This is a genomic window from Streptomyces barkulensis, assembly GCF_002843305.1.
Lineage (GTDB): Bacteria > Actinomycetota > Actinomycetes > Streptomycetales > Streptomycetaceae > Streptomyces > Streptomyces barkulensis.
The window spans coordinates 167162-209964 of sequence record NZ_PGSG01000104.1 but is presented as its reverse complement, the minus strand read 5'-3'; the positions used below and the strand labels follow the sequence as shown (position 1 = coordinate 209964).

The following is a 42803-nucleotide window of genomic DNA, read 5'->3' as shown; positions in this document are numbered from 1 at the left end:
TCTTGGACACCTGGAAACTGGGACGTGAGAGCCCAGAGGAAGCAGTGCCAGGTGGGAAGCAAGTACACGAAGCGGTACTCGGACGAGTACAAGCGGGACGCGATCGAGCTCGTGCGGTCGTCGGGCCGGACGGTGACCGAGGTCGCCCGGGAGCTCGGGGTCAGCTCGGAGTCCCTGCGGGGCTGGGTGAAGAAGGCCCGCGCCGCTCAGGACACCGGATCCGGTCCCGTGGCCGGGCGGGCCGGGCAGAGTGCCGACGACCGGGACGAGGAGCTGAAGCGGCTGCGGAAGCTGACCGCTGAGCAGGCGAAGACGATCGAGATCCTGAAAAAAGCGACGGCCTTCTTCGCGAAGGAGAGCGACCGGTGAGCGCGATATGCCGGTTCATCCACGCGGAGAAGGCGAACTACCCGGTCACGCTGCTGTGCAAGGTGATGAAGACCGCGCGGTCCACGTACTACGCGTGGGTGGCCGGGTAGGGCTTGGCTGTGAGGCCGCCGAGCCAGGGGCCCCGGAGGTGTTCGGCGCGCAGTTCGGTGCGGGTGATGGCCTGGGCGGCGAGGAGAGCGAGGGCGCCCTCGCTGGGGGCGGCCGGTACCGGGTGCTGCGGGGTCGCGTAGTCGTCGGGGAAACCCGCCTCGCGCAGGGATTGCCGGGTGCGGTCACCGAAGTGGCCCCAGCGGCGGTTGGTGCGCGGCTCCAGGCCGCCGACCGAACTGCCGTACTCCCGGAAGACGACCTGCACCTTGTTCGGGTCGGAGAAGGCGGTGCAGGCGGGCGCCTCCGGCGCGGCGAGCGCCTCGAGGACGTCCGGGTGAGTGCCGACCCAGCCGGTCTGCGCCTCGCTCTCCACCACCACCGACCACCGCTCGTCCAGCGCGGCCGCCGCGACCAGCACGGGCGGCCCGTCGAACGGCGTGCGCCGGGCGAACGCCGCGAGCCCGTCCGGAAGCGGCGCGGCCTCGTCGACTCCCATGGCGTCGAGGCAGAACGCGGGCGTCCGGGGCGCGAAGGTGACGGCCCAGCCCTCGCCCCACAGGCGGGTCAGATCCAGCGGTTGTGCGTGCATCGCGTCGGCTCCCTGGTGGCTTTCGGAAACGGGGGCCGCCGCCCGGCGGCGGCCCCCGCCGTTATACGGTCCGGCGGTCTGGCATCTAGTCGATGATCTCGACCCAGAACCGGTCGTTGGTGCCGTCCGGGTACGGCAGGGACGCGTCCCAGGCCAGAATACGGGCGGCGTTGTAGTAGGCGATCAGCTTGCCGCCCGCGGAGGCGTTGTCCGTCTTCGGCACCGCCTGCACCGAGAAGTCCCAGTCCGGGCTCGCCGCGCCCTCCAGCGTCGAGGCGAACGGGTACTCGTCGCACTGCTGCGTGGAGGTGTCCGGCGCCGGGTTGAGACCGAGGCCCGCATACGTCGAGGCCTGCGGGCCGGTGCCGTAGCAGGCGCCGTCCTTATGGTCACGGTTGGCCTGGTAGTCCGTCGCGTTGAGCGTGGAGTGGATGCGGTGCAGGCCGTAGTGCACCGGCTGCCCGTTGACCGCCTGGCCGGGGATGCTCTTGTCGCGCTGCGCCTCCTCCTCGGCCGGCAGGCGCGGGTAGGTGTACTCGGGGTGCGTCTGCGCGCCGAGGATGTGCTGCGCGACGGCGGCCTCGGTGCCCGAGAGGCTGTACTTCAGGACGGGGGTCGCGCCGGGGAAGACGCAGCCGTGCGAGCGGTCGGCCCCGAACGGGCCCACGATGTAGGCCGCCGAGTCGCAGCGGACCACCTGCACCGGGGAGGTGCCGGGCGCATCGGTGCTGAACTCGTCGCTCTCGGTGAAGAACTCCACCCGCCAAAAGCTCGGCATGAGCTTGTCGCGGCCGTAGCCAGCCGCCGCCGAATTACTGATGTCCCAGTAGGCCCAGCTGGGGTTGTTGTTCCAGTTGTCCCAGGTCAGAGTCGCCGGGCTGCGGGAGGCCCCGCAGTCGAGCTGATCCGGGGCGCAGGTGCCGAACAGCGACAGCGGCACGCCGGGCGCGGTCCAGATGTTGTCCCACCAGCCCCAGTCGTACGACACGGAGCCCTGCTTGATCTGCGAGAACAGCCGCATGGTGCGCTGGTCCTCGAAGCCCTGGGCGACGACCTCCAGGGTGGCCTTGGTCGTGCCCAGGTGGTCCACCGGGTTGCCCGCGGCGTCCTTCTCCCAGTAGTCGGCGGTGATCGGTACCTGCTGGCAGAAGGTGAACCGGTCGTACACGCGCCCGGCCTCGGAGGCGGCGCCGGCGGTCATGCAGGAGTCGTAGAGCGCCTGCGACGGCGTCTCGCCGATCGTCGCGGCGGTCGCCTGGGCGGTGAAGCCGCTCTCCGCCGAGGTCGCGGTGCGGGCGGTGCGCTGCTGACCGAGGTAGGAGTCGACGCGACTGTTCATCGGCGTCTTGCGCCGTTCGGCGTCCTGCTCGATGAACTCGATCGCCTCGGCGAAGGTCAGGTCGGCGCGTCCGGCGGCCGGCTGGCGCTCGGGGCGGCGCTCGGTCTGGAACGGGACGTCCGCCTTCGGCAGCGGCCGGCCGGCCCGCTCGGCGGCCTTGCCCCGCTCGCGCAGCTTTTCTAACTGCTCGGTGGATATGCCGACTTCGAGCTTGATGGGCTTCAGTGAGCCGGCGAGGAGCGGGGCGGATCCGCTGGTCCGTTCCGGCTCGGGCCCGTCCGCGACGGCGTACTGCGGGCCGAGCAGCGCGAGACCGAGCGCGAGGGCCGCCGCGCGGCGTGATACTCGGAAGATTCTGTGACGATGCACTGTGCCTCTCCGGGGCGACTAGGAGCCTCCGCACCGCACGTGCGCGCGGAGTTGATCACAGAACCTAGAGATCGTTTGAGGCGGAGACGGGTACAGGGTGGTCACATGCCGTGCAGTACTTGTGCATCTCCTGTGGCAGCGGTCCGGTCCGCGGCGAGCGGGACCGACCTCGGGCTACGCCCTTGGTGCCGGTCCGAATGGGGCCGCGGTCCCAATGAAGATCGACAAACTTCGAATCCGCAGGTCACCGGGGCTGGTGTGAGTCGGCGTTCTTGCACTCGTACTGGTCGTGGGCGGTTGCCTGCTCCCGAGATCGTCTGTCAGGGGGCGACTTCGGTGCGGGTCAGTACGAGCAGCGCCCGCAGCAGCGTGGTCGCATAGCGGGGCGACAGCCGCAGCTTGGCGAGGATGCGCCGGTTCTTCAGGTGCGCGAAGGCGTGTTCGCAGACTGCGCGGACGGACGCGATCAGCTTGTTGACCTGCTTCTTCGCCGACGTGAGGGGCTTGGTGCGGGCGGCCTTGTAACCGGTGATGACCACCGGGTTGTCCGGGTCGTCGTCCAGGCCGGTGAAGCCGAGGTCGCCGACGGCGCCCAACTCGTGGGCGCGCAGGCGCTCGACGAGCTTGTTGTAGCGGGCGGTGGTGATCTCCGAGGAGCGTCCCGGGCGGGCCGCGGACAGCCACAGGAGCTGGCCCCGGTCGTCGGTGAGCGCGAGGAACAGCAGGCCGTGGGCCTTGTGTTTCCCGCTGTAGTTGCGGCGGTTGTCCGCTCCGGTGCGGCACCGGGTGCGGATCAGGGTGCCGTCGACCAGGACGACGTGTCCAAGATCAAGGGGAAGCTTCACGCCGTCCTGCTCCCCGTCGTTGTACACGGCGTTCATGTGCTCGTTGACACGGGTGATCAGGTATGTCGAGAGAACGCTGTAGAAGTCGGAGACGAATTCACCGGAGCGACGGGGCCGCATGCCGTCCGGGTCGTTGGGGTCGACCTGTACGCCGTTGTTCATGCGCAGCATGGCCGAAAGCTCTTCAGGCAGAGGTGTTCCCAGCCGCGCACTCGTGTGCGCCAGAGCATCCGGTGTCGCACCTTCCTGGAGCTGTGCGTAGGAGCGTGGTGCGTTCCGGCGGAGCCACTCGGTGATCCGACTCCATGCCGAAATTTCATGTTTCACGAATTAACCTCGCCGTGTGTGACGGTCCGTCGGTTTCTCGGGTGGGCCGTTCTGCTGTTGCGAGCGGGTGGTGGGAATGGTGGTGGCCCGGCTGTCGCGTCGGGTGGGTGCCCGGTTCCACTTCTCCGGTGGGGTGATGCTGTCCGCAGGGGGCCGAGAGTGCTGGTCAGCCGGAGTTCGGCAGGGTTTGGGGCCGGTCGGCCGCTGCGGTGACCACGTCGGTCCGGGGCCAGTGCGCCGCGAGGCGGAGGGAGCGGCGACGGCCGGTGGTGACGAGTTGTGCGGCGGCTGAGAAGAGGAGGCGGAAGCGAAGCTTCTCGGGCTCTCAGCGGCGGGTCTTACCGGTCAGGGTGAGCACCGGCGTCCTCCCCCGGACTTCGTCCGGGGGTACCCCCAGCCGGCAGGCCGAGGGCGAGCTGGACGATCTCCAGCCGGATCCGGTTCTGAGCGAGGCGTGGGGGGAGAAGGTTCTCGTCGCGGCATGGCGGGCGTCGATCAGCGCCGGCCTGCCTTGCGTTGCAGGGACTCCCGGCGCGAACGCAGCTTCTTCTGCCGCTTCTGGCTCTCCTTGCGACGCTTCGCGCGCTCGCGGGCCGCCGGGCTCCTGAGCTTCGTGTGGTCCGGCAACCGCAGCAGCCCCCACACCACTCCGACGAGCAGGGCGAGCACGAAGATCCCGAGGACGGCCGCCAACACGGGCGGCAGGTCCCCGACCTGTTCGATCCTGTACCGGATGTTCAACCTGGCTCCCCCGCCCTACTCCCCCGCCCTACTCCGCCGCACGCGGCACCGCACCCTAACAGCGGGCCTCTCACCGGTGGAAGCGGCGCCTGCCTGCGAGACGACTCCGCGGTCGCCGCTCTCCGCCCGGACAGGCGGATCACGCGAGCACCTGCCGCCCCCTTCCGTCCTCCCGCCCGGACGGGGAAGTGCCCGTCGGTGGTTCCGGGTGGCGGCCGGAGTCCGGGGGCGCGGCGATAAAGGCGTGCGGGCGTTCGGGCCGGTGGGGTACGTTCCTGCTTGTTCGAAGGGGGGCCCGAGGTGGCGAAGCTGAACCAGATCATCGCGGTCGAGAAGGGTGTCAAGAGCAAGGCGCTCCAGGACATCACCGCGGCGCACCACAAGGTGCAGAAGCCGGCGCTGCTGGCGGGCATCTCGCGCACGTACCAGCCCAAGGACGAGGAGGGCGAGCAGTTGCCGCCCGAGTCCACGCGGGTGCAGGTGCAGGCCGAGGACGTGCTGCGGGAGATGTCCGCGTCGCTGACCCGGCTGTTCGACGTGACCGCCACCAAGGACTGGGCGAACTGCGCGGCCCGCGCCGACGTCACCGTCGACGGGCGGACGATCGTCGCCGACGCCCCCGTCAGCTATCTGCTGTTCCTGGAGAAGCAGCTCACCGACCTGCACACCTTCGTCAGGAAGCTCCCCACGCTCGACGCCGCCGAGTCCTGGTCGCAGGACCCGTCCACGGACTGGTGGAAGACGGACCCGGTCCGCACGATCCGCACCAAGAAGGTCCCCCGCAACCACGTCAAGGCGGAGGCGACGGACAAGCACCCGGCGCAGGTCGAGGTGTACTACGAGGACGTGCCCATCGGGTACTGGACGACCGTGAAGTTCTCCGGAGCGCTTCCGGCGCGGCGGGTCAACGAGCTGGTGGAGCGGGTCGAGAAGCTCCAGCAGGCCGTGAAGTTCGCCCGCGAGGAGGCCAACGGCGCGGAGGTCACCGACCAGCGGGTCGGCGACGCGGTGTTCGGCTACCTGTTCGGCTGACGCCGGCCGCGGGTAGCATCCATGATCGCCCCCGTGTGCGAGCGCGGGGGTGCGCGACCAGGCGCGGGCCGGAATGAGGACCGGTTCGCGTGAGGAGCGCAAGCTGACACTGAAGTTCAGCCTGAAGAGCGGTGACAGTGAAGGTTCGAGTCCTTCCCCCGGCACAGCAGTACTACCGACGGGCCGGGGTAGCCCAACATGGCAGAGGCAGCCGCGGTCAATCTCAGACTCTCGCTCCAGTCTCAGCATCGCCGCCGATCGCCGGATCGACCGGGGACGGACGAACGCCGTCGGGTGCGAGTTCGACTCTCGCCTGCACCTCTTCCAGGGTGCGGTAGTTCAAAGGCAGAACACGACGGCATGATGACTGATCCGTCCTCTTAAACGCCGCCGGCGTGCGCAATTGGGTGGCATCCCCAGGGGCCCGGGAGCTGGATACGACTCCCGGGCCCCGCCACGTCGCCCCGCCGGAGGTGCCGCTCCCGCCGGACGTGCCGCCGCAGGGGCTCCGATCTGGTTCAGGCCGCCGTCGACGTACAGGTTCGAGCCGGTGATGAAGCTGCTCTGCCCGGAGGCGAGGAAGGCCACGGCGTCGGCGATCTCCTCCGGGTGCCCGAGCCGGCCCGGCGGCCGCCGCGAATGCGCGCGTGTCCGGTGCGCGGACCGACGCCTTCCCGGTGCGGGCGAGACGTCGCCGCCCCGGCAGGGGCACCGGACACCGCGGTGCCTCAAGCATTGGGCGGGGAGGCGGGCAGCGGTGCCGGGGCCGCGCAGTCGGCGGTGCGATCGGGGAGCAGGGCGGTCAGGGCGGTCAGGGCGCGATCGCTCCCGGCGGCCGCGACGAGACTGAGCCCGACAGGACCGGCCGGGCCCCGCACCCCGGGCAGGGTCAGCACCGGCAGGCCCGCCACGCTCGCGGCGCAGACCAGCTGCACGGTCGCGGTACGCAGTGCCATGCCGGTGACGGCCGGGCCGGGCGGAGGAGCCGCCGTCGGGACCGCCGGCTGCACGAGCGCGGTCCCGGGCGGGATCAGCTCGGCGAGGGCTCTCCGCGCCCGGCCCACGGTGTTCCGGGCCCACGCGAGGTACTCGGCCGGCATGCCCTCGCCCGCGGCGACGGCGTCCGCGACGAGGGGCGAGACGGCCTCGCGGTGCGCCCGCAGCCAGTCGCCGTGCAGTCGCCACATCTCCACGGCCTGGAGGACGCCCAGCGCCTCCGCCCACTCCTCGAGCTGCGCGGCGCAGGTGTCATCCTCCGGTCGCAGCGGAACGGCCAGCGCCTTTGCCCATGGGTGGGCCGCGTCCTGCAGCGGCCCACGCAGTGCCGGGTCCACCAGGTCGAACAGGTCCGTGGCCAGGAGCAGCCTCTCGACCGGTCGGGCGGATCGCCGTGGAAGGAGCACGTCGGACACCCGGCCGAGCAGTCCCGGTGTCCGGGTCATCCAGCTCACGGTGTCGAACGAGGGTGCGAGAGGGACCTGGCCGGCGTTCGGGACCAGACCGTGTGTCGGCCGCAGGCTGTACAGCCCGCAGTAGGAGGTCGGCACCCGCACCGAGCCCGCCGTGTCCGTGCCCAGACCGATGTCGGCCAGTCCCAGGGCGACGGCGCCGGCCGGGCCGCTCGACGAACCTCCGGGGACCCGGCCGGGCGCCGCGGGATTCGGCGGCGTCCCGTAGTGCGCGTTGATCCCGGACAGGCCGTAGGCCAGCTCGTCGGTCCGTGCGATGCCGGCGACGTCCGCCCCAGCCCGCAGCAGGGCCCGGACGGCGGCGGCGTGGGCGGGCTCGACCGGCGCCTCGCGCAGCCACGCCGGATTCCCCGCCCCGATCGCATGGCCGGCGACGGCGAAGACGTCCTTCACCGCGACCCGGGAGCCGGACAGCACACCCCTCTCGGGCGCCGCGACCAGCGGATCACCGGCGACACGCCAGACCGGCGAGCCGGCCTCCTGCGGAGCCGGGGCGTCGCCGCGGGGGCCGCTCGCCGTTTCACCGCCGTGGCGGGGCGGGACCAGGGACGGTGCGTCGGCAGCGGCGGAACTCGGCTGCTGGGCGGGCATGAGCGACCTCGGGCGTGATCGGAAGGCGGGTGCGGGCGAACCCCGCTCGCACCGGGGGAACCGGCCGGAGCGGGCCGGACGACGGGCCGGCGAGGGGACGGCGAGGGGACGGAGGCTATTCGGGCCAGGGGGAGTCCTTGATGACCTCGACGAAGTCGCCGCGGACGAATCCGGGCACGTAGTGGGCGAGCACATCGGCCTTGACGTTGCCGAACGTCGTCTCGGGACGGTCCTTGATGCCCTCGGTGAACGCGGCCAGGATCCGGTTCTTGAAGTCCGGGCGGGGGTGGGCCTCCACCACGGCCGCACGCTCCTCCTCGGAGACCGCGCGGTAGCCGACGCCCAGCACGTCCAGTTCCACCCCCCGGGTGACCAGGGCGATCTCGGGGGCCATGTGCAGCGGGATCTCCGGCGTGGTGTGCAGGGCGATCGCCGTCCAGACCCGGTCGGCCTCCTCACCGGTGACGCCGTGGGCGTGCAGGAACCGCCGCGCCTCGTCGGCGCCGTCGATCTCGAAGCGCTGGTCGGTGCGGCGGAACCGCTCGGTCAGCCCCAGGTCGTGGAACATCGCCCCCACGTACAGCAGCTCCGGGTCGAACCGCAGCCCCTGTTCGCGCCCGCGCAGTGATCCCCAGAGGAACACGCGCCGGGAGTGGTCGAACAGCAGCGGTGAGGCCGCCTCACGGACCAGTTCGGTCGCCTCCCGCGCCATGGCGCTGTCCGGGACGCGCACGCCCGCGATCGTCTCGCCCATGATCCCTCTCCACTCCTCGTCCCGGCGGTCCGGCCTCCTCCCCAGGGTCGCAGGGCGCCCACCGTGGCGCCACGGCCCGCTGAGCCGAGCGGGTCCGTCCCGACCGTGCCCGGCAGCTCCTCCTCGACAAACGCAGCGCCACCGCATGCTCTCCGGCACGCGCCCCCGCGTCCGCCCGGACGCCGCACGGTTTCCGGCCATGGCCGAAGGGCGCCCTTCCGCGCCCGCCTCCCCGCTGTCCAGACTGCTGGGCGGATCGTGGGGGAGAGGGGGCCGGGGATGGCTGCTGGTCGTGGAGGTCGTAAAGGTCGTGGGAGCCGTGGAGGGCGCAGAGGGCCCGGACGCGGCTCGGCGGCTCGGCGCAGGCGCGAGGCCAGGCAGAGGGCGGTGGTCGTCGCCGGAGTGGCGGTGCTGCTCCTGCTCGTCGTCTCCTGGTCGGCCGTCTGGCCGTACCTCCTGGGGGCCGCGATCGCCGCGGGTCTCGGCGGCCTGGTGTGGTGGCTGTGGCGCACCGACCGGATCCTCCGGGGCGGGGACCGGCAGTGGCGGCAGGCGGACGCGGTGGCGGCCGGCCGCCGCACGCTGGCCGAGGTGGACGCGATGTCCGGCACCGAGTTCGAGGAGCTGGTGGCCGAACTGTGCCGCCGCGACGGCTGCACCGGGGTCCGGCGCGTGGGCGGATCCCACGACAACGGCGCGGACGTGGTCGGACGGCTGCCGGACGGCCGCACGATGGTCGTCCAGTGCAAGCGGTACGCGCCGCACCGCACCATCGCCAGCCGCGAGATGCGCGACCTGATGGGAGCGAAGGTGCACTTCGGGGCCGACGTGGCCGTCTTCGTGACGACCTCGCGCTTCAGCGCCCCGTCCCGGGCGCTGGCGGTGGAGCACGGCATCCTGGCCGTGCACCGCGACCACCTGGGCCTGTGGAACAACGGCGCCTCCCTGCCCGCCCTGGCCGACGTCAACGGCGCCGGCCAGGGCGACCGGGAACACCGCGCGCGCTGGAGGAACACCTACGGCACGTAGCGCGTGCGAGGGGCCCGGTGGGGGCTTACGGGAGCACGGTCCACTTCTGGTTGTTCCGGCCGTTGCAGGTCCACAGGATGACCGGGGTCCCGTTGGCGGTTCCCGCCTGTTCGGCGTCCAGGCACAGCCCGGCGTGGACGTTGCGGATCGACCCGTCGGCCCGCATGGTCCACTTCTGGTTGTCCTGGCCGTTGCAGGGCCAGACGATGACCGGCGTGCCGTTGGAGGTGCCCTGCTCGGAGGCGTCCAGGCACTTGTCGCCGTAGACGCGGATCTCACCTCCGGCCCAGGTGGTCCACAGCTGGTTGGCGGCGGTGTGGCAGTCCCAGATCAGCGTCGCCGTCCCGGCCGCGGTGGAAGCTTCTTCCACGTCGAGACAGCGGCCGGATCCGGTACCGCGCAGGCGTGCGGTGGTGGAGTCCAGCGGGCTGCCGCCGGTCATCCTGAACACGGCGACGCCGTGCGCGGGGACGCCGGCCGAGATCCGGCCGGATGTGCTCGACGTGGTGCCGGTCCACAGGTCGGTGAGGGTGAACGGCCCTCCGGACAGGCCGACTTGCGCGGCCGTGGTGGTGATGGTCGTGGTGCTGCCGCCGCGGTTGAGCAGGCCGACCGCGACGGAGCCGTCGGACAGGGGCTTGGCGAACACCTCGGTGGCGCCGTCGTCGCGGACTCGGCGTCCGCCCGCGCCCAGCGGGTCCTGGTTCACCGCGAGCAGGCGCGGGTTGCGCAGGATGGCGCTCACGTCGGCGGACATGGTGCGGATGTCGTTGCCGGCCATGAGCGGGGCACCCATGAGTGCCCACAGGGCGAAGTGGGAGCGGGACTCGGTCAGGGACAGGCCGGGGCGGCCGACGACCAGCATGTCGGGGTCGTTCCAGTGCCCCGGGCCCGACTGCGCGGCGAGCGGGGCGGTGACGTCGAGGACGTTGCCGACGCCCATCGGGTAGCTGTTGGTGTTGCCGTTCTGCCAGATGTCGAGCAGGTCCTCGGTCGTCCGCCACAGGTCGGCGACCTCGCCCCAGTCGTACTTGTCGCCGGTGGGGGCGTGGAAGCTGTTGGGGTTGATGCTGTAGACGATCGGGCGGCCGGTGGCGCGCAGGGCGTCACGCATGATGGTGAACCGCGCGATCTGCTCGCTGAGGGTGCCGCTGCCGGAGCACCAGTCGTACTTGAGGTAGTCCACGCCCCATGAGGCGAACGTGGCGGCGTCCTGGGCCTCGTGGCCCCTGCTGCCCGTGGAGCCGGGGTAGGTGCCCACGCCCTGGGCGCACGTCTTCTCGTTGGGGGCCTGGTAGATGCCGAACTTCAGGCCCTTGCCGTGGATGTAGTCCCCGAGCGCCTTCATCCCGCTGGGGAACTTGGCCGGGTTGGCCCGCAGGTTGCCGGCGCTGTCACGCTGCGGGTCGAACCAGCAGTCGTCGACCACCACGTACTCGTAGCCGGCGTCGCGCATGCCCGAGGACACCATCGCGTCGGCGGCCTCGCGGACCTGTGTCTCGGTGATCCCGCATCCGAAGCTGTTCCAGCTGTTCCAGCCCAGTGGCGGAGTGAGCGCCGGGCTGCCCGGTGCGACCTCGGCGGCCGTGCCGGCGGAGGCGGCGGAGACGGCGGAGGCGGTGACGCAGGCGGTGACCGTCAGTGCGGTGGCCGCGAGGAGGCGTGGTAATCGACTGCGTAAGGGAACCATGGGGGATTCCTTCCTGGGAGGCGAAGTGGAAACCACTCGTCGGCGGGGCCGACGGGCATGGTCGCGGGCCCGTGATCAGGTGCGGGCCGGCGCCGCGGAGCGAGGAGGCCCGGCCGGTACGGCCACGCTCGTGACCGCCACCCGTGACCACGTCTGTGCATGGGGACCTCGTCACCCTTGGACAAGCGACTCCGGCCTGCCCCGTCAGAGGCTTTCCGGATGCCGGAGTGATACGGCCCTATGGTGTTCGCGATACCGAACAAGGGTCGAGGTGTCGACCAGTCGGATCGTACGGATCCGGTGAGCGGCGTCAATACCTCTCGCGCAACTCGGCTCCCACGGTTCCGCGGGTCTTCGGCGTGAGGGACAGACACAGCACCGGAAGTGAACCGGAACCGGCACCCGCGGGCAGGCCAGGACGCCGCCCCAGGAGAACTCGGTGGCGGGCGCGGGCTGTCGCGGACGAGCATGGGCGCATGAGCGACCAACCCGCGCGATGGACCCAGGCCACCGTCCACCCCGACATGTGGACCGACCCGGACGACGACCCCCGCGACAGAGAGGGCCCCGGCCCGGAGGGCGAACTCGCGACACTGCGGGAGTTCTTGACGGACTACCGCACCACCCTGCGGATGAAGTGCGAAGGGCTGAACGCGGAGCAACTGGCCCGCCGCTCCGTCCCGCCGTCGACGATGTCGCTGCTCGGTCTGCTCCGGCACCTCGCCGAGGTGGAACGCGACTGGCGCAACTGGATCGGTGACGGCGAGCCGCTGCCGAAGCTGTACGGCGAGAAGGACGCGGACTTCGACGGAGCCGTCGCCGACCAGGCCGTGGTCGACGCCGCGTACGCCGACCTGGAGCGCGAACAGGCCGCCGTCGACGCCGTGCTGGCCGAGTACCAGGACCTGGGCGAGCGCGTGGGCAAGGACGAGATCGCGGTCCGGGAGCTGATGGTGCACAGGGTGGAGGAGTACGCCCGCCACTGCGGGCACGCCGATCTGCTGCGCGAGTGCGTCGACGGCCGGGTGGGGCAGTGAAGAACGCCGGGGGCGGGCCGATACGGCCCGCCCCCGGCGTTCGTCCGCCTGCGGTTCGAGGTCAGGGGCGCGTGCGCCCCTTCATCTCCGCCATGAACGCGCTCCACGCCCGCTCGGGGAAGACCAGGGCCGGGCCGCCGGGGTTCTTGCTGTCCCGTACGGGGACCGCGCCGGAAAACCCGTCGGCGACCTCGACGCAGTCGCCGTTGTCCGGGCCGCTGTGGGAGGACTTGCGCCAGGCAGCGGTGCTCAGGTCAAGATCGATGATCACTCTCGTACTCCTCTGCCGCCGATTCGAGTAGGTCGAGGGACGCATCCGGTGCCAACGCGGCGGCCCTGGCGAGATCGTATGACCTCCGGCACCGGGCCACCCGAACCGGATCATCGATCAGCTCACCGCTGTAGACGCCCTCCGTGTAAGCCACGTCGGGCGCGTCGGCGAAGCCCATCAGGGTCAGCATGCCACCCATGGTCGCGTGAGCACCCGCGGAGTGCGGGACCACTTGCACCAGCACCCTGCCGGACCGTCCCAGCGCGACGATGTGGCGAAGCTGCTCCGCCATGGCGGCCGGACCGCCCACAACGGCGCGGATCACGTTCTCGTTCAGGATCGCCCAGACCATGGGGGAGTCCGGGTCCTTGAGGATGTGGGCCCGTTCCAGGCGGTTGACAACGCGCCTGTCAAGCTCCTCCGCCGTGTAGTTGGGCTGGCCCGCGCGGAGGACGGCGCGTGCGTACGCCTCGGTCTGGAGGATGCCGGGCACCAGCGTGGCCGCGTAGGCCTCGATGGCGGTAGCCAGAGGTTCCAGGTCGGCCACGGGCGCGAAGTGGTCGGCGAACTGCGAGGTGCCGTCCAGGGCGCGGCGCAGCCGGACGAAGAACCCGTCCGTGCCCAGCACGGCGTCCAGACGCTGGGCGTCTTCGAGCCGGGGCTTGCGTCGGCCGGCCTCGAAGTGAGCGATCAGCGAAGGGGAGCACACCACCTGCTCGCCCAGCGCGCACTGTGTCAGTCCTGCTGCCTCTCGTCTGCGTCGCAGTTCCTCACCGAAGAACTGCTTGGGCGACTGCGGCCCCTGAGGTTCCACGGAGTGACTCATGTGCGAAGTGCCCCTCTTGACATGCGCTTTGGAGAGCTGGAAGCCCTGTTGAGCGTACCGCTGCGGCAGCAATCTGTGAGTGGGTGGATACGGAAAGACACCACGCACAGCACAGGAGCAGGCATGGCGACGTACCTCGTGGACACCGTGCGCGACCGGATCGGCGAGCTGATGGGCAGGAGCGGCGGGCGGTACTTCCTCCGCCCGCCCGGCGGGGGCCGGGAGTGGGAGTGCCTGCCGGAGAACACCCGACTGCCCACGCCCGAGGAGCAGTTGAGCGCGGGGGTGCGGGCGGCGAACCGGCACAGCGAGCAGCGCTGCCGGTGAGGCCCCGCACTTGGACCACCGGGCGGTGCTGGCTCTACTGCCTCCGCCCGCAGGTGCCGGTGGTGTGGCTCGGGCCGGTGCAGACCGAGGGGCAGCAGGCCGGGCTGTACGCCTGCGAGGACTGCGTCCAAACGCTCAACGCCCTGGTGTGGGAGGCCCTGCGGCAACGGGACCGCGCCTCCGCCCGATAGACCCCCGGCCTCCCTCGGGGCCGGGTCCGGAAACACACGACAGCGAGGAGAGAGAGCATGACGAACCGGATGTGGCGCAACGGCGACGGTCACGCCGTCATCGGTGCCGACGGCGGCGGCGACAAGCTGCCGGGGGAGCCGTACCCCGGCCCGCACCAGCCGCCCACCCCGGACGGCGGCCCGGGCGTCCCCAACCCGCCCAAGGCGGTCACCGGCCGATGAGTACCGAGCACACCGAAAACGCGGAGGGCGCGCAGAGCGCGGGGGACGCGGAGAACACCGGCACGGCCGGGCAGCGCCCCGGCCGCCTGGAGTTGGCGCGCGCCCTCATGGCGGGCGGCGTCCTCTCCTCGGACTGGACGCCGGCCTTCGCGGCCGTGCCCAGGTCGGCGTTCCTGCCGGAGCTGATCTGGCCCTACGACATGGACGCGGGCCGCAGCGTCGCCGTGTCGATGGCGCGGGACCCGGACGCCTGGGCCCGGTACGCCGACGCCGACGTGCCCGTCGTCACCCAGTGGGACGACGGCCGGCACACCGGCACGGCGCCGGGGCGGGAGCCCACCTCCTCGGCGTCCATGCCGTCGGTGGTCCTCCGGATGCTGCGGGACCTGGAGGTACGGCCGGGCCACCGGGCGCTGGAGATCGGCGCGGGCACGGGCTGGAACGCGGCGCTCCTGGCCCACCGCCTCGGCACGGTGAACGTGGTGACGGTGGAGGTGGACGAGGCGGTGGCCGCCGCCGCGCGCAGGGCATTGGAGATCTTCGGCCTGCCCGTCCGCGTCGTCCACGGCGACGGCTCGCGGGGCTTTCCCGACGGAGCGCCCTACGACCGGATCATCGCCACGTGCGGGCTGCGGTCCGTCCCCCGCGCCTGGGTGGAGCAGTGCCGTCCCGGCGGCCTGATCGTCGCCCCGTGGGGGACGCACTACGGCAACGGCGACGCGGTCGTCCGGCTGACCGTCTCCCGCGACGGGGAGAGCGCGTCGGGCCCCTTCACCGGTCCGGTGGAGTTCATGAAGCTGCGCTCCCAGCGCCCGCCGTTCCCGGTCCACTCCGAGTACGTCACGGGCGGCGTGGCCGACGGCGAGGAGTCGTCCACCGAGCTGCCGGAGGGGGAGTTCACCGGGGAGCGGTTCGAGCCGGGGCACTTCGCGCTCGGGCTCCGGGTGCCGGACTGCCGGTGCGTCGTCGCCGACAAGCGGGAGGGGGCCCGGCCGGTGTGGTGGTACGGGCTGACCGACCGCTCCTGGGCCTGCGCGATGTTCCGCGACGGGCAGGCCGCGCGTGTGTGGCAGTCCGGGCCCCGTCGCCTGTGGGACGAGGTCGAGGCCGCCCACCGCTGGTGGCGGGAGCGGGGCAGGCCGGGGTACGAGCGGTTCGGTCTGACCGTCACGCCGCAGGGGCGGCGGGCCTGGCTGGACGACCCGGCCGACTCCTGGCCGGTGTGAGCGGGCCGTAACCCGGGTGTGCGCGCCGGGACGGAGGCCCGTCCGGCATAACATCGCGGGGAAAGGCATTTCCGGCAGGCCCCCGCGCCGCCCGGCGGCGCCGGGGCCTGCCGGGTACGGACGACGACTGGTGGGGGAATCCACGACCATGACGGCCGAGACGTTCGAGTTCCAGGTGGAGGCCAGCCGCCTCCTGCGGATGATGGTTCACTCGATCTACTCGAACAAGGACGTGTTCCTGAGGGAGCTGGTCTCCAACTCCTCCGACGCGCTCGACAAGCTCCGCATCGAGGCGCTGCGCGACGACTCGCTGGGGGCCGATGTCTCCGACCTGCACATCGAGATCGAGACCGACAAGGACGCCCGCACGCTGACCGTGCGCGACAACGGCGTCGGGATGTCGCGCGAGGAGGTCGTGGGGCTGATCGGGACGATCGCCAAGTCCGGCACCGCGGAGTTCGTCCGCAAGCTGGAGGAGGCACAGAAGGCCGGGGAAGCGGGTGACCCGGCTTCGGCGGAGGCGCTGATCGGGCAGTTCGGCGTCGGCTTCTACTCCGCCTTCATGGTGGCCGACGAGGTCACGCTGCTGACCCGCCGTGCCGGGGAGTCCTCGGGCACCCGCTGGACGTCCACCGGCGAGGGCACTTACACGATCGAGACGGTCGGCGACGCGCCCCAGGGCACCTCTGTCATCCTGAAGCTCAAGCCCGAGGACGCCGACGACCGCCTCTTCGACTACACGGCCCCCTGGAAGATCCGGGAGATCGTCAAGCGCTACTCCGACTTCATCACCTGGCCCATCCGCCTGGTCGAGGCGGGCGCCGAAGAGGGCGCGAAGGGCGAGGACGGGGAAGGGGAGAGCGAGGACGGCGGGAAGCCGGAGCCGGAGGCGATCAACTCCCGCAAGGCGCTGTGGGCCCGGCCCCGCAGCGAGGTCTCCGACGAGGAGTACCACGAGCTCTACAAGCACATCAGCCACGACTGGACCGACCCGCTGGAGACCATCCGCGTCCAGGCGGAGGGCACCTTCGAGTACCAGGCGCTGCTCTTCCTGCCCGCGCGGCCGCCGCAGGGCGTCCTCTCCCAGGACCGGCGGGGCGTGCAGCTCTACGTCAAGCGCGTCCTGATCATGGAGGAGTGCGAGGAGCTGGTCCCGGCCTACCTGCGCTTCGTCAAGGGCGTGGTCGACGCCCAGGACCTCTCGCTGAACATCTCCCGCGAGATCCTCCAGCAGGACCGCCACATCCAGCTGATGCGCCGGCGGCTGGCGAAGAAGGTGCTGGCCACCCTCAAGGAGATGAGGACGGCCAGGCCGGAGAAGTACGCGGACTTCTGGCGGGAGTTCGGCGCGGTCGTCAAGGAGGGTCTGATCAACGACCCCGACCACCGCGACGCGATCCTGGCGGCCTCCTCCTTCGACTCCACCCACGAGGCGGAGGGGACGACGACGCTCCAGGAGTACGTGGAGCGGATGAAGGAGGGCCAGGAGCACATCTACTACCTCACCGGCCCGTCCCGGAGCGCGGTGGAGAGCTCGCCGCACATGGAGGCCTTCCGGGACAAGGGGCTGGAGGTGCTCGTCCTGACCGACCCGGTCGACGAGGTGTGGGTCGACGCGGTGCCCGACTTCCAGGGGAAGAAGCTGCTCTCCATCGCCAAGGGCGAGGCCGAGCTCGGCACCGAGGAGGACAAGGAGCGGGCCGAGGCGGAGCGGGAGCGGCGGCGCGAGGAGTACGCCGGGCTGCTGGAGTGGATGACCGGGCGGCTGGGCGACGAGGTCAAGGAGGTGCGGCTGTCCTCCCGGCTGACCGTCTCGCCCGCCTGCGTCGTCTCGGACACCGACGACATGACGCCCGGCCTGCGCAGCATGTTCCGCGCCATGGGCCAGGAGGTGCCCGAGAGCAAGCGCATCCTGGAGATCAACCCCGGCCACCCGCTGATCACCGGCCTGCGCGAGGCGCACGCGGAGAACGCCTCCGCGCCGGACCTGGAGGGCATGGCCGAACTCGTCCACGGCATGGCGCTGCTGGCGGAGGGCGGCATGCCCGGCGACCCGGCCCGCTTCACCCGGCTGATGGCCGAGCGCCTGGAGCGCTCCCTGTGACCGGCCGCTGACGGCCCGATCGCCGCGGCCGGGGCGGCGGCCCTACGCCGTCCCCGGCCACGGCGCCCTCACCCCCGCCGGCCGGCGGTCTCGAAGGTCAGGCCGTGTTCGTCGATGCCCACCAGCACCGTGTCGCCCGCGCGCAGGGCGCCGTCGATGATCAGGTCGGCGAGGCGGTCGTCCAGATGGGTGCGGACGGTGCCGCGCAGCGGGTGGGCGCCGGAGTCGGGCTGGTAGCCCTGGTTGATCAGCCACTCGCGGGCGCTGAGGTCGACCTCCAGGCCGATGCCCTGGGCGCCCAGCAGCCGGCGGCTGTCCTCCAGCAGCAGCCCGACGACGCGCAGCAGGTCCTCGCGGGGCAGGGGGCGGAAGAAGACGGTCTCGTCGACCAGCTCCAGCAACTCCGGCCGTACCCGGTCGCGCAGATGCGCCAGGGTCTCCTCGCGGAGCGCGCCAGGGTCGCCGGAGTGGGCCAGCACGCTGCGCGGGTCGACGGTGACGGTCAGGACGACCACCGTCCCGCCCATGCCGGCGGCGGGGGCCTGGGCACCGGCCGGCCGGGCGCCCTCCAGCAGCCGCGTCAGCGAGTCGAGGACGTCCGGGTGGGCCCGGTCGATCCCGTCGAGCAGGACGACGGAGTGCGGCCCGCGCCGTACCGCCTCGGCCGGCCCGCCCGCCTCCCCGCGCCCCTCCCGCAGGGCGCCCGCGCCGAAGCGCACCAGGCGGCCCGCGTCACCGAGGAGTTCGGCGGCCAGAGCCCTGGCCAGCTCGGTCTTGCCCACCCCGGGCGGCCCGGCGAACAGCAGGACCGCGGCGGGCCGCCCCGGGGCGCTCATCCCCGCCCGCGCCCGCCGTACCGCCCGTGTCACCGCCGAGACGGCCTCGTCCTGGCCGGTCACCCGCTCGCGCAGCCTCTCCTCCAGATGCCGCAGGTGCTCGCGCTCGTCGCGGGCCAGCCGGCCGGCGGGGATGCCGGTGCGCCGGGAGACGGCGCCGGCGATGTCCTCCACGGTCACCCGGGCGGCACTCTCGCGCTTCTCGGCGACGGCGGCCCGCTCCAGGTCCAGCTCCCGCATGCCCGCGCGCAGCGTCGCGGCCCGCTCCAGATCCTCCCGGGCCAGGGCCTGGTCGAGTTCACGCCGCAGCCGGTCGCGGCGGTCCTCGACCTGTGCGACCTCGCCGCTGCGGCCGAGACCGCGCAGCCGTGCGCGGGCGCCGGCCTGGTCGAGCAGGGAGACGGCCTTGGCGGGCAGGAAGCTCCCGGTCAGGTGGCGGGCGGAGAGCTCGGCGGCGGCGCGCAGCGCCTCGTCGGCGAAGCGGACCTGGTGGTGGGCCTCGTAGGAGCCGCGCAGGCCCTCCAGGATGCGCACGGTCTCCTCGACGGTCGGTTCGGGCACCAGCACCGGCTGGAAACGGTGGTGCAGGGCGATGTCCCGCTCCACATGGCGGCGGTACTCGTCGATGGTGGTGGCGCCCACGACGCGCAGCCCGCCGCGGGCGAGCGCGGCCCGCAGCACGCCGCCGAGGTCGGGGAAGCCGTCGGTGCCCGCGCCCGCACCCGCGCTCGCGCCGACGAGGGTGTGCAGCTCGTCGAGGAAGAGGACGATCCGGTCGTCGGAGGTGACTTCCTCAACGATCGCGCGCAGCCGCTCCTCGACCTCCTCCCGGTAGCGGGCGCCGGACACCAGCGCGGCCAGCTCCAGACCGACGATCCGGCGGCCCTGCAACTCCGGCGGCACCCGGCCGGCCGCGATCCGCCGGGCCAGGCCCTCGACGACCACGGTCTTGCCGACGCCCGGCTCACCGATCAGGGCGGGATTGTTCCGGGTGCGGCGGGAGAGCACCTCGATGGTCTGGCCGATCTCCTCGGTGCGTCCCACCACCGGGTCCAGCCGGCCCTCGCGGGCCTGCGCGGTCAGATCGCGGCCGTAGCGGTCCAGTACGGGGGTGGAGCCGGTCCGGTCGGACGGACCGGACCGGCGGGACGGACCGGATGGTCCGGACGGGCGGGACGCGGCCCCGCGCACCGGCTCGGGCGCGGTGCCCGCGGCGCGCAGCGCCCGGCCCGCGCCGCTGCGGGGATCGTCCAGCAGGGCGGCCAGGACGTGCTCGGGGCCGAAGCGGGACACGCCGGCGGCGCGGGCGCCCGCACGGGCCGCCAGCAGGGCGCGTTCGGCCGCGGGCGTCAGGGAGGATCCGGCGCCGCCCGTGCTCCTGGCGAGGGCCGGGAGCAGGTCGGAGGCGAGCCGGTCCGGGTCCGCCCCGGCGTCCTCCAGAACGCGGCGCGAGGGGCCCGTCCGGGTGGCGGCCCACAGCAGGTGGCCGGTGTCCAGTTCGCCGCCGTCCCCGGCCGCCCGTCCGGCGGCCAGGGACAGCAGCTCCCGGGCGGACTCGTCCGGGAGCGCCCCGGCGGGCTCCGGGGTCCGGGGTCCGGAGCCGAGGAGGCGGTTGAGGGGTTCGGCGAACGGATCCTGCGGTCCGAACACGGGCATCGGCATGGAGATCACCTGGGCGGTGCCGGGGTCGGGAGCAGGGGGCAGGGCCGGGTCCGGGCCGGGGGAGGCACGGGTTTGGCCTCGGCCAAGTCTGATCCGGCGTGGTGGGTTCCGCGACTCGGCGCGTTGCGGCCGGGGGTTTCCCGTACGCGGGTTTCCCGGGCGGGCGCGCCCCGGGCCGGTTCACCGCGCACGCGGCGGAGCGGCGGGGAATATGCCCGTTCCGGATTTCCGAAACCGCCCGCTATTCGGTGCGGACGTTCCGAAGAAAAGGAATCCCGGGGGCGGAGGTCGGCCAAAGGGTGTGAAAACCCGCAGGTCAGTGGTGGCCTGCCGGGGGCTCTGGCGGTGCGTTCCGAGAGGAAGGCCGCGGTCCGGCTGTTCTCGGGAGCGTTCTCACGCCTCTTGACCCCCTGAATGAAACGTTGCAATACTGGCGGACTCAGAAAGCGCTTACTGCACTTTTCTCGCGAAATCCCCCTCCCGGGCGGCCCCCTTTCGGCCCGGCCCGGCGCGAGCGGCCCCGCGCCGCGTGCGGTGGGTGTCCCCCCACGAAAAGGAGTCCACGATGAGAAGCGGAGTCGCATCCTCCGTCAGGAGACGCAGGTTCGCCGCGGTCGCGGCCGGCGCCCTGACGGCGGCCATGCTGGCGACGGTGGCGACGGTGGCGCCCACGGCCGGGGCCACGGAGCCCCGGGCCGGGGCCGACCGTTCCGCACAGGAGGCGCGGGCGGCCGCCTGTGGCGAGGGCTCGTACCAGGCCGAGGCCGTGAGGAGCGGGAGCACCTGGACCGCGCGCCGGGGCGGCAGCACCGTCTACACCGGCGGCAGCATGCGCGACGCGATGCAGGCCGCGATCGGCAGCCTGACACCCAACCGCTCCTCCAAGGAGCGCGTGGTGGTGCGGGGCTCGGGCTCGATCAGCGCCGGGACCAGGGTGTCGCTGCCGAGCAACACCGCCATCGACGTGTGCGGCACCATCGACGTCACCGGCTCCGGATCCGGCGACCAGGCGCCGATCTACTCCCGCGGCACGACGAACGTCGAGGTCGGGCATCTGACCGTCACCGGCCGCCCGCTGTACGGCGTCTTCATGCGCAACGTCAGCGACGTGGTGCTCGGCCGGATCGACATGCGCCTCTCCGGCGGTCTGGGCATCCGGATCGACAACCACGGCGACCGCTCGTCGCGCTCGCGCAACATCCGCATCGACGACGTCTACGTCTCGGGCACGAGCAACCACGGCGTGGAGACCTACGGGGTGGACGGGCTGACGATCGGGACGGTGACCGCCCGCGACGTCGGCTACTCCGGACTGCTGCTCAACGACACGATCAACGCCACGGTGGGGAAGGTCGACGCCGACAACACCGCCACCGGCACCGGCTACGCGGCGTTCCGGATGGCCAACCGCAACGGCCGGATCGGCGGCGGCTACCCGACCAACATCCGCGTCGGCGAGGTCATCGCACGCGGGGGCGGGCGCGGGGTCTTCTGCGTCTCCGAGAGCGGCGGCGCGGTCATCGACCGGGTGACGCTGACCAACACCGGCAACAACGCCATCCTGATCGAGAACTGCTACAACGTGACCATCGCCTCCCAGGGCGGCACGGTCAACGGCGGCGGGGAGGTCAGGCTGGCGGCCCGCAGCGAGTTCCCGGGCAACCGGGACATCACCCTGCGGAACCTGACGCTGAACAACACCTCGCTCAGGGAGAGCCCCTGCGGCACGAACATCACCTACCGCAACCTCACACTCAACAACACCAGCCGGAACACCTGCTGAGCGGACAGGCCCCGTGGAAAGCACCGCGTGGCGTCCCCCCGCCCCGCTTCCGGGGCGGGAGGACGCCGCCGTCCGCGCGGTACCAGCGGCCGTCCGGCGCTGCGGCGGCGCGGTGTAGCGTTGCGATCTCCGAGCCACCGGCCCCGCCCATTTCCGCAGAGGAGCACCGTGACCCACACCGCCGCGGACACGCGCTACGACACCATGCCCTACCGACGTGTCGGACGCAGCGGGCTGAAACTCCCGGCGATCTCGCTGGGCCTGTGGCACAACTTCGGCGACGACAAGCCGCTTCAGGCCCAGCGGGCGATCCTGCGGCGCGCCTTCGACCTGGGCGTCACCCACTTCGACCTGGCCAACAACTACGGCCCGCCCCCCGGAGCGGCCGAGGCCAACTTCGGCCGCCATCTCGCCCGCGACTTCCGCCCCTACCGCGACGAGATGGTGATCTCCACCAAGGCGGGCTACGACATGTGGCCCGGCCCGTACGGCGAGTGGGGCTCGCGCAAGTACCTGCTGGCCAGCCTGGACCAGAGCCTGAGCCGCATGGGCCTGGAGTACGTCGACGTCTTCTACTCCCACCGCCCCGACCCCGACACGCCCCTGGAGGAGACCATGGGCGCGCTGGACACCGCCGTCCGGCAGGGCAAGGCGCTGTACGTGGGCATCTCCAACTACAGCCCCGAGCAGACCCGTGAGGCCGCCCGCATCCTGGCCGGGCTCGGCACCCCGCTGCTGATCCACCAGCCCTCGTACTCGATGTTCAACCGCTGGGTCGAGGACGGCCTGCTCGACGTCCTCGACGAGGTGGGCGCCGGTTCGATCGCCTTCTCCCCGCTGGCCCAGGGCCTGCTCACCGACCGCTACCTGTCCGGCATCCCCGCCGGGTCCCGGGCCGCGGGCGCCAGCCCGTTCCTGACGGCCGAGGGCATCACCGAGGAGACCCTGGCCACGGTCCGCGCGCTCGACTCCATCGCGCGGCGGCGCGGCCAGACCCTGGCGCAGACGGCCATCGCCTGGGTCCTGCGCGGCGGGCGCGTGACCTCCGCGCTCGTCGGGGCCAGCAGCGTGAAGCAGCTGGAGGACAACGTCGCGGCCGCCGGCAACCTCGACTTCACCGACGACGAGCTCGCCGAGATCGAGGGCCACCTCGCCCGCCGGGCCGGTCAGGCCGGTTAGGCCGGGCCGCCCCGGGAAACCCGGGCTCCCGGAGAAAGGGGGCCCGGGAGCCGGGGAGAGGAGCGGGGCATGGCCGTCTCCGTGACGGTGTGGACCGGGTGCGGGCCGGTCCGGCCCGCCGAACCGGCGGGGAGCCGGTGCCCTGGGCGTCACCGCTCCCGCGCCGGGCCTCAGCTTCCGGCCGACAGCCGGCCCGTCGCCAGGCCGTCGCTGATGTCGCGCGACAGGCGTGAGGCCAGCTCGTCCAGGCGCCCGCGGTACTCCTCGAACTCCGTCAGCCGCCGGAACGCCTCGCTGTAGCGCGACTGCTCGGCCAGCGGGAGCTGGAGGACCTGGAGCCTGCGCACGTCCACCCGCGAGGCGCTGGAGGCGTGGGTGCCCGCCTGGCGGCCGTTGGAGGGTGCGCGCAGACAGCCCGCGAGGAACCAGGCGTCCATCTTCTCCGGATCCACGCGCAGTGCGTACAACTGGGCGCCGAGCACGGTGGGCGGGCCCTGGTGCACCCAGGCGGCGAAGGCGCGGATCACCCCGGCCACCACCACGTCGCCGGGCCTGGCCACCAGCATTCCGCGGTCGGAGACGTCCGAGGTGTGCAGCCAGCCCGTCGGCCCGCCGCCCTGGAGCAGGTCCGGCACGGTCAGCAGGGGCAGACCGTCCTCGCCCGCCTCGCCGCCGCGGACCGTCCCGTCCGGCGGCTGCTGGCCGCCGCGCAGGGTGAGCGCCCCGGCCCGGGCCAGGTCGCCCACGGTCGTCCTGGGCTGCGAGCCCCCGCCGTCCCCGGCCGTCTCCAGGGCGGACAGCGCCCGTCCTGCGGCGCGCAGTCCGTCCAGAGCCTCGCCGAAGCCGCTCCAGGCGCCGGCCAGATCGAGTTCATCACCGCCGGGGGCGGGGGAGACGTGGCGCCCGGGGGTGAGGTCGACCTCGTCGTCCAGCAGCTCGATGACGGCCATGCGCCGGGCGCAGTCCGGCAGTTCGGCCGCCCCGCTGTCGTAGGCGCGTACCGCGGTCCGTACGAACTCGCCCAGCGCGTCCCAGTCCACCCCGCCCTCGCGGGAGGCCGCCCGCTGGGAGGCCGCCGCGTCGGCGAGCAGGACTCCGTTGTCCTCGGCGGGCCCGGCGCCCTCGGGGGCGCGCAGCAGCCACAGGTGCAGTGAGACGCTGTGCGGCTGCGCGCAGCCGGGGGGCAGGGCGATGACGGCGCGCAGCAGTCCGGCGCGCAGCAGTGCGCCGCGGATCCTGCGGCCGGCCCGGCGGGAGGCGACGGCGGGCGGCAGCAGCAGCACGGCGGTGCCGCCCGGCCGCAGCCGGGCCAGGGCGTGCTGCACCCAGGCGAGCTCGGACTCGGTGCGCGGCGGCAGGCCGTGCACCCAGCGCCGGTCGGTGGACAGCTCCTCGTAGCCCCAGTCGCGTTCGTTGAAGGGCGGGTTGCACAGGACGACGTCCGCGGCGGCCCGCTCGTGCGGGTCGGCGCGCAGGGAGTCGCCCTCCCGTACGTCCGCCGTCACCCGTACCCCGCCCGCACCGGCCTTGCCGGCCTTCCCGGCTTTTCCGGTCCTCCCTGTCTTCCCCGCCGCGCCCGCCTCGTCGGTGACGAACGCCAGCCGCGCGGCGGCCAGCGCGGCCAGTGCCGGGTCGCTGTCGCACCCCAGCAGGGTGACGCGTGCCGCGCCCGCGCCCGCCTCGGCCCGTGCGGCGGCGTCCAGCAGATGGCCCGCGCCGCAGGCCGGGTCGAGCACGGTCGCCTCCCCGGCCCCGGCCCCGGCCCCGTCCCCGGCCGGGGACGGGCGCGCCGCCAGGGCGACCTCGGCCATCAGATCCGCCAGGGGCCGGGGGCTGGCGCTGATCTGGCGGACATGGGCGTCCAGCCAGCGCTGCAACAGGAACTCGAAGACCTCCCGCGCCCCCTCGCGCCGCCCCAGTGCCACGGCCTCGTCGACCAGTTCCCCGGCCCGCTCGGACAGGGGCGCGGCGGACGCGGGGGTCTGGCCGCCGAGCATCCGCCGTCCGGCCTCGGCGATGGCCAGCCCCGTCTCGTCCCGGCTGCCGAGGGCCTCGAGACCGGGCCAGAGCAGCTCGCGCCCCCCGATCTCCTTGAGCTTGTCGTTCTCCCGCAGCCACCGCTCGATCTCGGCGAGGGAGAACTGGGGGCTGGCGTCGGTGCCGCCGATCCGGGCGGGGAAGGTGTCGTGGCGGCGCCGCCAGTTGCTGACGGCCGCCCGCCCCACCCCGGCGATCCGCGCGATCTCCGCGAGGGTGACCGGCACTGAGCGTGTTGAAGGCATCGAGATCTCCGGGGTCGGGTCGGTCGGGGTTGCCACAGGCAACTGTTCGAATTCAAAGCTCCGATGGGAGCGCCGGGATTCGAACAATCGGTGTCACTGGGCAGGTTACTACGGCGTTTGACACCGTTCACAGAACGAGGTGCAGGGTTGTGGGAAACGGGCTGTGAGGGGCGCCCCGGAGCGCGGCGGACGGTCAGCCGCGCTCCGGGAGCGGGGCGGCGAAGTGCCAGCCGTGTGCGAGGAGTTCGTCGACGGCGGCCACCGCGGCGCGCAGACGCTCCCGGTGGGACCCGCCGAGGACCAGATGAGGCAGGCCGCGGCGGCTCAGCTCGGCGCGGAAGCGGCCGGTCATCCAGGCCCGCAGATGCTCCCCGTCGCGCAGCCCGTCGTCCTCGAAGGGCACGCCGGTGTGGTCGGTCAGCAGCCACAGATGGTGTCTGCCGCGGGCGGCCACGGCTTCCACCCGGGGGCTTCGGCGGCCGGTGTAACGCTCGTGCCAGACCGTGGTGGCCAGGGCGTCGGTGTCGCAGAAGAGCACGGGGGAACCGGCCCGCGCGGCGGCGTCCTCCGCGGCGAGCTGACGCTCGGCGATCAGCTCGAACTCCTCCGGCTCCCAGACGAGGTCCCCGAACGGGGCGCCGGGCCGCCGCACCCGCAGCCGCGCGTACTTCTCCTCGCTGTACCGCCGCCCGTACTCGGGCACCCAGCCCGTCCCGGCCCACACCCCGCCCCGCGACCGGTAGTGCTCGGCGAGGGCGCGGGAGAGGGTGGTGGTCCCGGTGGACTCCGCGCCCAGCACGACGACCCGGCGGGCCAGGGCCGCGCGTACGGGGGCGGCCAGATGCGGCCAGCAGCCGGCGGGGTCCTCGCGCACCGCGGTCCCGGAGACCGGGTACGCGGTGCGGCCGGGGTCGACGGTGACGGCCGCCGCGCCGAAGCGGCGGCCCAGTTCCGCGCCGTACGCCTCGGAGGTGAAGACCGCGTCGACCGGCCCGGGCACGGCGGCCCGGAAGACCGCCATGTGGGCGTCCCAGACGGCGGGATCGGAGTAGTCGACGGGTACGTCGTCCACCGCCCCGATCACCTCTACGCCCGCCTCGGGGTGCTCCTCGCGCATCCACGCCACCCGGTCGGCCAGCGGCACCGACTCCACGGAGGAGGCGCACACCAGCACGGTGAGCCGGCGGCAGCGGGCGGCGGCGGTGCGGACCAGGTGGTGGTGGCCGGCGTGCGGCGGGTAGAACTTGCCCAGCACCAGCCCGCGTTCGAACTCCTTCCCGGGCTCCCCGGGTCTCCCGCCCGCGCCCCCGCTCACGCGGCGGCCCCCACCGGGGCCGCCGGACCGGTGCGGCCGGCCAGTTCGCGCCGCCAGCCGAGCAGTCCGGCCACGCACAGGGCCATGAAGCCCAGGTAGAGCAGCGAGGTGAGGTACAGCCCCTTGTGGGCGTACAGGGGCACGTAGACGACATCGGCGGCGATCCACAGGTACCAGGACTCGACCTTCTTGCGGCACTGGCCGTAGGTGGCGGCCAGCGACAGCGCGGTGGTCAGGGCGTCCCAGAAGGGCACGGTTGAGTCGGTGGCCCGGTCCAGCAGCACGGTCAGCCCGGCGGTGGCGGCCGCGGTCGCGCAGGCCAGGACCCACCAGGTGCGGACGCCGGTGCGGCTGACCGGCAGCCGGCCGGAGGCGGACCGGGGGCCGCCGGCGACCCACGACCACCAGCCGTACAGGGCCAGCGCGATGTAGACGACCTGGAGCCCGGCGTCCGCGTACAGCCCGGCGCCGGCGAACAGGAGGATGAAGAACAGGTTGTTGGCGATGCCGATCGGCCAGTTGGCGATGTGCTGGCGGGCGACGAGCCACACGCACAGCCCCCCGCTGCCGAAGCCGAGCACCTCCACCCAGCTGACGGGACTGCCGAGCAGGGTGAAGAGGGGCTCCTGGAGGGGAGCGAGCAGGTCCGCGACGGTGTCCACGCGGCGACCTCCTTAATTGTCAAAGTGACGATAAGGGGGTCGGTCCGGCGGTGGCAAGTGATTTCACGGGGGAGTGCGGCGCCGCCCGGCGCCGGAGACGCCGACGCGGTCCACGCCCGTGGCGCGGTCCCAGACCACCTCGCCGTCCGCCTCCACGAACAGGATCCGGTGCCAGGGGATCTCCCCGCCGGGGACGAAGGAGGGCAGGGGGACTCGCTCGGGCGCGGCGCCGCGCTGCCGTATCCCCAGCACGAAGCGGGCCGGATCCAGGCGCGGATCCCAGCGGACCTGGTGGTAGACCTCCTCGCTGGTGCGCATCGCCCCTCCTCCCCGCCGGGGTCGGCCCCGGGCGCCGTCGGCATCCGCTCCCGCGTACCACGTGCGGCGCCCCTGACCCGGGCGGGGCGGGGTGGGCGGGGTCACGAACCGCCGCCGTCCGTACCGTTCGCGCCGCCCGCCGCCGGGCCCGGGGCCGCCGCCAGGCCCGTGGGGCACACCACCGGGGTGCCGTGGACGGGGTCGGTCAGGATGGTGCTCTCCACCCCGTACAGGGTGCGCACCAGGGCGGGCGTCATGATCTGGGCCGGGGCGCCCTGGGCGACGACCCGCCCGTCCAGCATCGCCAGCATGTGGTCGGCGTACCGGCAGGCCGTGGTCAGGTCGTGCAGGACGAGCACCACCGTGCGCCCCCGGGCGGCCAGGGAGCGGACCATCTCCAGCACCTCCAGCTGGTGGCCGATGTCGAGGGCGGAGGTCGGCTCGTCCAGCATCAGAATGGCGGTGTCCTGCGCCACCGCCATCGCGATCCAGGCGCGCTGCCGCTGGCCGCCGGAGAGCGTCTCCAGCGGACGGTCCGCCAGGTCGTGCAGGTCGGCCGCGTCCAGCGCGGCCTCCACCGCCTCGGCGTCCGCCCTCGACCACTGGCGCAGCAGGCCCTGGTGCGGGCGGCGGCCGTAGCGCACCAGATCGCGCACCGTCAGCCCGTCCGGCGCGGTGGCCGACTGCGGCAGCAGGCCGATCACGCGGGCCACCTCGCGGGTGGAGACCGAGGAAAGCGCCCGGCCGTCCAGCAGCACCGAGCCCCCGCGCGGCTCCAGCAGCCGGGCGAGCCCGCCCAGCAGCGTCGACTTGCCGCAGCCGTTGGGGCCGACGATCGCGGTCACCCGCCGCGGGGGCAGCTCGACGTCCAGCTCCCGCACCACGGGGGTGCGTCCGTGGGCCAGGGTGAGGGCCTCGGTGCGCAGCCGGTGCGCCCCGCCCGCGTCCGCCACCCCGGCCCCGGCCCCGGTCCCGGCCCCGGTCCCGGACTCGGATACGGGTGCGGGGGCGGTCGCGGTCGCGGATGTCACGGCGTTCACGGGGTCCTCCTGGTACGGGTGGTGAGCAGCAGCCACAGCAGGTACGGGCCCCCGACGACGGCGGTGACCAGCCCCACGGGGATCTCCAGCGGCGCCATCGCGGTGCGGCCGACCAGATCGGCCAGCAGCGTCAGCACGGCCCCGGCGAGCGCGGAGGTCAGAACGGGTACGGGCCCGGGTCCGGTCAGCCGCCGGGCGGCCTCGGGCGCGGCCAGGGCGATCATGCCCAGCGGCCCGGCGACGGCCACGGCCAGCCCGGCGCAGACGACGGAGGTCAGCAGCACCGCCGCGCGCACCGGCCGCACCCGCACGCCCAGGGAGGTGGCCACGGCGTCGGAGAAGCGCAGCGTGCCCAGGCGGTGGCCCAGCACCACCGCGAGCGGCAGGCAGACCAGCAGCCCGGCCTCCAGCACCGTCACCGCCGTCTGGGAGCGGCCGTTGAGGGTGCCGACGGTCCAGGCGAACGCCGCGTTGGCCGCGTCGATCTCCGCCCGCGACAGGATCAGGTTCGTCACCGCGCCGAAGACCGCGCCCACGCCCAGGCCCACCACCAGGAACCGGTAGCCGCGCTGCCCGGCCCCGCCGCTGAGGGCGAGGGTGAGGGCCGCGGCCGTGGCGGCGCCCACCAGGGCGGTGGCCGAGGGCAGCAGGCTGGTGGGGACGGCGACGATCCCCGCGACGGCGAACGCGGTCGCGCCGTTGTTCAGGCCGACGGTGTCCGGGGTGGCCAGCCGGTTCCCAGAGAGCGTCTGCATCAGGCAGCCGGCCGCCCCCAGGGCTGCGCCGACCGCGATCCCGGCCTCGACCCGGGGCATGCGCAGCTCCCGCACCACCAGCAGATCGCGCGGGCTTCCCTCGCCCAGCACCGCCGCGCGCAGGGCCTCCAGCGGGGCCACGGCGATCTCGCCGACGGACAGGCCCGCCGCGCCCACCGCGACCAGGACCGCCGCGAGCAGGAGACCGGCCAGCAGCGGACGGCGGGGCACGAGGAGGGACAGGCCGCCGGCGGCCAGGCGGAAGGTGCCCGGCGGTGCGGCGTCCACGGCCGCCGCACCCGGCTCGCGCACCCTGCCGGGCCCGCGCGGCGGTGGGACGGACGGTGGGACGAGGGCGCCGGCGGGGCCGTCCCCCGCGGGCGCTCCGGAGCGCGGTTCCAGTGGCGTCTTCACAGTGACGGCAACCTCGACGATCTGACGACGGCGACCAGGACCGGTGCGCCGAACAGCGCGGTCATCACACCCAGCGGCATCTCGTACGGGCGGACGACCAGCCGTGAGACGACGTCGGCGAGCAGCACCACGGCCGGGCCCAGCAGCACCGACACTCCCAGCAGCCGCCGCAGGTCCGGGCCGACCAGCGCCCGGGCCGCGAAGGGCACCACCAGGCCGACGAAGGCGACCGGCCCGGCGACCGCCGTCGCCCCGCCGACCAGCAGCGCGACGGAGGTGACGGCCACCGCGCGCACCCGGCGCGGCCGGTGGCCGAGCCCGGTGGCCACGTCGTCCCCCAGGGCGAGCGAGGACAGCGCGGGGCTCACCGCGGCGGCCGCGGCCAGCCCCAGGAGCAGGACGGGCAGTACGGCCATCAGGTCGTCGGTGCCGCGCCCGACCACCGAGCCCACCGTCCAGAACCGGATCTCGTCCGACGCCCGCTGGTTGACCAGCAGCAGTACGGAGGAGGCCGCGCCCACCATCCCGCTGAACGCCGCGCCGGCCAGCACCAGCCGCACCGGGTCGTCGCCCGCCCCGCGCAGCCGGGCGGCGCCCAGGGCCAGCAGGCAGCCGGCCGCCGCGCCGAGCACGGCGGCGTACGGTCCCACGGTCGTCGCGCTCGCCCCCAGCACGATCGCCAGGACCACCGCGAAGGACGCTCCGGCACTCACCCCGAGCAGACCGGGCTCGGCCAGCGGATTGCGGGCGGTGGCCTGCAGCACGGCCCCGGCGACGCCGAGCGCGGCGCCGACGGCGACGGCGACGGCGGTACGCGGCAGCCGCAGCTCCAGCACGGTGAAGCGGGCGTCCGCGTCGCCGTCCGCGCCGCCGAGGAGCACGGAGGCGGCCCGGTCGGGCCCGACGTCGCCGGCGCCCAGGAGCAGGCTGGCCGCCACGACGGCCAGCAGCACGGCGCTCACCGGCAGCAGGCCGCGCAGCAGAATCTTACGGAGCGTCACATGACACCTTCTCGATGGTCGGTACATCGGTTAGGTTAGCCTAAGCTCATTCGCTGGCACCATCCCCGTCCAGGAGGCCCGTCATGCCCAGCTCCGCCCTGCCCGTGAACCGCCGAACCCTCCAGGCTCTCGCGGCATCCGCCCTGCTCATGGGAGTGGCCGCCTGCGGCGGGACCGCCTCGGGCGACGACGGCGAAAGCGGCGGGGGCGAGAAGACGGCCGCCACGCGCTCGGTCGAGACCGCCTACGGCTCGGTGGAGGTGCCCGCCGAACCCAAGCGCGTCGTCGCTCTCGGTGACACCTCTCTGGACACCGCCCTGTACCTCGGCATCGAGCCGGTCGGCACCAGCAGCGCCCGCGGCGCGGACACCGCGCCCGGCTACCTGGGAGAGAAGGCGGAGTCCGTCCCGCTGGTCGCCACCGTCAAGGAACCCAACATCGAGGCCGTCCTCAAGGCCGACCCCGACCTGATCCTGGCCGCGCCGAGGCTGGAGAAGTCCCAGTACGACGCACTCAAGGCGGTGGCCCCCACCGTCGTCCCCGGCAACGACGACTGGCAGCAGCCGGCGCGGACCTACGCCGAGGCGCTGGGCGAGAAGGAGGAGTTCGACAACAAGATCGGCGCCCTCCTGGAGCGCGCCGCCGACGCCGCCGGCGGAAAGGACCCCGGCACGGCCGTGGTGGCCCGCTGGATGCCCGCCGGCCCCATGGTGATGAACGCCGCCAACATGCCCAGCGGCCTGCTGAAGGAGGCCGGCGCCGAACTCCTGCCCATCGCACGGGAACTCGACAGCCCCCACTCCGACCCGCTGTCCCTGGAGAACCTCGACCGCATCGACGCCGACCACGTCTTCATCGCCACCCTCAACGCCGAAGGGGAGAAGGCACTCGAGGCGGCCCGGGAGCAGAAGTCCTTCACCCGGCTGAAGGCGGTCGAGCGCGACGCGGTCAGCGGCGTCGACGGCCAGGTGTGGAGCAGCAGCGCCGGCCCGTACGCGATGGAGAAGGTCGTCGAGGACATCGAGGCCGCCTACGCCGGCTGACCCCGCCCCTTCCGGCTCCCGTTACGGCCTCCCGCCACCTGCTTCCGGGCCGCCGCCCACGCCGCGGCCCGGAGGCGGTACGGTCGGCCGATGCCCTTACGGAGAAGCCCCCGCACCGCCGCACTGGCCCTGCCGCTGTGCGCCGTCCTCCTGACCGCCTGCACCGGCGGCCAGGATCAGGAGCAGGAGCGCCCCGACGCACGGCCCGACGCCCCCTCCGCCCCCGCCTCCGCCGGGCCCACGGCGGTGAGCACGGCCGCGCCCGCCGGGGCGAAGGCACTGGCCGAGCGCTACCGCGAATCCGGCGGCGACGAGGACGTCTACGCCGTCCAGCGGGAACCCGGCCCCGGCGGCGTGCCCCTGCTGACCGTCCGCAGCCGCGCCACGGACTCGGACGCCCAGAGGTTCGAACGGCTGAAGGACTCCCTCGCCTTCTTCCTGGTACAGGTGGAAGGCGTCTCACTGGAGCGGGGATACCTGATGGACGTCTTCGGCCGGGACGGCTCCCTGCTGCACCGCCTGGACGCCCGCCCCTGAACCGGCGTCCTCCGCAGCGCAGCCCGCCGGAGTCCGCCGGTTCAGGCCGCGGTCCCCGGCCGCGCGGCGGACGCGGTCGCGACGGCCGCGTCCAGCGGATCGCGCACCGGGCGGCCGAGGAGGCCGGCGAGATCGGGACCGGTGCCGTCCAGGAAGCCGTGCCGGATGCCGGTCGCGATCGAGACGAGCATGGGCGGCTGGAACGGCAGCAGCCCCGGCATCCCCTCGGCGATCCTGCGCCGGTACTCGCCCAGGCCGATGGTCCGGTGCGGAACGCCGAGCCGGCCGGCGACCCGCTCCGCCGTGACCGGAGTGCCGGTCAGGTCGTAGGTGCGCCCCTCGTGCCGTGCCGGGTCCGCCGCGACGACCGCCGCGGCCTCGGCGAGGTCCGCACGGGCGACCGCCGCCAGAGCGCCGTCGCCGAACGCGGACTCCACCGCGCCCGCCGACCTCGACCCCTGCGGGCGGGAGGACCATCCGGACTGCGGGATCCGTGACGTCCTGGACCGCATCGGGGACAAGTGGTCGGTCCTGGTGATCGTCGAACTCGCCGGCGGGCCGCGCCGCTTCCGGGAACTGCAGCGCGCGATCGACGGCATCTCCCAGCGGATGCTCACCCTCACCGTACGCAGGCTGGAACGCGACGGGCTCGTCCTGCGCACCGTGTACCCGACCGTCCCGGCCCAGGTCGACTACCGCCTGACCGAGACCGGTGACGGACTGACCCACCTGGTCAAGGCGCTGGCCGACTGGTCACTGGCCCATCGCGCCGCCATCGCCGAGGCACGGCACCGCTACGACCGGGCCCACCCCGGCCACGACATCCGGTGACGGGCGCATGCGCCCGTCACCGCCCCGCGCGCCGAACGCGTCGCCGCAGTCGCGCCGACGCCCACCGGCCCTGAGCGGAACGGTGGGCGTCGGCGCGGTGCACATGGGCACGCGGTACGGCCGGGAAGCCGGGAAGCCGGGAAGCCGGGAAGCCGGGAGACCGGGGCGCCAGGGGCAGGGAGCGGGTCAGGCCGACGGCGCCCCGTGCCCGGCGGCGACACGGCGCCCCACGGCGGGCGGGGGCAGCGGAGCGATCTCCCGCTCGAAGAACTCCGTGAAGTCCTCGCCGCGCTCGTAGAGCGCGTCGAAACCGGCCGCCGTCTCGGCGATCAGCGCCGGATCGGCGTATCGCCGGGCGCCCGCCGCGTCCCCGTTCTCGTAGACCACCTCGTACATGGCCCGGTCCCCGAGGATCACCACCTCGGGCACGGGCCGCTCGCGCTCGGTCTCCGCGATGGCGCGGGCGTCGATCGCCCTGATCTCGTCGCCCAGTTCCATCTTGAGGCGGAGGACGAAGAACTCCCACTGCACATACGGCGTGACGGGGAACTCCACCACCCGCAGACGGCGCTGCCGGACTCCGAGGCGTTCCGTTTCCCGCAACTGCCGTGTATAGACCTCGCGCTTCTCCTCGACGAGGGAGAGGGCCGTCTCCCACTCCCCGGAGTCGAAGGCCTCCCAGCTCGGGAAGCCGCGTTCCCTGAAGTGCTGGCCGCGTTCGAGCTTCCTCAGCTGCCGGATCCCGCTCTCGAAGACACGGTAGAAGTCCTCGTGGTACTTCTTCCGGTCGAGGCGCACTGATTCACCTGCCGGGAATGATTCAAACATTGGGGATATCCGGTTTCGCCGCGATCATCATGCTCCTGGGGATAACCACCAGCCGCTCGTCGGCTCCGATCGACACACCGGCCGGCAGGTTCTTTCCGAGTGATTCCGTGAGGTCCCGTCCGATGACGGCGATGTCCCCGTTCCCGAGCTCCCAGATGTCCGGACAGTCGGCGTTGTCGGTCGTCACCCCCAACTCCTGAGGGGACTTGCCGACCCTCCTTTTGAAGTCGGTTCCGGCATCGGCTTCCCAGGGCCTGTCCACAGCTGCCACCCCTCCGGCCGGATCCGGTGCCCGGCCATGCTGACCAGCGCAAACGCGGCAACTGTAGTGAGGGGAGACGGCTTGGGGAACATGCTTTCGGGCCAACCGGCGGGAAGGGCTTCCGGAACCTCCGTGAGGCCGCGGCCTCATCCGGCGCCCCAGAGAGAAGCGCACGCGAGTGGTGGGGCCGAAGTACGCCGTGGGCGCGGCCCCGGCCGGCGGGAGTCCGGTGCACGCGGCGGCTGTTGTCGGTGTCATGCGCCCACCCTGCCGGGCTGCCGACGCCCCACGCCACGATGACGGCACGTACAGGCAGGTGTGTACGGGCGGTGGCCCCGCGGCGTACGAGCACCCGGCCCCCACCGCCTCGTTGGACATGTACGACGCATCCACGACATGTGCGACGAGGGGGCCACTCATGGCGAACATCGACGGCGGACCAGGGACGTCCGACAGCCTGAAGACCTTCGGGGCAGTGCTCAAGGTCTTCCGCGAGCGCGCGGCGCTGACCCGGGAACAGCTCGCGGAGGAGGTGATCTACTCGCCGCACACGATCAGTTCGATCGAGCAGGGCCGCCGTATGCCGCCCGAGGACTTCGTCGAGCGGGCGGAGGAGGTTCTGGACGCCTTCGGCGTCCTGCGCGTGGCGGCGCGGAACGTGGCGCGGCAGCCGGGGCTGGCGGCGTGGTTCCGGCTGTGGGCGCAGCTGGAGAAGACGGCGGTGACCCTGTGCGTCTACGAGTGCCGGGTGGTGCCCGGCCTGCTCCAGACGGAGGCGTACGCGCGGGCGGTCATGCTCGACGTCCCGCCGCCGCCCACCGAGAAGGAACTGGCCGAGCGGATCGCCGCGCGGCTGGCGCGAAAGGAACTGCTGCGGCGCGAACCGCCGATCGCGCTCAGCTTCATCATCGAGGAGGCGGTGCTGCTGCGCCGCACCGGCGGGGACGAGGTCACGCGGGAGCAGCTCGACCACCTCATCGAGTGCGCGCGGCTGTGGAACGTCGAGATCCAGATCATGCCGCTGCGCCAGCCCCACCACGCGGGCACGGACGGCCCGATGCAGCTGATGGAGACGCGGGAGCACAGGTGGCTCGGATACGCGGAGGGGCAGCAAACCGGCCAGCTCGTAGCCGGGCGGAAAGACGTCAGCCTGATGCAGATGCGCTATGCCAGGATGCGTTCGCAGGCCCTGTCCCCGGCGGACTCGGTCGAACTGTTGAAGCGGATGCGAGGAGAGCTATGAGCAGCGCAGGCGACGAGCTGAACTGGTTCAAGAGCAGCCACAGCGGTTCCCAGGGGGACAGCTGCGTGGAGGTCGCGTACCGCCCCGGAGCCGTGCACGTCCGCGACTCCAAGGAGGAGGACGGCCCGGTCCTCGCCGTCTCCCCGTCCGTGTGGGAGGACTTCCTGGGCCGCGCCGCTCGCTGAGGTGTGCGGCCGGGCCGTTCGGCAGGAAGCCCGTCCGGGTAGGGCCCGGACGGGCGCCCCACCGAACGGCCGTTCCCAGCCGGCGCGGGGCGGGCGGTCCGGGCGGTCCGGGCTACCGCGGCACGATCGGACGCCCGCCGCCGCGCCGCCGGCCGGCCTCGAAGGAGGCCAGGACGACGAGGGTGAGCGCGACGAGCGGAAGGGTGAACCACAGCATGACGGTGGTGAACCCCTCGAGCGCGTCGTGCTCGGTGGCCGCGAGCAGCAGGTAAGCCGTGTAGGCGGCGTAGAGGGCCAGGAACAGCGCACCCTCCCACCGGGCGATCGCGAGCCCGGTGAACGCGACCGGCAGCAGTGCGACCGAGGTGGCGATCATGAGCGGGATGTCGAGTGCGACCGCGGCCGGCGCCACCGGCACCCCGCCCGGGGCGATCACACCGGCCAGCCCCAGCACCACGCAGATGTTGAAGAGGCAGCTGCCCACGATGTTGCCCACCGCCAGGTCGCGCTCCCCGCGCCGGGCCGCGATCAGCGAGGTGGCCAGCTCGGGCAGCGAGGTGCCCACCGCCACCACGGTGAGCCCGATGACCAGACTGCTCACCCCGAACCCGGTCGCGATCCCGACCGCCCCCTCCACGAGCATGCGGGCTCCGACGGCCAGCAGGCCCACGCCGACCGCCACCGCCGCGAGTTGCGTCCACAGCGGACGCTGCGCGCCCTGTCCGGCGTCCGCGCCGGAGGGCCCGGAGCCGGCCTGCCGACGGCCCGTCACCAGGGCCAGCGCGGTGTAGCCGACGATGATGGCCAGCAGCAGCGCACCGTCGCCCGCGGTGACGGCGCCGTCCGCCGCCAGGGCGAGCAGCAGCACGGACACCCCGACGAGGATGGGCAGGTCCAGACGTACCAACTGGGACCTGACGGTCAGCGGCAGCACGATCGCAGAGGCGCCGAGGACGAGGAGCACGTTGACCATGTTGCTGCCCACCACGTTGCCGACGGCAAGGTCGGGTTCGCCGCTCAGAGCCGCGCCGAGGGTGACCGCCAGCTCCGGTGCGGAGGTGGCGAACGCCACCACCGTCAGGCCGATGACGAGCGGCGAGAGACCGAGCCGTGCCGCCAGCCCGGAGGCTCCGCGGACCAGCAGCTCCCCGCCGCCGACGAGCACGACCAGTCCGCCCGCCACCAGCACAACCTCGGCGATATCCACACCCCGCAGCGTAGGCAGCCGCCGGTGGGCCGTCGTGCTGCCGACCGCCGTGCCGTCCTTTCGCCGGGCCGAACTCACCCACTCGTCGGCCGACCGGCCCGCCCGGCCGCGGTGTGCGCGTACGGCCGTACCGCTCGCCGAGGAGTGCGGCCGGGCCGTTCGGTAGGGTGCCCGTCCGGGGGAGGGCCCGGAAGGGCGGCCACGGCCGCACAGCGCGTCCCATGACCACGGACGCGGGCACAGCCTTCCGACCCCGGCCCCGCGGAGCGGACCACGAAAGAGACGGGGGAGAGCCGATGACGGCCGACCACGCCATACCCGGAGCCGGAGCCGGAGGCAGCCCGCCGGGGAGTGACACGGTCATCGACGTACGCGGCCTGCGGATGCGCTACCGCACCCAGGACGTGCTCAGGGGAGTGGAGTTCACCGCCCGCCGGGGCGAGGTCCTCGTACTGCTGGGCCCGAACGGCGCGGGCAAGACGACCACGATCGAGGTCCTGGAAGGCTTCCGGATGCGCTCGGCCGGCGAGGTGACCGTACTGGGCGCCGACCCGGCCCACGGGGATGAGCGGTGGCGCGCGCGCCTGGGCATCGTCCTGCAGTCCTGGCGCGACCACGGCAAGTGGCGGGTGCGGGAGCTGCTGGAGCACCTGGGCGCCTACTACGCGCCGTACTCCACCGACCTCGTCCGGCGGCCGTGGGACACCGACGAGCTCATCGCCGCCATCGGCCTGACCGAGCAGGCGCACAAGCGGGTCGCGACCCTGTCGGGCGGGCAGCGCAGGCGCCTGGACGTGGCCGTCGGCATCGTGGGCAGGCCCGAGCTGCTGTTCCTGGACGAGCCGACGGCCGGCCTGGACCCGGAGGCCAGGAACGAGTTCCACGGCCTGGTGCGCGGGCTCGCGGACGAGAACACCACCGTCCTGATGACCACCCACGACCTCGCCGAGGCGGAGAAGCTCGCCGACCGGATCCTCATCCTGGCCGGCGGCCGGATCGTGGCCGACGGCCCGGCCGCGGAGCTGTCCCGGCAGGCGTCGGCCGAGGCCACCGTGCGCTGGACGCGGGACGGGAGACCCTTCGAGCAGTCGACGGCCGAGCCCACCCGGTTCGTCCGCCGCCTCTTCGAGGAGCACGGCGACGCGATCGGCGGGCTGGAGGTGCGCCGGGCGAGCCTGGAGGACACCTATCTGACGATGGTGCGGGAGCTGGAGGCGGGCCACGTCACCGGCGAGCGGGCGGCACACGCCTTCGGGGAGGCAGCGCGATGAACAACCCGGTGTGGTACGCGGCCAGGACGGGCCTGCGGCGCGGCTGGACGGAACTCAAGCAGACCTTCACCAGCGGCCAGGACGTGTTCGGGTACGTGCTCTGGACCGTCCTGCTCATCGTGCCGCTGTTCCTGGTCGGGGACGAGGCGCTGGAGGGCGCGGGCATCTCGGCGGGCGCGTTCATGCTGCCGAGCATGCTGGGGATGACGCTGGCGTTCACCGGGGTGATGACCACGGCGCAGCTGCTGGCGACCGAGCGCGAGGACGGCACGCTGCTGCGCGCCAAGGCCGTACCCCACGGCATGGTCGGTCATCTGGTCGGCAAGGTCGTCATGGTCTCGGGCACGGCCCTGGTCTCCATGGTGCTCCCCTTCGCCGTCGGCGTGTTCATGGTCGACGGGGTCGCCCAGCGCGGCGGGGGAGCGCTGCTGACGCTGGTGTGGGTGGTGCCGCTGGGCCTCCTGGCGACCCTGCCGGCGGGCGCCGTCATCGGCTCGCTCGTCACCAGCCCGCGCACCATCGGGCTGCTGATGCTCCCGGTGATGGGGCTGGTGGTGATCTCCGGGATCTACTTCCCGCTGACGGAGCTGCCCGAGTGGCTGCAGCTCGTCGCACAGGTCTTCCCCGTCTACTGGCTCGGCCTCGGCCTGCGTGCCGCGCTGCTGCCGGACGTGGCTGTCGCCGCCGAGATCGGCGAGTCCTGGCGATACCTGGAGACGGTGGGCGTACTGGGCGCCTGGGCGGTCGCCGGGCTCCTCCTCGCACCGCCCGTCCTGCGCAGGATGGCCCGCCGTGAGTCCGGGGCCGCGATGGCCGAGCGGCACCGCAAGGCGATGCAGCGGGTCGGCTGACGAGAGGCCCGCCTGCGACGGGCCGGGCGGTCCCGTCCTCCGCTCGGAGGGCGGGACCGCCGCGCGTCGCAGGCGGGCCTCCCGTCAGGGCGGTGGTTGTCTCGGTGCATGCCCGACTGGAACACCCTCTTCGCCCCCGGCGTCCCCCTTGTGGGGACCTTCCTGCGGGGCACGGTCACCTTCCTGCTGGATGGCGATGGTGCGCGTCGCCGGACAGCGCGAGGCCGGCGGCCTCGGGATCACCGACGTCTTCCTCGTGGTGCCGGTCGGCCAGGCGGTGGTCGCCCCAGGCCTGGTGGGGAAGAGCAGCTCCATCGCGGACGGCGTCCTGCCGGCCGCCACCGTCATCTGCTGGAGCCCGGCGCTGGACGCCGCCGCCTACCGGTGGCCCCGCCTGGCCCGCGTCAACAAGTCCCGCCAAGCGGTGGCGGCGTCCAGCAGTTTGCCCTCGTCCGCGTCCGGCCACCACATTCCGAGCGACTCGACCAGCCACTCCTCGGCCTCCTCGAACGCCCCCACCGGCCCCCACCGGCCCCCACCGGCGCCCGTCCCAGCCGGGCGGGGGCGGGGCCGGGCCGTCGGCTGTGCGAGTGCCCGCGGGAATCGGCGGAACGGCACCCGCGCGACCGGCCCGGTGCGATGATCACCGAGCGGCCCCGCACCCCGGCACGCCACACCCGGCGGCCCGGGCCGCACCGCGACAGCGGACCGATGGAAGGGAACCAGTGTGCGCAGACTCGTCTACTACGTCGCCATCACCCCCGACGGCTTCATCGCGGGCCCGGGCGGCGCGGACCCCACCGGCCCGAACGGCTTCTGGCCCCTCGCGGAGGACTACATCCGGCATCTGGTGGCCGAGTACCCCGAGACACTGCCCGCGCAGGCCCGGCAGGCGCTGTCCGTCACAGCGGAGGGCACACGCTTCGACACCGTGCTCGAAGGCAGACGCAGCTACGAGATCGGCCTGGCGGCCGGGGTCACCGACGCCTACCCCCACCTGCGTCATCTGGTCTTCTCCCGGAGCATGACCGAGAGCCCGGACCCGGCCGTCGAACTCGTCGCCGACGACCCGGTGGCCACCGTCCGGGAACTCAAGCGGCAGGACGGCAAGGACATCTGGCTGATCGGCGGCGCCGAACTGGCCGGCTCCCTCTACACCGAGATCGACACGCTGATCCTCAAGATCGCTCCGATGACCATCGGCGACGGGATCCCGGTGTTCTCCCGCAAGGCCTCCTTCGATCCGCGTGCCTGGACGCTCACCGACCACACGGTCCTCGGCAGCGGCGCGGTGATCCTCACCTACACGCGCGCCGCGGGCTGACACGCCCGGTGGCGCGAACCCCGGGGCGCGGGTGTGCGGAGGTGGGAGGGTGGGAGCCGACGGGGGCCGGTCAGCGCGCGTTGATCGGACGTTGACGAAACGTTGATCGGCGCCGGGCAGGCTTCCCGGCATGGCAATTGATTACTCCGGTCCGGTCGGGCAGCTGACCGGATGGTGGGAGCGCGCGCTGTGCGCGCAGATCGGCTCCGAGCCCTTCTTCCCGGAGCCGGGCAGAACTCCCGTGGACGCCAAGAAGATCTGTCAGTCGTGCGAGGGGCGCATCGAGTGCCTGGAGTACGCCCTCGCCAACGACGAGCGCTACGGGGTGTGGGGCGGGCTGTCGGAGGAGGAGCGGCGCAGACTCAGGCGCAGCGCCTGACGTCCGCGCGGAACGGGGGACGGGGGAACGGGGGAGGTTCGGCGCGGTGTCCGACGCGTTGTGGGGGCGCGTCAGGCACCGCGCCGCGCCGCGCGGTAGCCGTCCACGGCGTTCACGTAGGGCCGCAGGTGGGCGGCGAGTTCGCGGCCGATCAGCTCCGCGTCCGGCGCGGGGAGGGTCAGGATGGTGCGGCGCAGGCGGACACTCCAGGAGGCCGGGTCGGGGAAGACGGCCAGACGCGGCACCAGATCGCGCAGCACCAGGCCCTCGCGGTACGGGGCCAGGCCGTCGATGCGCAGGTCGCATCCCTCGGTGAAGGCGCGCTCGCCGAACCGGACCGGTTCGTCCAGGCTGCGGACCGGTCCGGCCACGCGGGCCCTCGCCATGACCCGGCCGAGGTCGCGGGTGGGGTTGCGGAAGCAGCCGCGCGTTGTGTAGAGCAGCACCTCGTCGCCCTCGGCCAGGGTGGCGGAACGGCCGGCGGGGAAGGCCATGCGCCGGGCGGTGACGACCCAGCTCAGGGCGTCCCGGTCGCCGATGATCACGAGGTGCGTCGCTGCCATGGGGAAACCCTAGCGGGGCGTACGGCCGGGAGAGCCGGATCAGTCGCCGGGCTCCCCGCCCACCAGATAGGTGCCGCCCGGGCGGTGGGGGGTCAGCTCCACCTGGACCCGGTGCGTGGTGTCCCGGCTGAGTCCGCCGCCCAGGTCGGCCGTGACGACGCCGATGCGCAGGCCGGTGCGGCCGCTGCCCTCGCGGCGGACCTGGACGGCCATCTCCAGGCACACCCTGTCCACGGTGAAGCGCGGTCCGTCGCCGGCGGCGTCGCCCTCGCGCTGCGCGGCCGCCAGGTCCGCGCGGACCTGGCGGATCACATCGGCCAGACCGATGTCACTGTCGTTGCCGCTGCCGCGGTCTTCCGAGCCCGTCATGCCCCAACTCCCCTGCCTGTTTCACCGGTTGACACCGGGAGACTACAGAGAGACGCGGCCCGGGCGTATGCTGCGGCTCCATGGGAGACCGCACGGGGGACGGTGTCGCACAGGGGACGCGCGGGATGCCGTGGCTGGTGCGCATCCGCTCGCAGGACACGCGCGCGGTCGTCGGCTCGGGTGTGCTGCTCGGCGGGGACACGGTGCTGACCTGCGCCCATGTGCTGCCCGACGGCACCTCCCCGGTCCTGGTGGAGTTCCCCGAGATCGAGGGGGCCGCCGGTTCCACGGCCACCGTCGCCGACGGCGGCTGGTTCCCCCGGCGGGGCGAGGACCGCGCGGACCTGGCCCTGCTGCGGGTGCACCGTCCGCCGCCCGGCGGCCACTCCGCGCCGCTGCTGCGGGCGGCGATGCGGGACATGCGGGTGGAGATGTGCGGCTACGCAGACTCCGTGCGGCACGCCCGGGGCGCGGCCCTCGCGGCCACGGTGAGCCTGCCGTTCGGCGAGCGCGTACAGCTCAACGTCGCCCCGGAGCACCTGCCGCGGCGCGGGTTCAGCGGCGGCCCGGTGCTGGACATGGGCGACCCGCCCGGCGTGCTGGGCGTCACGGTCACCGCGTCCGCCGAATCCGGGGGGATCGCGCCGCTGACGATGGCGCACATGATCCCCGTCGAGACCGTCCTCAAGTACCTGCCCGAACTGGACGACCGGGTCGAGGGCCCGCCGGGCGTCGAGCCCTCAGTGGTCCGGGGCGGCCCGCCCGCGCGGCTGGACGAGCCGGACTACGCGGAGCGGCTCGCCGCCTGGCTGTCGGACCGGGGCCGGGCGCGACCCCCGGTCTACGTCACCGAGGTCCGGCCCGGCTCCGGCCGCGACCGCACCCTGCGGCGCGCCCTGACCCTGGCCGACCGGGAGCTGTCGGCGGACGCTCCGGCCGCGGGTTCCACCGACCCCGGGTCCACCGTGCCCCCGGTCGGCAGCCTCGACCTGGCCGTCGACGTGCGGGGCGCGGCGCCGGAGAAGGCGGCCGTCCGGATCGCCGAGCGCATGAACCTCAGGGAGAGCGGCCCGGCGCGGGCCCTGGAGCGGCTGCGGGGGTTGCGCACGCCGCTGACCGTCGCGCTGCTGGGCGTGGACGAGTGCGCCGACCCGGCCCGGCTGCTGGAGCTGTGCGGGGAGTTCGCCGAACGCGGTTGCCGGCT

At 73.3% G+C, this 42803-nt stretch carries 44 protein-coding genes and 3 pseudogenes (1 of these 47 cut by a window edge); 22 read left to right on the top strand and 25 right to left on the bottom strand.

Translation table 11 applies throughout. The annotated features are described in order from the left end of the window. A partial coding sequence (locus CUT83_RS30390; protein ID WP_206606928.1) for a transposase occupies nt 1-369 on the top strand: 369 nt, incomplete at its 5' end. Nucleotides 370-457: 88 nt separating this feature from the next. Here the strand turns inward: CUT83_RS30390 and CUT83_RS22265 are convergent. The 5 genes and pseudogenes from CUT83_RS22265 to CUT83_RS22250 all read right to left on the bottom strand — a co-directional run bounded on the left by CUT83_RS22265 (nt 458) and on the right by CUT83_RS22250 (nt 4690). After that, nucleotides 458-1069, bottom strand: coding sequence for a hypothetical protein (locus CUT83_RS22265; RefSeq protein ID WP_101257582.1), 612 nt, complete (start codon nt 1067-1069; stop codon nt 458-460). A gap of 85 nt (nt 1070-1154) precedes the next feature. Continuing rightward, nucleotides 1155-2777, bottom strand: a complete 1623-nt coding sequence (locus CUT83_RS22260) for a NucA/NucB deoxyribonuclease domain-containing protein (RefSeq protein ID WP_101257581.1) — start codon at nt 2775-2777, stop codon at nt 1155-1157. A 320-nt stretch (nt 2778-3097) separates the two neighbouring features. Further along, nucleotides 3098-3793, bottom strand: a complete 696-nt coding sequence (locus CUT83_RS22255; protein WP_101257580.1) for a transposase family protein — start codon at nt 3791-3793, stop codon at nt 3098-3100. Nucleotides 3794-4115: 322 nt separating this feature from the next. After that, nucleotides 4116-4398 (bottom strand): annotated as a pseudogene (locus CUT83_RS31125) (hypothetical protein); the annotation flags it as partial. A 46-nt stretch (nt 4399-4444) separates the two neighbouring features. Further along, nucleotides 4445-4690 carry a hypothetical protein gene (locus tag CUT83_RS22250; protein WP_101257579.1) on the bottom strand — a complete coding sequence of 82 codons (246 nt, stop codon included), beginning with the start codon at nt 4688-4690 and terminating at the stop codon, nt 4445-4447. A gap of 300 nt (nt 4691-4990) precedes the next feature. Here CUT83_RS22250 and CUT83_RS22245 point away from each other — a divergent pair, with 300 nt between their 5' ends. Further along, nucleotides 4991-5722: a DUF7873 family protein gene (locus tag CUT83_RS22245; protein ID WP_101257618.1), complete on the top strand. Its 732-nt coding sequence runs from the start codon at nt 4991-4993 to the stop codon at nt 5720-5722. A 510-nt stretch (nt 5723-6232) separates the two neighbouring features. Here the strand turns inward: CUT83_RS22245 and CUT83_RS31425 are convergent. The 3 genes and pseudogenes from CUT83_RS31425 to CUT83_RS22230 all read right to left on the bottom strand — a co-directional run. Continuing rightward, a pseudogene (locus CUT83_RS31425) lies at nt 6233-6418 on the bottom strand (SDR family oxidoreductase); the annotation flags it as partial. 32 nt (nt 6419-6450) lie between these two features. Further along, a complete protein-coding gene (locus CUT83_RS22235; RefSeq protein ID WP_101257578.1) occupies nt 6451-7782 on the bottom strand; it encodes an amidase family protein in 1332 nt (443 codons plus the stop codon). 115 nt (nt 7783-7897) lie between these two features. Continuing rightward, nucleotides 7898-8536, bottom strand: a complete 639-nt coding sequence (locus CUT83_RS22230) for an HD domain-containing protein (protein WP_101257577.1) — start codon at nt 8534-8536, stop codon at nt 7898-7900. A 387-nt stretch (nt 8537-8923) separates the two neighbouring features. Between CUT83_RS22230 and CUT83_RS22225 the strand changes: the two genes are divergently transcribed. Further along, nucleotides 8924-9565 carry a restriction endonuclease gene (locus CUT83_RS22225; RefSeq protein WP_240958257.1) on the top strand — a complete coding sequence of 214 codons (642 nt, stop codon included), beginning with the start codon at nt 8924-8926 and terminating at the stop codon, nt 9563-9565. A gap of 25 nt (nt 9566-9590) precedes the next feature. Here the strand turns inward: CUT83_RS22225 and CUT83_RS22220 are convergent, their stop codons facing one another. Next, nucleotides 9591-11255, bottom strand: coding sequence for a glycoside hydrolase family 27 protein (locus CUT83_RS22220; RefSeq protein WP_101257575.1), 1665 nt, complete (start codon nt 11253-11255; stop codon nt 9591-9593). Nucleotides 11256-11731: 476 nt separating this feature from the next. Between CUT83_RS22220 and CUT83_RS22215 the strand changes: the two genes are divergently transcribed. Then, a complete protein-coding gene (locus tag CUT83_RS22215; protein ID WP_101257574.1) occupies nt 11732-12292 on the top strand; it encodes a DinB family protein in 561 nt (186 codons plus the stop codon). 61 nt (nt 12293-12353) lie between these two features. Here CUT83_RS22215 and CUT83_RS22210 read toward each other — a convergent pair whose 3' ends face one another. Then, nucleotides 12354-12563 carry a DUF397 domain-containing protein gene (locus CUT83_RS22210; protein WP_240958255.1) on the bottom strand — a complete coding sequence of 70 codons (210 nt, stop codon included), beginning with the start codon at nt 12561-12563 and terminating at the stop codon, nt 12354-12356. Beyond that, on the bottom strand, nt 12547-13389 hold the full coding sequence (locus CUT83_RS22205) for a helix-turn-helix domain-containing protein (RefSeq protein WP_101257573.1): 843 nt from the start codon (nt 13387-13389) through the stop codon (nt 12547-12549). The genes CUT83_RS22210 and CUT83_RS22205 overlap by 17 nt, the downstream gene beginning before the upstream one ends. Nucleotides 13390-13512: 123 nt before the next feature. Here CUT83_RS22205 and CUT83_RS22200 point away from each other — a divergent pair, with 123 nt between their 5' ends. From CUT83_RS22200 to htpG, 5 genes are all read left to right on the top strand, one after another. Next, the gene (locus tag CUT83_RS22200; protein ID WP_101257572.1) at nt 13513-13716 is read left to right on the top strand and encodes a hypothetical protein; all 204 of its coding nucleotides are present in this window, start codon (nt 13513-13515) and stop codon (nt 13714-13716) included. Next, the gene (locus tag CUT83_RS22195) at nt 13713-13907 is read left to right on the top strand and encodes a hypothetical protein (RefSeq protein ID WP_101257571.1); all 195 of its coding nucleotides are present in this window, start codon (nt 13713-13715) and stop codon (nt 13905-13907) included. Before CUT83_RS22200 ends, CUT83_RS22195 begins: the two co-directional genes overlap by 4 nt. 57 nt (nt 13908-13964) lie before the next feature. Beyond that, entirely contained in the window at nt 13965-14129 is a 165-nt protein-coding gene (locus tag CUT83_RS30165; RefSeq protein ID WP_158239046.1) for a hypothetical protein, read from the top strand. Between the two features lie 107 nt (nt 14130-14236). Continuing rightward, nucleotides 14237-15355: a methyltransferase domain-containing protein gene (locus CUT83_RS22190; protein WP_101257616.1), complete on the top strand. Its 1119-nt coding sequence runs from the start codon at nt 14237-14239 to the stop codon at nt 15353-15355. Between the two features lie 148 nt (nt 15356-15503). Continuing rightward, nucleotides 15504-17459 (top strand): molecular chaperone HtpG, encoded by a 1956-nt coding sequence (gene htpG, locus CUT83_RS22185; protein ID WP_101257570.1) that lies wholly within the window; start codon nt 15504-15506, stop codon nt 17457-17459. Nucleotides 17460-17527: 68 nt separating this feature from the next. On the opposite strand, the gene CUT83_RS22180 is transcribed toward htpG, so the two are convergent. Beyond that, complete coding sequence (locus tag CUT83_RS22180) at nt 17528-19957, bottom strand: AAA family ATPase (protein WP_101257569.1); 2430 nt, start codon at nt 19955-19957, stop codon at nt 17528-17530. Between the two features lie 565 nt (nt 19958-20522). Between CUT83_RS22180 and CUT83_RS22175 the strand changes: the two genes are divergently transcribed. Both CUT83_RS22175 and mgrA read left to right on the top strand, forming a co-directional pair. After that, nucleotides 20523-21740: a right-handed parallel beta-helix repeat-containing protein gene (locus tag CUT83_RS22175; protein WP_101257568.1), complete on the top strand. Its 1218-nt coding sequence runs from the start codon at nt 20523-20525 to the stop codon at nt 21738-21740. A gap of 204 nt (nt 21741-21944) precedes the next feature. After that, nucleotides 21945-22919 carry an L-glyceraldehyde 3-phosphate reductase gene (mgrA, locus tag CUT83_RS22170; RefSeq protein ID WP_206282668.1) on the top strand — a complete coding sequence of 325 codons (975 nt, stop codon included), beginning with the start codon at nt 21945-21947 and terminating at the stop codon, nt 22917-22919. A gap of 170 nt (nt 22920-23089) precedes the next feature. Here mgrA and CUT83_RS22165 read toward each other — a convergent pair whose 3' ends face one another. From CUT83_RS22165 to CUT83_RS22135, 7 genes and pseudogenes are all read right to left on the bottom strand, one after another. After that, nucleotides 23090-25201: an N-6 DNA methylase gene (locus CUT83_RS22165; protein ID WP_101257566.1), complete on the bottom strand. Its 2112-nt coding sequence runs from the start codon at nt 25199-25201 to the stop codon at nt 23090-23092. A 193-nt stretch (nt 25202-25394) separates the two neighbouring features. After that, the gene (locus CUT83_RS22160; RefSeq protein WP_101257565.1) at nt 25395-26516 is read right to left on the bottom strand and encodes an AAA family ATPase; all 1122 of its coding nucleotides are present in this window, start codon (nt 26514-26516) and stop codon (nt 25395-25397) included. Next, the gene (gene pnuC / locus CUT83_RS22155) at nt 26513-27178 is read right to left on the bottom strand and encodes a nicotinamide riboside transporter PnuC (protein WP_143688608.1); all 666 of its coding nucleotides are present in this window, start codon (nt 27176-27178) and stop codon (nt 26513-26515) included. The genes CUT83_RS22160 and pnuC overlap by 4 nt, the downstream gene beginning before the upstream one ends. A gap of 69 nt (nt 27179-27247) precedes the next feature. Continuing rightward, nucleotides 27248-27496: pseudogene (locus tag CUT83_RS22150) on the bottom strand (DUF504 domain-containing protein); the annotation flags it as partial. A gap of 101 nt (nt 27497-27597) precedes the next feature. Continuing rightward, the gene (locus CUT83_RS22145; protein ID WP_439145008.1) at nt 27598-28536 is read right to left on the bottom strand and encodes an ABC transporter ATP-binding protein; all 939 of its coding nucleotides are present in this window, start codon (nt 28534-28536) and stop codon (nt 27598-27600) included. Continuing rightward, nucleotides 28533-29705: a FecCD family ABC transporter permease gene (locus tag CUT83_RS22140; protein ID WP_206282664.1), complete on the bottom strand. Its 1173-nt coding sequence runs from the start codon at nt 29703-29705 to the stop codon at nt 28533-28535. Before CUT83_RS22140 ends, CUT83_RS22145 begins: the two co-directional genes overlap by 4 nt. Further along, the gene (locus tag CUT83_RS22135) at nt 29702-30706 is read right to left on the bottom strand and encodes a FecCD family ABC transporter permease (protein ID WP_206282663.1); all 1005 of its coding nucleotides are present in this window, start codon (nt 30704-30706) and stop codon (nt 29702-29704) included. The genes CUT83_RS22140 and CUT83_RS22135 overlap by 4 nt, the downstream gene beginning before the upstream one ends. Nucleotides 30707-30789: 83 nt before the next feature. Between CUT83_RS22135 and CUT83_RS22130 the strand changes: the two genes are divergently transcribed. Together CUT83_RS22130 and CUT83_RS22125 are read left to right on the top strand one after the other, a co-directional pair. Beyond that, complete coding sequence (locus tag CUT83_RS22130) at nt 30790-31749, top strand: ABC transporter substrate-binding protein (protein ID WP_101257563.1); 960 nt, start codon at nt 30790-30792, stop codon at nt 31747-31749. 90 nt (nt 31750-31839) lie between these two features. Then, entirely contained in the window at nt 31840-32286 is a 447-nt protein-coding gene (locus tag CUT83_RS22125; protein ID WP_101257562.1) for a hypothetical protein, read from the top strand. Nucleotides 32287-32327: 41 nt separating this feature from the next. On the opposite strand, the gene CUT83_RS22120 is transcribed toward CUT83_RS22125, so the two are convergent. After that, nucleotides 32328-32723: a Rossmann-fold NAD(P)-binding domain-containing protein gene (locus CUT83_RS22120; protein ID WP_420882474.1), complete on the bottom strand. Its 396-nt coding sequence runs from the start codon at nt 32721-32723 to the stop codon at nt 32328-32330. Between the two features lie 52 nt (nt 32724-32775). Between CUT83_RS22120 and CUT83_RS22115 the strand changes: the two genes are divergently transcribed. Next, nucleotides 32776-33117, top strand: a complete 342-nt coding sequence (locus tag CUT83_RS22115) for a winged helix-turn-helix transcriptional regulator (protein ID WP_101257612.1) — start codon at nt 32776-32778, stop codon at nt 33115-33117. A 186-nt stretch (nt 33118-33303) separates the two neighbouring features. Here CUT83_RS22115 and CUT83_RS22110 read toward each other — a convergent pair whose 3' ends face one another. Both CUT83_RS22110 and CUT83_RS22105 read right to left on the bottom strand, forming a co-directional pair. Next, nucleotides 33304-33945 carry a DUF6879 family protein gene (locus CUT83_RS22110; protein WP_101257561.1) on the bottom strand — a complete coding sequence of 214 codons (642 nt, stop codon included), beginning with the start codon at nt 33943-33945 and terminating at the stop codon, nt 33304-33306. Continuing rightward, entirely contained in the window at nt 33938-34207 is a 270-nt protein-coding gene (locus CUT83_RS22105; RefSeq protein ID WP_101257560.1) for a hypothetical protein, read from the bottom strand. Before CUT83_RS22105 ends, CUT83_RS22110 begins: the two co-directional genes overlap by 8 nt. 418 nt (nt 34208-34625) lie before the next feature. Between CUT83_RS22105 and CUT83_RS22100 the strand changes: the two genes are divergently transcribed. Continuing rightward, nucleotides 34626-35450: a helix-turn-helix domain-containing protein gene (locus CUT83_RS22100; RefSeq protein WP_101257559.1), complete on the top strand. Its 825-nt coding sequence runs from the start codon at nt 34626-34628 to the stop codon at nt 35448-35450. Continuing rightward, entirely contained in the window at nt 35447-35635 is a 189-nt protein-coding gene (locus CUT83_RS22095; protein ID WP_101257558.1) for a DUF397 domain-containing protein, read from the top strand. The genes CUT83_RS22100 and CUT83_RS22095 overlap by 4 nt, the downstream gene beginning before the upstream one ends. A gap of 112 nt (nt 35636-35747) precedes the next feature. On the opposite strand, the gene CUT83_RS22090 is transcribed toward CUT83_RS22095, so the two are convergent. Beyond that, nucleotides 35748-36842, bottom strand: coding sequence for a calcium/sodium antiporter (locus tag CUT83_RS22090; RefSeq protein ID WP_101257611.1), 1095 nt, complete (start codon nt 36840-36842; stop codon nt 35748-35750). Nucleotides 36843-37138: 296 nt separating this feature from the next. Between CUT83_RS22090 and CUT83_RS22085 the strand changes: the two genes are divergently transcribed. The 5 genes from CUT83_RS22085 (at nt 37139) to CUT83_RS22065 (ending at nt 40667) form a co-directional block, all read left to right on the top strand. Beyond that, on the top strand, nt 37139-38113 hold the full coding sequence (locus CUT83_RS22085) for an ABC transporter ATP-binding protein (RefSeq protein ID WP_101257557.1): 975 nt from the start codon (nt 37139-37141) through the stop codon (nt 38111-38113). Beyond that, nucleotides 38110-38964 carry an ABC transporter permease gene (locus CUT83_RS22080; protein ID WP_173915131.1) on the top strand — a complete coding sequence of 285 codons (855 nt, stop codon included), beginning with the start codon at nt 38110-38112 and terminating at the stop codon, nt 38962-38964. Before CUT83_RS22085 ends, CUT83_RS22080 begins: the two co-directional genes overlap by 4 nt. A 190-nt stretch (nt 38965-39154) precedes the next feature. Continuing rightward, nucleotides 39155-39607 (top strand): hypothetical protein, encoded by a 453-nt coding sequence (locus CUT83_RS22075; RefSeq protein ID WP_101257556.1) that lies wholly within the window; start codon nt 39155-39157, stop codon nt 39605-39607. Nucleotides 39608-39691: 84 nt separating this feature from the next. Beyond that, nucleotides 39692-40288, top strand: a complete 597-nt coding sequence (locus CUT83_RS22070; RefSeq protein ID WP_101257555.1) for a dihydrofolate reductase family protein — start codon at nt 39692-39694, stop codon at nt 40286-40288. A gap of 130 nt (nt 40289-40418) precedes the next feature. Continuing rightward, complete coding sequence (locus CUT83_RS22065; RefSeq protein WP_093656188.1) at nt 40419-40667, top strand: WhiB family transcriptional regulator; 249 nt, start codon at nt 40419-40421, stop codon at nt 40665-40667. 71 nt (nt 40668-40738) lie between these two features. On the opposite strand, the gene CUT83_RS22060 is transcribed toward CUT83_RS22065, so the two are convergent. Further along, nucleotides 40739-41230 (bottom strand): hypothetical protein, encoded by a 492-nt coding sequence (locus tag CUT83_RS22060; RefSeq protein ID WP_101257554.1) that lies wholly within the window; start codon nt 41228-41230, stop codon nt 40739-40741. Between the two features lie 39 nt (nt 41231-41269). Then, entirely contained in the window at nt 41270-41599 is a 330-nt protein-coding gene (locus CUT83_RS22055) for a trypco2 family protein (RefSeq protein WP_101257553.1), read from the bottom strand. A gap of 80 nt (nt 41600-41679) precedes the next feature. On the opposite strand from CUT83_RS22055, the gene CUT83_RS22050 reads away from it, so the two are divergent. Continuing rightward, nucleotides 41680-42803, top strand: partial view of a S1 family peptidase gene (locus CUT83_RS22050; protein ID WP_101257552.1) — the 5' portion only. The gene runs 643 nt beyond the window's last position; 1124 of the gene's 1767 nt are visible here — the first part of the coding sequence; the start codon lies at nt 41680-41682; its stop codon lies beyond the right edge, outside the window.

Excerpts from the sequence above, each read along its gene's own strand:
- CUT83_RS22265 (WP_101257582.1), bottom strand. The coding sequence starts at position 1,069 with ATGCACGCACAACCGCTGGATCTGACCCGCCTGTGGGGCGAGGGCTGG.
- CUT83_RS22255 (WP_101257580.1), bottom strand. The coding sequence starts at position 3,793 with ATGCTGCGCATGAACAACGGCGTACAGGTCGACCCCAACGACCCGGAC.
- CUT83_RS22235 (WP_101257578.1), bottom strand. The coding sequence starts at position 7,782 with ATGCCCGCCCAGCAGCCGAGTTCCGCCGCTGCCGACGCACCGTCCCTG.
- CUT83_RS22230 (WP_101257577.1), bottom strand. The coding sequence starts at position 8,536 with ATGGGCGAGACGATCGCGGGCGTGCGCGTCCCGGACAGCGCCATGGCG.
- CUT83_RS22220 (WP_101257575.1), bottom strand. The coding sequence starts at position 11,255 with ATGGTTCCCTTACGCAGTCGATTACCACGCCTCCTCGCGGCCACCGCA.
- CUT83_RS22215 (WP_101257574.1), top strand. The coding sequence starts at position 11,732 with ATGAGCGACCAACCCGCGCGATGGACCCAGGCCACCGTCCACCCCGAC.
- CUT83_RS22205 (WP_101257573.1), bottom strand. The coding sequence starts at position 13,389 with ATGAGTCACTCCGTGGAACCTCAGGGGCCGCAGTCGCCCAAGCAGTTC.
- CUT83_RS22200 (WP_101257572.1), top strand. The coding sequence starts at position 13,513 with ATGGCGACGTACCTCGTGGACACCGTGCGCGACCGGATCGGCGAGCTG.
- CUT83_RS30165 (WP_158239046.1), top strand. The coding sequence starts at position 13,965 with ATGACGAACCGGATGTGGCGCAACGGCGACGGTCACGCCGTCATCGGT.
- CUT83_RS22190 (WP_101257616.1), top strand. The coding sequence starts at position 14,237 with ATGGCGGGCGGCGTCCTCTCCTCGGACTGGACGCCGGCCTTCGCGGCC.
- htpG (WP_101257570.1), top strand. The coding sequence starts at position 15,504 with ATGACGGCCGAGACGTTCGAGTTCCAGGTGGAGGCCAGCCGCCTCCTG.
- CUT83_RS22180 (WP_101257569.1), bottom strand. The coding sequence starts at position 19,957 with ATGCCGATGCCCGTGTTCGGACCGCAGGATCCGTTCGCCGAACCCCTC.
- CUT83_RS22175 (WP_101257568.1), top strand. The coding sequence starts at position 20,523 with ATGAGAAGCGGAGTCGCATCCTCCGTCAGGAGACGCAGGTTCGCCGCG.
- mgrA (WP_206282668.1), top strand. The coding sequence starts at position 21,945 with ATGCCCTACCGACGTGTCGGACGCAGCGGGCTGAAACTCCCGGCGATC.
- CUT83_RS22165 (WP_101257566.1), bottom strand. The coding sequence starts at position 25,201 with ATGCCTTCAACACGCTCAGTGCCGGTCACCCTCGCGGAGATCGCGCGG.
- CUT83_RS22130 (WP_101257563.1), top strand. The coding sequence starts at position 30,790 with ATGCCCAGCTCCGCCCTGCCCGTGAACCGCCGAACCCTCCAGGCTCTC.
- CUT83_RS22125 (WP_101257562.1), top strand. The coding sequence starts at position 31,840 with ATGCCCTTACGGAGAAGCCCCCGCACCGCCGCACTGGCCCTGCCGCTG.
- CUT83_RS22110 (WP_101257561.1), bottom strand. The coding sequence starts at position 33,945 with ATGTTTGAATCATTCCCGGCAGGTGAATCAGTGCGCCTCGACCGGAAG.
- CUT83_RS22100 (WP_101257559.1), top strand. The coding sequence starts at position 34,626 with ATGGCGAACATCGACGGCGGACCAGGGACGTCCGACAGCCTGAAGACC.
- CUT83_RS22095 (WP_101257558.1), top strand. The coding sequence starts at position 35,447 with ATGAGCAGCGCAGGCGACGAGCTGAACTGGTTCAAGAGCAGCCACAGC.
- CUT83_RS22085 (WP_101257557.1), top strand. The coding sequence starts at position 37,139 with ATGACGGCCGACCACGCCATACCCGGAGCCGGAGCCGGAGGCAGCCCG.
- CUT83_RS22080 (WP_173915131.1), top strand. The coding sequence starts at position 38,110 with ATGAACAACCCGGTGTGGTACGCGGCCAGGACGGGCCTGCGGCGCGGC.
- CUT83_RS22075 (WP_101257556.1), top strand. The coding sequence starts at position 39,155 with ATGGCGATGGTGCGCGTCGCCGGACAGCGCGAGGCCGGCGGCCTCGGG.
- CUT83_RS22065 (WP_093656188.1), top strand. The coding sequence starts at position 40,419 with ATGGCAATTGATTACTCCGGTCCGGTCGGGCAGCTGACCGGATGGTGG.
- CUT83_RS22060 (WP_101257554.1), bottom strand. The coding sequence starts at position 41,230 with ATGGCAGCGACGCACCTCGTGATCATCGGCGACCGGGACGCCCTGAGC.
- CUT83_RS22055 (WP_101257553.1), bottom strand. The coding sequence starts at position 41,599 with ATGACGGGCTCGGAAGACCGCGGCAGCGGCAACGACAGTGACATCGGT.